The following is a 57671-nucleotide window of genomic DNA, read 5'->3' as shown; positions in this document are numbered from 1 at the left end:
GCCGGACGGCCAGTTCCAGGTAGCGGATCCGTTCGGCGTTCTGTGACCTCGGCACGGCACCATCGATCAGACCTGCGGGCGTCGCCACCCAGATGTCGGCATCGACGAGGGCGCGGGCGGACCGATGCCGAGGGCACTCACCCCAGAACGGGCACGAGTGGCGCACCTGGGTGTAGTCCGGAAGCTGTTGGTCGGGGTTTCTCGGCTTCCGCTTCCGCTGCCGGCGGAGGAAGTCGCACGGGGCGTCGTTGTAGGAGACGAGCCGGTCGTCCTCGCCGAGCAGCGCGTTGAGCGCACAGGACGTGCTGAGGTAGGCGAATGCCGGGTCATCGTGTGCGAGCGCGTTTCGCTCACCCTTGCCCGCGATCCTGCGGTGCAGTCGCTGGGTGTGCTGTTCGCGGCTGGTCGCACCCAGCACGGGTGCGGCGGCGCAGCCGAGCTGGGTGAACATCTCGACCAGGGAGAGCACTTCCGCGACGTCACCGACCACGATGGTGACTCGCATCTGCTTCTCGGTGACCAGGTAGTAGGTCAGGGTGTCGCGCAGGGTGCTCTTTCCCACGCCGACGATGCCCAGCATGTGGAAGATCCGGTCGATGGTGAAGGACCTGACAGGTGTGTCGCCGTCTCCGGGCATCAGAAACCGGGCTTTCTCAAGTCTCTGCTTCCATTTCCGCGGAACGATGTCGTCCATTCGCTCCGCGGCTTTCAGGAGCGCTTTGCGGGACACCACTATTGGCTTGCCCGCGCCGGATGGCCACTGGGTCAAGTCGTGCCGCGGGAAGGCGGCCGACTGGACCAGGGGAATCCGGACGGTCATCTGGTCACGCCCAGCGAAGAAGTGGAACGTGTCGTCCACGGCGATGTCTGTGCCCCGCCGCTTGAACGGAGGGGCCTGGTCGAACAGGAACTGGTACACCGCCCAACGGTGGGACGAGACCGCCACCGGCCGCCGTTCGACAGGCGACTCGATGCTCCGCCAGCCGTACCCGGTGAGGTCGTCGGGAAACAACTCGTACTGCTCCAGGGCGTCCCGCCACGCCTGTGGACCGCCGAAGTTCCACAGGGTGTACCGGGCGGCGCGCCGCATAGCGACCTTCTGGTCGTCCAGCAGCCCGCGTTCCTCGGCGAACGGGTAGCCGCTGAAGAGCGTCCAGGCGTCGCTGACAGGTGCCGACCGGTCGACGAGCTCGGCGAGGTACAGACCCGCTTCGATGGTGCAGAGGCGTTCGGCCTGGTGACGCCTGAGACCTGCCCCGACGAGGTCGACGATCACGTCCTTGAGAACTGTCGCGGGATCACGCACGGGCTTTCACCTTCCTTGCGGCCCGTTTCACCTCGGCGAGAAATCGCCGGGTGCTGAGCAACGTCCAGTCGCGCCCGGTGTTGTGCCGGTCGAAGACCGCGCTGTAGTCGGCTCGCCGCCGCATCACGTCCTCCGGAACCGTCACGACCATTCGAGCCACACCCGCCAACACGCCCCACGACTGGACAGCCTCGGCGAGCAGGACGGGTTGGGTATCGACCCGGACCACCAGCGCCCATGTGGCCCCGGACGGCAGGGTGACCACGGCGTGGACGAACGGTTCCGGCGCCATCCGGACTTCGGCGCCCACGGCCAACAGCGAGGCACGCAGAGCCTGTTCGGCTCGGCCAGCGGGCACCAGCGAGAGGCGGGTCTCGCGGGGAAGCGCCTTGATGTCCTTGTCCGCTCTCTCCTGTTCCTGTTCCTGTTCTTGGGGAAACGCATCGCAAGACTCGCTTTCACACCATCCAGCGCCGTCCTTACCCTGGGAGGCGAAAAGACCACAGGACGGACAGCGCAGCTCTGGCCGGAGGTCGACGTACAGGGCTTGGACGTGCTGCCAGATCCGTCTCATCTCTGGCCGGGTGAGGAATCCAGGCCCCGCGTGGAGGTCGATCACGGGGTTCTCGATGAGGAAGTCCCGGTACGTGGCCCAGGCGGAGTGGCTGCCCATGGCCAGGCGAAGCAGCACAGAACTCGTGGTCTCGTCGGCACCGGTGTGCAGGCCACTGACCGCCCACTCGACACACGTGCGGCTGGGCTGCCGGGTGTGCGGGTTGATCAGTACCGCGTCAGGCCCGCCGCAGTCTTCGGAGATCTCGATCGGCCACTTGCTGAACGGCAGCTCGCACAGCCGCATCAGGTGGGGCACACCGACCGGCGGCTCGCGGCCTTCGCGCAGGCAGGCCAGGACGATGCGGTCCAGTCCGAGCTGTGCGTCCGGCGGGTAGGGCAGGGCGTACCCACCGCGGTGGAAGTCGCGCATCGCCAGCACTCCGCGCGCGATCTGGCGGACGAGATCAGCGCCTGTCAGGTCGGGCGGCGTCACCGAACCACCGCCCCGTCCTTGGCGCGGCACCAGGCCGCCACCTCGCACCGGGTGCAGTGCTGGACGGCGGGCTGGGCTGCGAACAGGTCGTCGGCCCGCCACCGGTGGACCATGTCCCGGATCACGGCTTCGGCGTTCTGCCGCACCCGGGGAGTGAAGGGGTCAACCACCTCCAGGTCGACCCCGCCGGGGCGCAGCACCTCCAACTCGACCCGACTTCGCGCCCGGGACCCGCCGAGTTCGCCGCGGGCCAGGACGAGGACACCGAGGGCGAGCTGCGGATAAGTGGACAGCAAGTCCGTACCTCCCCGGTGCTCCCGCGCGCTGGTCTTCACCTCGCGCCAGACCCAGGAGTCCCCGTCGCGGTAGAGCAGATCCGGTTCGGCGATCACCAGTACCTGGGCCTGCCCGTCCTCCCAGGTCAACCTCGGCTCGACGCGGACCGGAGCGTCGGCGGGCAGGTGCTGCAGGGGGCACACCTCGGCGTGGTGGCGCAGCATCTCCCTGCCTGAGGCCAGCTCGTTCACGGTGAGTTCGTGGCCGCCGGCACTCCAGTTCGCACCGAGATCGACGACGCACGGGCCGCTTGTGCGATCGGCGTGACGGGCGGCGAGCAGGGCATGGATTGCGCGGCCCCGCCGGGAGGCATCGCTGTGCTCGACGGCACGGCTCGTTGGGAGGTTGAGGCCGCGCAGGTGTGCTCGGGCGGGACAGGCCTGATAGGCCCGCCCGGTGGTCACCGACCACGTCCGCCGAGGCCGCCCGGAGCCGTCGACGCCCAGCAGCCCGTTGGCCCTCGGCAGTGCCGGGCACCGGGAGGCGAAGGCGCACCGCAGGCACGCGGTGCCTGGCTGGTAGCCGTGCCCGTCGACGATCTCGGCCAGGACGCCGCGCCCGTGCTCCTCGTACGCGCTCACGGCCCGCTGCGGTGTGTCGTCGAAGAGTGTCGTCGGCTCGTCCGAGTCGGGCGTGAAGGCGACCACCCGCACGCGTTCAAGTCGCTCATCGGGCGTGGCGCGGGCAGCGACGAACGCGGCGATGGCGACCTCGGCGTCCGCACGGGCTTCGGCGTCCGCACGGATGCCGATCAGCCGCAGCTCGCGTACCCGGCGATCCACCGATTCGTAGCAGCGTCCCCACGCGCTGATTTCGTAGGCGTACGCCCCCCGCACGCCCGGCTCACACACCTCCACGCGGTAGGTCCACCGCTTCGGGACGAGTCGGAGCCGGGTTTCCGGGGTGTCGTCCTCCCGGCTGAAAACCTCCACGTAGCGCCGGACAGCGTCGGAGGTCCACTTCTTCAGCCCGTCGTGCAATCGGGGGTTCCGCTCGACGGCGCAGAGCACGTCCGACATGGCCAGCGGCCTGTACTGCCGCTCGACTGCGTCGAGGCTTTCCATGAACGGCCCGAGCGTGAAGTGCTGAAGCCTCTCCCTGGCGGAGGCCTGTCCCTGCCGCACCCTGAGGCCAGGGCGAGCCCGGATGGCCTCGGCCATCGCGCACTTGTATTTTTTCCCCCTCGGCGCGGCGGCGGTCACCACGATCGTGGTCACTGCGCCGCTGACGCCTTCGGGCGGCTGCCACGGCAGCATGCTCCTCCTCTGCTGGTTTTGGTTCGTGAAAGGGGAAGGCGAGTGCGCAAGGGTGACTGTGTCGCAAACCGTTACGTCCTCAAGCAGAAACTCGGCGAAGGATCGTTTGGCGCGACCTTCGCCGCTTACGACACGCGTTTGGACCGACAGGTCGCCATCAAGTTCCAACACTTGCGCACCTTCGAGTCGAACACCGAGTTCAAGTCGAGCGAAATGGGATTCAAAGACGAGGCGGATATCCTCAAGCGCTACAAGGGAAGCCGTGGGATACCCGAGTACATTGGAAGCCAGAGGTACAACGAAGGACGGTTCATCGTCATGGAGATGATCAATGGGGTGACCGTAGACAAATACGCGAGCGCGGGCAACAGTCCCATGGAACTCGACATCGCCGTGTCGATCGTCACCCAAGTCGCCGAAACAGTCTCACTGTTGCACGACACAGGGTATGTGCATCGCGACGTCAAACCCGGCAACGCCATGATCGATCACAGCGGTAATGTCTACGTCATCGATTTCGGTTCGACCTGGGTAGCGGGCCACAGGCCCCCACTGCGTGAGGGGACCCCCGGATTCGCCGCCCCCGAACAGGCGAAGCCTGTGGCGATAAACACGAGCGCCGATGTATTCTCCATGGGGTGCATGCTCGTCAAATTTCTCACCCTGCACCTGCCTTACCAGGAAGATTATTTGGCACTTGCGCGCAAGGTGAAGCTTGCTCCACCGCAGCCGGACCTCACCTACGTGCCCGCTCATCTGAAATCCGTCATTGGGGACATGATCCGCTGGGATCGCCGGCTCCGGATCCAGACTGCCGCCGAGGTTGTCGAACGCTTGAGGCCTTTTCTCCCTGCTGCGGGTGCCCCGCCAAACCCCAAACTTGTCGGCGCTGATCCGACAGCGCGGTACCGCCGTCCCGCCGCTGTCAGGTGAGTAGCGACTCAAGTAATCCCAGGCGGTCATTCGAGTGCCCGCAACCGCTCAGCGACCTCTCTGGCTGCCGGATCGGAAAGCTCCTCGAACAACTTCACGGCCCGGGTGAGGGCCAATCGGGCTCTCGCCGCGTCCCCCATCGCCGCAAACCCGTCCGCCAGTCGGCAGAGGGCCCGTGCTTCGTTCTGCTTGTAGTCCAGACGACAGAAGATCTCGACTACGGATTGGTAGTAGTCCACGGCGACCTCGGGTTCTCCCCTGGCGAGCTTGATGTCGCCGAGGCTGTCGAAGACGTTCGCCCGCCCGTTCTCGTCCGTCGAGGCCATGGACACCTCGAGGGCCTCCTCGCAGAAAGCCAAGGCCTTGTCCACGTCCCCGCGGTCCCAGAAGGTGCAACCGATGCCGTTGAGGCTCACCGCCGCGCCAGCCGCGTCCCCGTGGTCGCGGTAGATCGCCAACGCGTCCCTGAAGCGGCTCTCAGCCAGATCCGGCTCCCCGTTCTCCCGGTGGACGACGGCGAGGGCATTGGAACTGTGCGCGTAGCCGAGAGGATCAGCGCCGTGATCGCACAGCGCGATCGCGTCGGCGAGGCGGATCTTGGCGTGGTCGAGCCGCTTCAGTCCCTCGTCGGCCCTGGCCCGCATCCGCAGCACCATGGCCATGTCGCCGGGATTGGCCACCCGCTCGGCGGCCTGGAACGCCTTCTCCAGCATCCTGCCCGCGTCCAGGTAGTGGCCTCTGCGCCGCTGGTAGGTCGAGATGACGACGGGCAGCAGCCAGGTGTATCGGTCCAAACCCAGGGATTCGGCCTGGTCCACGGCTGCGGTGATCACGTCATACTCCGCGTCTAGCCAAGCCATAGCAGCCTGTGGACTCTCCGGGGCGACGATGGGAATACCGGACGGCACACCTCCGGTCGCGACCTCACGCACCGGCGAGATCACGCGGTCACACGCCCGCGCGTTGTGCAGCAGGTGGTCCAGAATGCGTTCGACCACCACGCGGCGCTCGGCAGCGGACTCGGCGGCGGCACGTTCCTCAGCGAAGTCCCGCAGGAGGTCGTGCATCGCGTACCGCTCGTACGAGACCTCCTCGATCATGTGCGCGGATCGCAGTTCAGCCAACGCGTCCTGACTGTCGGACTCGGCGAGGGCTGACAGGACACCGACGGCCACCCGGCTGATGGACGGGCCTCGGTGAACCCCGAGCTTCCAGAACAACTCGGTGGCACGCGGACTCAACTGGGCCAGCGCGGACTCGAACACCCCCCGCACGTTGAGTTCGGCCTCGTCGTGGCTGAAGGAACTCAACCGGTGGACTGCCGACCGCAATTCCGCGACGATGTGGGCCAGCGTGAGGACGTTCCTGGCCGCGATCCGGGAACCGAGGACGACCACCGCCAGCGGCAGGCCCGCACAGTGGCGCAACAGCTCGCGCGCGCTGTCCGGCTCGGCTTCCATTCGAGCACGGCCGATCACAGAAGCGAGGAGTACCGCGCACTCGTCTGCGTTGAGGCGAGGCACGTCGAAAACCGAAGCGCCCACTACCGCGCGGAGGCCGGCGAGCTGGTTGCGGCTGGTCACGATCGCTGCGCTGGGCCCCGGGCCGGGCAGCATCGGCCGCACCTGGTGCACGTCCCTGGCGTTGTCGAGGACCACGAGGACAGCCCGTCCTGCCAAAGCCGTGCGGAACGCAGTGCTCAACCCGTCCTTAGCGCGAGGAATCTTGACCTCCAGATCATTGAGGAACCTGATCAGCACCTGCTCGGGCTCCGCCGGTTTGTGGGTCGAGAAGCCGTTGAGGTCGACGTACAGAGTTCCGCCGGGGAAGTACTCCTCACGGGTCTCTGCCCACCGCAGCGCAGCAAGGCTCTTGCCCACCCCGGCCGGCCCGGTGAGTACGCAGATACGCGGTCCGCCGCTCTGGAGGAGCGCGTCGTCAATCAACCTCAATTGGGTGTCCCGTCCGACAATGCTCGTCCGGTGAGCGGGGAGTTGCCTCGGCGCCATCTGGCCCGCCGAGCCGGCCACCACCTGGTTCCTGTTCGCTAGCTGCCTGGCGTACGCTTCCTTAATCTCGGCTACGAGCCCCGAATACCGTTCGCCGGACCACGGCTTGATAAGCCTGGGCAGGTTCGTCTCAATGTTCGCTATAGCATCGACTTCGCACTCGGCGGTGATGTAGTCGACACACGCGGACTTCCACATCTCCACGAGTTCGCCCCGGACACCATCGAAGCCAACACCGTCAATGTTCGCCAACGGTGGACCGCTCCACAGGTCCATGCTCTGCAACAACTGCGTGGCACGTTCGGCCCCGACAGCGCCTCTGGCGGTCTTGAGCAGCTCCTGGAAGCGGTGGAGGTCGACCTCTTCGGGCTGCACGACCAGGCAGTACGTGCCCGGTCCGACACGCCGCACGGTGTCGTATCCGAGGGCCGCGCGGAGCATGCGCACACACTGCTGGATGTTGTTGTCCAATCTCTCCCGGCTCCCGGGCCACAGATAGCCCCGAATGGTGGCCAAATCAGCAGTAAAGTCAGGAGACAAGAGCAGAACAGCCAGGAAAGCGGTCACCTGGGGCCGCAACCGTAGCGGCGGGGAATTTTTTTCCAGCACGGCAGCAACCTTTCCGAGGAGCCAGAACTTCATTCGATCCTGCCTACCTTGACTAGCGATGCCGTTCGTTCCATGAATCTCACCAGCCCACCGGCACACGTGTCCAGCCAGATGGCGTTCAGGTCTTGTTCAGGTTTTGATCAGAGCTTTTCGCAGCACTTCTGGCCGTGCATGTGAAAGACTGGGTCACAGCCGGACACGCACCGTTACAGCACGACTGAGGATTCACTCATGAGTGCTACCGGTCACCGATAGTCCCGGCTTCATCCGCCCCGACAAGGGCAGCTTGATAAGACCCAAGGAGAAACAATGCTCATCGTTTACGGTGCCGCGCTCCTCACCTGCGGGGTGCGCCGCGGCACGTCCTTTCCGTCCCGGCGCGGCAAGGGGCGGCGGGAGGCGCGCCCCATGCCGACGACCCCGACGCCACGTCCCGCCTCGGCACTCGTGCGACGCGCCGACCAGAGCCTGACCAGCGGCTACTGATCGTGGCACAGACCCCTGGGGTAGGCCGATGAAGCGGGCTACCCCAGGGGCTTGCTCGTCAAATCCGATAATCAGCTCGCGCCGCGGCTGTTCCGGCCGGCGACCCATGTCCACAAAGGACGTGACCGAGGCGACGAATCGGCACGTGCCGCCCGGACACCGCACCTCGGTCAGGACCAGCAGCCGGTCACTCGTACCAATCGCGCGACCACTGCTCCCGGCGTTCCTGGTCACGGGCGATCCAGTCAGCGCCCTCCGCGGCCACCGCCTCCAGGATCGGCAGTGCGGCATCGATGCCGGAGGTCTGCAGCGCCACATCGAACAGCTCGGACTCGTCCTCGACGCTGTCGTCCTGCTGGTTGCGGAAGTTCTCGGCCACCACACTGATGTCCCTGCCATTGACCAGGGTCAGGTGGAACGCGCGACTGCGCAGCCGCTCCACCTCCTCGGCCTGCGGCCCTTCACCCCTGGTGGCCCGGAGGCCTCTCTCGGTGACGCTGGCCGACGCCAGAGCGTCGTACCTGAAGAGGTGCCGGCGTTCATCCCAGGCGACGCCGGTGAGGAAGTCCAACTCGATCCTCGTCTCGCGCACACCGCTGAGGGTGAGCAGGAAGACCTGCACGACATACCGGGAGAAGCGCGGTGGGCCGTGCAGCACGCGCGCTCGCAGGGCACCTCGTGCCCCCTCCGTCATCACCACATGCGTGACCAGATTACGAGCGGACAGGTTGGCGCGCTTGATCACGTTGTCCTTCAGGTACGCCTTGTCCATGGCCAACCAGTGGGCCATCTCGCCATCGCTCGGTCGGTCCGCCAGGACCCCGCACCACTCCTGGTAGGCATGGTTCTCAGCCTCATGGAGGCGTTGGGCGTCGTGGCGGAGGATCACGTGAAGTTCCTGTCCTCCCTTGATGCGCAGGGCACCCCGTGCGGCGAAGAACCCGCCCACGCCGACGAACAAGGGCGGCATGAAGCCACTGCCGAAGAGCAGCGCCAGCAAACCCAGTGCTCCAGCCGCGACACCGATCTGGAATAGGTGGTTGTCGCGCGGCTCGACGGGGATCTGGTTGCGGGCCAACATGTTGTCGCGCCACCCGGCGGCGATGTGTTGCGCATGCCACCGAATCAGCCAGTTGATCGAGTTCGCTGGGACTTGCGCGTTCCCGTACTGATCGACGAAGCGCTGCTTGAGGTGCGCCCTAACCCCCGCGGTGTAGCCGGGCCAGTCGCCGGCAACGTGCGGGCGCACCGCCGAGAAGGAGCTGTCGACCAGCCGGTGAACCTCCTCGACGAACGCGGTGCTGACCCAGTGGCCCGGTGAACGCGGCACCACCGGATATTGCGGTGGCGCGACCTCCCGCCGCTTGACGGCGTTGCGCAGCTTCACCGCCTCCCTGGCGCCACCATGGCGGTAGATCAGGTAGCCGGCACCCGCCAGGAAAGGGAAGCCAAGCAGGATGTCGATCAGGATGCTGGTCGCCGTCGCGTTGACCAACGCCGTCACCACGCCGAGCAGGACCACGGCACCGCCGACAACCACACCTCCCACGTTGCCCTGCCCAGCGCGCGCTGGCGGGGGTGGATATAGCAAGGGCTGCGCGGGCTCGGGTTCGAAGAACTTCCAAGCTCGGGACACACGAGCGGACTTCATCCGCTCCGTCACGACGCGGTGGGAGTGTTCCGCGTCAAGTCGCTCCTGCACTACACCGCTGAGGATCATGCCCAAGTGTTGGGCGATCTCGTCCTGCCTCGCCTCCGGGAGCTTGCCGTACGCGTCGAGGACGTCCTCGATGTCGTTGTTCCCCGGCTCGCCCGCCACCTCACTGTGCACGCTCCGCATGAGGCGCCAGGCCACGTCAACCGCCTCACTCCACGCGTCGCGCGATCGTGAAACACACATCTTGCGAACGCTGTTGATGCTCCTCAATAGCGCCCCGTCGAGGTCGTGGAACGACCGGTCGCTGACCATGGAGAGGAGGTAGTGGTAGGCGATCTCCGTCGACACGTGCGCGTCGTCCCACAACTGTCTGAGGATTTGTTCGGCCTCGCGCGGGGTACCCCCGCTGAGGAAGTTGCGGGCGACTTCGTACTTGCGCTCAGGTCGATCACCGTGGTTGATGTGGTAGGTGCGGCGGTCGTGGTGGATCGTCGTGTCGCCGTAGTGCGCGCCAACCTGCTGACCGACGTAGGCGCCGGAATGTGCTTCGTTGTGGTTGTCCACGTGAGCCTGACCCGGGAAGGGGCCGTTCCAGTTCGGCGGGATCATCGTCCCTCCCGGTCAATGGGCATCGGATATGTATCCCGACGCGAGATGAAGATCATGAGTCGTCTCCACAACGACGCCCCCAATACAGGCGTCGTCCTTGTTCTACCTGGTTGTGCGGGAGGCGAACCCGCTGCGCGGCCTGGCCAAGCAGCTCGCACCGGCGACCGGATGTATGCGGCCTGGGCGCCGTGCGGAGTTGGGCCTCAGCCCGCGACGGCAACCTCGTCCCACTCGCGTGACCACTGCTTGCGGCGGTCCTGCTCGTGGGCAATCCACCCCTCCCCCTCGGCTGCGATCGCTTCGAGGATGGGAAGCGCGGTCTCGATGCCCGACGTCTCGTAGGCGGCGTCGATCAGCTCTGAATCGCTCTCGTCTTGGTGTTGCCAGCTCTTGAAGCTGTTCACCTTCATCTTGATGGCTTCGCCGTTGCTGAGGACCAGGCGGAACTCCCGACTACGCAGGTTCTCCACGTCCGAGTCCTGAAGTGCGTTCACACCCGTGGTACGCACGCCCTTCTCAGTCACCTTCGCCGACACGACCGCGTCGTACCGGAACATGAAGCGCTCTTCGTTCTTCGCCTCTCCCGTGTGTGCGTCGAGGTGGAGGCTGACCTCGCGTACCCCCTTCTGTGTGAGCAGCAGGATGCGGACCCGGTAGGCGGAGTACCGCGGCGGCCCGTACTCCAGTCGGCCACGCCGCGCGAAGGGAGCGCACTCGGTCAGCACCACGTACTCGATGACCTGGTCCCTCTTCAGTCCAACGCGTTTGATCACGTCCGATACCAGGTAGAACTTGTCGAGCGCGTGCCATCGCGCGATCTGAGCGTCGGTGGGCCGGTCCGCCAACTCGGCGAGCCGGGCGCGGTACGCATCCATCTCCTCGTCGTACAGAGCGTCCGCCTCCGCCCATGCGGCAAGATTCGCCCGTCTTGTGGCCGCAAGGCGCACTCCGTGCCGCACAGCGAACCATCCGCTGAACGACAAAATGGTCACCGGCAAGAGATCCCGCGCCGAGAGAGCGTCAATCAATCCCGCCAGGGCGACGAGGACGCCCAGACCGCAGCACATCACCGTGCCGGAGTTCACCGCCAAGCCAGTCCTGTTGGCGGCCTCGTGCCCATCCCCTCGTATCTGTGCCCGCTTCGCGTGCCACTCGACGAGCCACCTCAGGTTGGCGGTCTTCACCTCACCCGGCAGGTACGATCTGACGAGGCGTTTCTTCAAGTAGGTACGGTAAGTCCTGTGCGGCGCCTCGCCCTGCTGCTCCGCTGAGGCCCCCGTTGCAGATCCGTGCTCCTTGAAGAGGCGGTCGACGAGCGACCCGATGGTCTTGCCGAATGCGGTCATCGAGTGGAGGTCGCCCGCGGGGTTGCCTTCGCCCTCCTCCCTTTGCTGCATGAGGTCGTGTCCACTCGTTCCATGTCGAACCTTGGCGGACTCGATCACGACGCCGTAGCGGAACACGAGGGTGGCCCCCGTGAACATCAGCAACAGCTCCGGGAGCAGGCCAAGCCTGAACGGTCCGGTGACAAGGGCGGCCAGTCCGATAAGGACCCCGACGATCCCGAAGATCGTGCGGCTGCGGTCGCCAGGCCCGGGCGACAGCAGGTCCGGCGGATACGGCTTCGGCTCGGCAGGTGCGGCCTCAAAGAACTTCCAGGACTGTTTCGCACGCTCGGGGGCGATCCGCTCCCGCATCATGTGGCGCTTGAGATCGGCCTCCCACCACTCCTGGGTCAGTCCCCTGAGGATCACGTCCATGTGGCGAACGATTTCCTCTTGTCGAGTGAACGGCAGTACCCGTAGGGCGGCGAGCACCTCCGTCCGGTCACCCCCGGGCGTGCCGCTGTACTCCCGCCTCACCCAGCACAGCAATTCCCACACGGCGGTGAACGCTTTCGACCAGGCGTCGGTGGGGAACGAGAGGCACATCTTGTACGCGTCCTTGATGCAGTCGAGCAGCTCGCCGGACAACTCGGTCAGCGATCGCTCGCTTATCACGGACAGGGTGTAGTAGTAGGTCCGCTCGGTGGTGATGTGCCCCTGCCTGAGCAGCGTGGCGAACACCTCCTCCGCGCGTCGCGGGGTGCCTCCGCTGAGGAGGTTGCGGGCAACCTCGTGCCTGCGCTCGGGCGGATCACCCTGATTGATGTGGTACGTGCGGCTGTCGTGGTGGATTGTCGTGTCGCCAATCTGGACCCCGATCTGCTGGTCGACGTGCGCCCCCTCGGCCGCCACGTTCTGGTTGTCGACCTGCGGTACGGCATCCTCGCCTGGCAGCACTGCCCCGTCTTCCGTACTCACCGCGGTCCCTCTGCCCACGTGGACCGGATGTCTCCGAAGTGGACACCCATCTGCTGGCCGACGGTGGCGTTGTCGCGCGCGATGTTGGTGTTGTGGATGGTGGGCAGTGGCGGAACACTGCTCTGCGCCTGTCGGTCGGAGCCCTCGCCGTTCTCGTCGTCCTTGTCCTCGAGCGCGGCGATGAGGGCGGCTGCGAAGGCGGCGGCGTTGCGTGCGGCGAGGAGCTGGGTGCCCGCGCGGTCGCTGGTCGACTTCGTGCCGTCCGCGTGGTCGCTGATGGCGCGGATTGTCATCATCGGGACGTTGCCGCTCAGGTGTGCCGCGTGTGCGAATCCCGAGCTTTCCATCTCGATGGCGACGGCGTCGTTGTAGTTGCTGCGCAACACCTGCGCGAGTGCGGACGTCCTGGAGTTCAGCAGCACATCACCGGCGGCGATCGGGTCGAAGTGCACGTCGGGCCGGACGTGCTCGCCACGGTCCGGCAGGTACGGGTACCAGGAGTCGCCACGCAGTCTCCTCGCCCGCTGTTCAAGGGCATGCGAAACGTCCCAGGAGCGTGGTCGCGCCAGGTCACCGTCGTCCTCGCTGCGGGCGCCGTGGTGCGAGTAGACCTTGGTGGCCACGACAACGTCACCGATGTCGAGCCAGTCGCGCAAACCCCCTGCCACGCCGACGAACAGCATGGCGGCTGGGGAGAACTCGGTCCGGGCACGCTCGGTCAGCGCCGCGGCGGTCGTGGTCCCGGGCCCGGTCAGGCCGAGCGCGACCCGGCGGCGCGGGTTGTTGGCGAGTGTACCGACTTCAAAGAGGGTTCCTGCGGCGTGCTTCCGCACGTCGACATTGGTCAGGTGCTCGAGCACCGCCTGGTGTTCGACATCGAGCGCGGTCAGGATAACGAACATTCCTTCACTCCAAAGCGATACCGCGAACGCGGTCCCGTTTTCATCGTGCGTGAGGACATGCGGAGGGCGAGTTCCGCGACTCAGCCAGGCCTGACTCCCGACGACAGCGCTCATCACAAGTGGTTTGAGCAGAAGAGAACGTGGTGCGCTGCTCGGGTGCGCGAGACGCTAACGCAGCAGGACGATTCTCGTCAAATTGACGATAAAGTGGATCATGCACTCACCATCCTCGTGAGTAAAGTGTTGCAAGTGGACGGTGTTTACCCAGGGAAAATCGCCCACAGTTACCGGAAGAGACGATCATGAACGACGACACATGGAAGGTTCCCGAGATCGCGGTAGCCGTCGATCTCGCCGTGTTGACCGTCCTCGCTGACTCACTCCAGATCATGCTCGTCGAACGAGGTATCGAGCCCTACCTCGGAACGCAGGCCCTGCCCGGCGGGTTTCTCTCCAGCGTCGACGAAAGCCTCGACGCCGCCGCCGAACGCGAGCTGACCGAGGAGACAGGATTGGACCCCGTCGGACTGCACCTCGAACAGCTGCACACCTACGGCGCTCCGGACCGGGACCCGAGGCAACGAGTCGTGACTGTCTGCTACCTGGCGTTCGTCCCTGGGCTACCACCACCCGTGGCCGGAGGTGACGCGCGGTCAGCCGCCTGGGTGCCGACCAAGACCGCTCTACATCCCGGCACCGAACTCGCTTTCGACCACAAGAAGATCATCGGAGACGCGGTCGAGCGAACTCGGAGCAAGATCGAGTACACGACGTTGGCGGCCGCGTTCTGCGGCCCCGAGTTCACCGTGACAGACCTGCGCCGAGTGTACGAGATCGTATGGGATGAAAAACTCGACCCGCGCAACTTCCACCGCAAGGTCACCGGGGTCGAGAACTTCCTGGTCGCGACCGGTACTCAGACGACCCGCCAGGGCGGACGCCCCGCCGCCCTCTACCGCCGTGGACCGGCTCGCCTGCTGCATCCGCCGATGCTGCGCCCTGCGGCCCCGAAACCGGACGCCAGCCAAACCTCCTGACGACCGCGTCCCGAACGATCTCCCGGTGGTCGAAGGCGACTTCGACCTCGACGGACAGGAAGTCCTCGACGGGCATCCACCGCGCCGCATGCGCGTCGCTTCCGCCGGATACCGCCGGCACTCCGGCCACGTAACCGTGGAATGCCACACTGACCACTTGTCCGCGCGGATCCCGTCCAGCCTCCGCGTATCGACCAAAGCGCCGTAGGCGCTGACGTACCACCTGGATGCCGGTTTCCTCCTCGAGTTCCCGCACAGCCGCCTCCACAGCGCTCTCCCCCGGCTCCACAAAGCCGCCTGGCAGTGCCAGCGCCGCACGGAACGGCTCCTTGTCGCGTTCCACGGCCAGGATCGCCAACTCGCCGCCCAGTCGGCTGAACAACACCACGTCCGCAGTGAGCACACGAGTCGTGGCACACCGGTCACCGTTGCCCGTCATGCCACCAGGCTAGGTTGTTGTCATCCTGACATCAAGCGTCAAACTACTTAGATTCCGCACCGTTGAGCCAATTGTCATGTCAACAAAAACGTCGCGAGGCACCGTGGAGAGCTAGAGCCTTACCCGGTCTGGCCGTGCAGCGCGCCGCCTCGGCGCTAGCGGCGGGCACGGCGCTCGGGCACGATGACAGGTGTACGACGGCTCAGACGTCACTCGAACGCGGCATCATCATCGGCGGCGAGAGAGTCGTCGCTTCGCCGGCGCGGTAGAGGGCAGCCGGTCGACCATTACCGGTAGGACGTTTGCCGCCAGTCGGAACGATGAAACCGTCCGCGTCGGTGACCTTGCGGTGGAAGTTCGACTTGTCCAGCTTCACCCCCCAGATCACCTCGTAGACCTTCCGCAGCTCAGCGATGGTGAACTCCTCGCCGCAGAACGCGGTGGCGATCGTCCGGAACTGGAGCTCGGCCCGCGCCAACTCCAGGGCGTCACTCAGGATGCGGTCGTGGTCGAAGGCGAGCCCCATCCGCTGGACCTCGACGACCGGGAGCCAGTGCGCGGACCTGGCATCGGATCCCGCGGCGGGAAGCGGCAAGTCAGGAGCGATGGCCAGGTAGGCACACGTGACGACGCGGGGGCTACGGGGATCCCGGTCGGGGGCGGAGTAGACGCCGACCTGCCGCAGGTGGAGTCCTTCCGCGCGCATACCGGTTTCCTCGGCGAGTTCCCGCGCAGCGGTCTCGTCAAGGCTTTCATCACCACGCAGGAAGCCACCTGGCAAGGCGAGGTGCCCCGCGAACGGTTCGTTCCCCCGCTCCACGACCAACACGCACAGCGTGCCGTTCCGGATCGTCAGGATCACGAGGTCCGCGGTGAGCGTGACAGTCTGCCGAACGCGGCTCATGCCCACGAGGGTACTGAGCGGATAAGCGAACGCAGGAGCCGCGGGGACGTCGAAGCGCGCGAAGGGGTCCTCCTGATCTCCGCACCTGGTGGCCCAGCCGGCGTGTTCTTCGGTTCTGCCACGGAAATTCAGCCTCCTCCAAGGTGCTGAACCGAGGCGTCTGGGGCTCAGCCGTCCATGCCCAGGTAGCGGTTCTGGTCATCGTCGGGTCCGCACTACCGTCAGGGTCAGGTTCGAACAACCAAGGATGTCCAGGCCCTGAAACCGTGCGCACAGCCTGTCCCAGCCCAAGCCGTTCTCCTGCTACCAGACAGTGATTCGCACGCAGCATTCACCCTCGAACTCGCAACCCCACAAATGGCCAGCCTGTGCGCTGTGAGTATAAGAGCGAAGCTAGCATGGTCGGACCGCTACCGTGTTGCGCATGTTCGATGCCTTCACTCGGGACGATCTCCTGCTGTCGATAATGTCGGCCCTTACCGCAGAGGAGGTTGGCCTGGAATCGGCCAGAACGCGTTCCATTCGACGAAGGGCGACGTCCGGGCGAAGTTCACCGCACCGGTGAAGGCGGGGCTGACGCAAATGGCTGCCCCTGAGGTGTTCATCGAGATACTGGAGCACCCAGAGCAGCTCAGCAAAGCTGATCTTGAGAAGTTAGTGCGGCCCGCCGCAGACGGTTTCCTGCGCTTCTCCCCACCAAGGCCGAGTTGCTGGACCAATTGGCCAGGATCCGTCGGCGTCAGGAGCTGCTTCCGGCGTGCATCCGCCGAATCGCCCCAAACGGCAAGCCCATCTCAGCGCCTGAAGCGGACTCGATCGACGCCGAGCCGGATCGGCCGCTTGCGATTGCCGCGCTTGCCGAGATCGGCGAGGTGACCGTCTGGCTTCCCGCAGCGGGACAGGATCGACCGGAGTTGGCAATGACACCGGGTGGCATCGGTGGATGAGAGGCGATGCTGCATGCCGACCGCGTCCTCGGTCAACTGGCGGCAATGCTGTCACGTTCCGGTTGGGTTGAACTGGAGCAATCAACATCGGCCGGCGGTCTGGAGCAGTCACTGCTGCGCCGCGGCCAGCCGGTTGTGCTGACGCTGCGCCAGCTCGTTAGCGACTCCCCGCGCTTCCCCCTGGCCTGTCAGGTTGTCTCAATCTGAGAAACCAGTGGCCGTGGCCACCGCCGCAGAGAAGCTCGACAGTGACTGCCTGCCGCGGGTGTGCACCAGGGGTCAGCCCGGGCCACTGTCATACATCTGCTGCACCGGCTTGCGAGCGTGGCAGCCGTTCTTCGCTACCACGGCGACTTCGACTGGAATGACATCCACATCGGCAACGTCCTGTTCGGTCGAGACCGACAAGGGGAAAGAACAGGTCAACGGGGACTGAGGCGCAGATATGGTCGCATGGGTGATCGCGGCGCAGGCTGAGGAGCGCGGAAAGGCGGCTGTTCCGCTGTGAGGTGATCACATGTGTTTCTCTGTCGGGATCACAGCCATGATGCCGGCTTTTGCCACCCGCAGGCTTGCGTGTCCAAGACATCGCCATGACCGGGCACCGACCCCATCAACAGCTGGACCTCCAGCTGGCACGTGTGGCCATGCAGGGCTTCTTCGACAGGGGGTCGAAGCCTCACGACTGAAACCCTTTGGGATGTCCGCGCGATACAGGCCAGGGCATCCTCCGTGAGCCCGAAGCTGCGGCATCGGCGTGTTTGCCGGTATCTGGCCGAAGCCGCAGCACGCCGATCTGTTGGCAGCCCAACGACTACAGCGACATCCAGGGAATACGTCGTGACAAGCAGCAGAACCTCCAGCAACGGAGCCCGCTTCCTCGCCGCCTTCATCGCCATCGAGAACCACCTCCGCGACAGCGTCACCCCGAAGGCAACCTCGGCTTCTCGAAGCTCCTCGACACCTACGGGGAGAAGGTACGACTGACGTCCAGACAGAAGAACGAGCTGAAAGCCTTCGCCGAGCTGCGCAACGCCATCAGCCACCAAAAGTACTTCGCCGGCAGACCCATCGCCAATCCCGTGGACGAGGTCGTCCTGGACATCGAACGCATGCGAGACCTGCTGATCTCGCCCCCCATCGCCCTCCAGGTGCTCAAGCGCGACCAGGTGCGCAAGGTCGACGCCCGATCACAGATCGCCGATGCCCTCGCTCTCGTCAAGGAGCATGACATCTCGCAACTTCCGGTCTACGACGACGGGAGTTTCCAGGGCCTTCTCACCACCAACGCCATCGCACGCTGGCTGGCGACGCAGTCCACCGACCACGCTGGTCTCGCCGAGACCGCTCCGGTCAGCGAGGTGCTGAAATTCGCCGAACCGCATGAATCCGCCAGGCTGTGCGGCCGCCACACGACCGTCCTACACGTGCTGGACCTGCTCGCCCCGTCCTCGCCCGGCGCGCATCCGGTCACGGCGGTGATCATCTCCCACTCGGGCAAGTTCACGGAACAGCCGTTGGGGATCGTCGTGGCTCAGGACCTCCCTCGGCTCTACGCGAGTATCCGGTAGCGATCAGCGCGTTACGCCCCTACCACGATGAGGCCTTGAGTAGTTCCACGCCTGCCCGCTGCGGTGGACAGGCGCAAGCGAGGTGACCCGACGGTTCCACCCCGGTCCGGGCGCAAGCTATGGCGCTTTCTCGCCTGATGCCGTGGTCAAGACAGGTCCAGCTGTGAGCACGGCGAGGTCAGGTAGGCGCTGGGAGGTGCCGTCAATCGTCCTGTGGGAACCCGTCCTTGGGCCAGCCATGGCTCGAAAACAGACACTCACGAACTTACGAATCGTCACAGCTGCCACTCCTTTTTCAACACGTCCAGCAGCTCTCGCTGCCGTGCCTCAAGTACGTCGAGTGTCCACTTCTCGTACTGGAGTAGCTGGTTCGTCAGCACGAAGGAAGCGCCGCCCTTCTTCCCGGCGAAGTACTTCTCCTTTTCCGTCTCGGAGTCTTTGACACCCTCGCCGCATACTGAACGCGAGTTAACGACTCACGACACTAAGGGTCTGCGCGCCTACAAGGCAGGACCCGCAACTCTATGACGTCGCGTGTGAGGCCCTGGCTAGCGGCGTGACCGAGGCCGAACACCCGCATCAAACTCGGCATCACCGCGCGTGTGGTTCTTCAGCCGCTGACGGCTCGCGGTCAGCCACTTCGTCCCGTTCCGGTGCGGCGCCAGGCGTGCGGTCGGCAAGAGCAGCACCTTCTTGGTCGCCGCTGGAGGGACACCTGCCCGTTCTGCGATTGGCAGATCGAGAGGCTCTGCTACCGCTGCCGAAGCGCTCCGCGTCGGTGTGCTCACTCGGCGAACACCAGGGGCCTCAATTTGGCTTGCCACTCCTCGAGTTCTGCCACCAGCAGGGTATCGTGCTGCCGGTGCATGGCCCGGTCCAGCACGAGTGCGGCGGCCGCCAGCCCGACAGCGAGTAGTGCCATAGCACCAACCACGACGTGGAACTGGAACGAGGTTTCGGTCGGACACAGTGCTTCGGCGGTCCCGACCAGCCCGAGGATACTCCCCGTCCAGCCGAGGTAGTTCGCGGGCACCGTGGAGTGGCATGACCACAGCCAGGTTCGCCAGTTCCAGTTCCGCCGCCCGATCAGCCCAAGCCTGGTCTTCTCCAGGTCCCGGTATATCTGCTCCGCGTCCTGTTGCTGCTGGCGGGAGCGGGGCGGGCGCCAGTCCGGGTGTGCCGTCAGCAGTTCGTGCAGCCGAGCCGCCGCGCGTCGAAACAGGTACGGTTCGAAGGACGGTGCCGGGGGCCATTCCTGTTCCTGCTCGTCTCGCTCGTCGGAGGCGCGCTGTACGAAGAACACGAGGAACGCCACCACCACAAACACCAGGGTGATCCGCAGGGCCAGGGCGCCACCCTCGTTGACGAATTCGACCAGCCCGTTCACCAGGATGCCGAACGGCAGCACGAGGATGATCCACGTCTTGCGGACGTATTGCCGGAACGGCAACACACCTACCTGACGCTCCCACTGGAAGGTTCGTCGCCGCACGAGCAACTGTATCCCCACCATTCCGACTCCGATCAGCATCAGGACTAGTGACAGCATTGCCACGCTCGCGAAGTCGCGCCATTTTCCGCCGAGTGTCAGGGCGAATAACAACGGAAGTGACAATGCACCGCAAGCCCTCAGCGCGATGGCAGGCAGAAGTCGCTTCCGATTTTGCTTGGGCGCCTTCCGCGGTTTCGTCGACTGAATCGGCGCCACGTGTCGCGCAAGTTCCTGAAACAGTCGCTCGAGGTCGCCAGCCAGGTGTGCCGCGCGTATTTCGGCTGCCTGGCGCAACGCGAGTTCCGCGATATCGTCCGGTAGTTCTTCGCGAATCGGAGGTGTGGCGTTTCCCAGCAGCGCCTGGACGATCGGCTTACCTAGCTCCAGCGCGATGGCGATCTCGTGACGCACCCAGTCGAGCCCCTCGCGACACAATCGTTCATGCAGGTCAGAGAGCCATTGTCGGTGAACTACGACCACCAGCACGTCGCACGCACGCAGGTGGCGACGCAGCTCGTCCGGATATCGAGTGCCGACCCGCATCTGGTGGTCCACAAAGACCTGATCGGATCCGAAATGGGCGGCGAGACGGTCCGCCAGAGCTGCCACGAAAGTCTCGTGATCGCCTCTGCGGTAATTGATGAAGATACCACTCACGAGTTCTCCAAGAATTATCGAGTAGAGGTTCGACGAATCGTCGAACCTCGTTCTCATTGCCGCCCAAATGCTTGCCAGCAGGTGCGAGAACCGTTTATCTTGGCCATGTGGAAGAAAACCTTGAACGGGTGTTGACCGGTATCCAGTCCGACCTGGCTGGACTGCACGCGCAGAGCAAGTTCCTCAACGAGGTCATCGACCGACTGCACACCGAGAACGAGCAGCTGCGCGCGGCGGAGGCGCGGCGGACGCTGCAGCCCGCGCTGCGGGAACTGGTGAAACTGGCCGACGACTGGCGCAGCCGGCGGACCTCGCTGGCCGAGGCAGGCCACGTCGACCTCACGCGGTTGTGCGACGAGATCGTCGAGGACGTCACGCTCCTGCTGGACCGCCAGGGGGTTGAGGAGTTCCACGCCGAGGTGGGTGCCGCGTTCGACCGCCACGAGCAACGCTCGGTCGGGACGCGGCCAACCGAGAACACCGACCAGGATGGCCGGATCGCCGAGGCCAGGCGTCCTGGATACCGGGTGGACGGCAACGTCGTCCGGTTCGCAGAGGTCGTCGTGTACAAGTTCACACCACCGCCGGCGCCGTGACCGCCAGCGACACGAGCCAGAGCGCGCACAACACGGTGAGCACCATGGCGGTCACGAGCAGGACCATCGCCACCTTGCGGCCAGCAACGACCGCGGCGGGAATCCGGTCACTCATGCGGGCACCTTCCCGTTCAACAGCCACAGCAGCGGAGTGGCCGGGTCGTCGTTGATGACGGCACCGTGCCGCCTGACTTCGACGGAGTCCTGGATGCTGACGGCGAAGTAGGACACCTTGGCGAAGTGGTTGTCCAAAGAGGACAAAAGCTCGTGCTGGCCCATCCCGGTCAACCAAGACCGGATGGCCAGCGCGCGTTCCTCGCGCGATGACGCGGAGCGCGCCGCGTACGGGTGGCTCGGGCCGGACGGGTCGAGCAGGCCGTCGCACTTGGTCAGCACCACCGCGACCGGGATGCTGATTCGGCTGCCACGCCAGGAGAATCCGCGCTCGGCCAGTGCCTCGACGAACCTCTCCAGCACCTCCTTGGGGGCGGTGTTCGACGCACTCACGCGACCCAGAACCGCCCGTGGCGTGCCGGACCGCACCTGGCGCAACGAGAACGGGTCGACGATGAAGACGACCCCCTTGGTGAACGCCAGGAACTGTGCGTCGGCCAGGTGGTCAACGCTCTCCACTCGCTCGCCCGCGGGGTCGTAGAGGTAGAGCAGCCGGCGGGCGCGGCTGCCCTCAGCGCCGACGAACACGGTGTGCGCCCGCGGATTGACCACCGCTGTCTTGAGCGCACGGCTCGGATCCTGGTGCACGCCCAGTTCGATGTTGCGCTCGAAGGACTCTTTCGCTCGCTCGTCAGCGAACTCGAACCCGTCGCCACGCAGCATCAGTCGGGACACCGCGCTCTGTATGAAGACCGACTTTCCCGCCTTCGGGCCGGCGATCACCGGGATGTGCACGGTTGGCGCAGTGAGGCCCTTGGTGGGCAATTCGAAGCCGCACCGGGCGCACTGCGCCCGCAGCCTGCTCTTGCCCAGTGCCAACAGCGTGGGCAGTGTGGTGTGGCACGCGCACGTCCGGCGCAGCACGCCCGTGGTGCCCGGTACCAGGCTGCGGTGCGCGGCACCGCACTCCGGGGCGGGACACCGGTAAACCGGTCGAGTCACCTTTTCGTGGCAGGACGGGCATTCGATCGTGATGCCGCGCAGGAACAGCACGACGTACTCCACTACCCACGAGCCTGAGGCCATCAGCAGCGCGCTAGCAACGAGCACCAGCAGCAGGAGCAGGAAGACCAGTGAGGCAAACGCCACGAGCCCGATGGCGCAGGCGCCACCGCCGACCAGACCCGCGGTGATCCCGGCGGCCACCGGGTAGGCGAACCAACGTGGCCACTCGGTGTTGGAGGCCCACAGCCACGCCCGGCGAACCAGGGGTGATGAGACCGGGGTGGGAGTCGTGGGCGCGCTGAGGATTTTCGCCCACATCCGGGTGATGGCCGTGCGAAGGATGTTCAGGTAGTCCCACAGCACAGGCCCGGCGTAGTAGCTGCGAAACGCCGGATCGGGGCCGTCTCGGGATGGCTCGGGCGGGTCGATGCGCAGGTGCCCGATCGGGGCGCGAGGGGTGAATCCCGCCAACGCGGCCGTGACGTACTCGACCACTCCGACACCGAGCCCGACGATGCTGCTACCGATGAATGTCAGAGCCACCACGTAGGGGGTGACGATCACAATGATCAGGAACAGAGCGATGAGGAGGTAGTACACGGGTCACCTCTTCCGCAGCCCGAGCAGGGCGAGCAGGCCGCGGCGTTCGTGCCGCACTCGCCAGCTCTGCCACCACCGGGCCCAGTTCGGTTTGGGTGCGGCAACACCCAGCGCGTCGGCCATGGGCCGGAGTGCGCTGCCGATGCGGTCCAGGTGCTTGCGCTTTCGCTTGCGCAGCGCGGTTGCGAGCGTGTCGTTGACTAGTCGGTCGCGAGTGGACGGACCTGTCGCGTCGAACCAGGCGACAACCACCGCCGCCACCTGGCGTGCCGGTGCCGTTGCCAACACCGTGCGCGCGGCCTCCTGGTAGGAGGGAAGGAACACCGAACCATGCTCCGTGACAGCGGCACCGAATAGTCCTTTGTGGATTTTTGGGTCGCCCCGCATCACGAAGGACGCGATGCTCACCAGCAGCCGCTGGCCGATCTCGCCCTGCAGAGCAGCCGCGGTCTCGATGCCGGACAGCACGGCCAGTTCGCTACCCGGGCCCGGTGCCGAACGGTGAAAGTGCGTGACCAGCCGTGCCGCTTCCAGCTCGGCGAGCTTGTGTTGCGGTAGCCGTGCCGCGACCGGAGAGTCCAACAGTGCCTCCACGAGCTGCTTCTCCTTAGCGCTGGCACGGTCGTAGCTCGCCAGGCTCAGGACCCGTGCGGTGATGCGCGTGGCGAGGCCGCTGTCCACCAGCGCCTCGGGGGGCAGGTGGCGTAGCAGCCGGAGGCAGTCGTCGGTGGTCGGGTCTTCCGGCCACAGCACGGCGCCGAGGTGGCGCACCTCGCCCGAACCGCGTCGGGTGGCCGCCACCGCCACCTCAACCCGGTCGAGCGCACCGTGCCTGGCCAGCACCAGGTCGGTCAGCAGCCTGATCTGCTCACCCGCCTTCTTGGTGAGCAACTGGGCGGCGGCGAGTGGCAGCGTCGCCGCCAGCCTGCAGGCCTCCTGCGGGTCGACCAGCCTCTGCTCCAGCACTCGCACCAGGGCGTCGAGCAGTTCGGGCTGCTCGGACAGCCACTCTCCCAGCGCGGCCGAGGACGGCCCGGCGAGTTCGGGCAGCACAACGTTCTCCGCGACGTCCGTCAGGTCTGCGGTGGACAGCGTGGGTAGCCAGAGTCGTCGTTCGGCACCTCGCAGCACCGCGACGAAGTACGTGCCGAAGAGCGTCGCAGGCACTGGTTCACCCTGTTGCCATGCCGTGCGGAGTGCCGCCGACCAGGCAGCTGGGTTCGCCGGGCCGCCGCCGTCCTGGACCTGGTCGGCGATGCGACTCCAGGCGTGGCCGGGCAGCCGCTTCGGCATCCGGTCCACAGCGAACTGCACGGCGTCCACGAGCAGGCTTTCACCGGGGGGCACGGCGACCGGCAGGTCGAACGCCAGCTCCAGCAGGACCGCGAGTACATCCAGTTCCGCCGCGGTCACCGCCGGGGTGACCTGAGCCGCGAGGTCCAGGGCCGCGGCGACCTCGTCGCGTTCCCACAGCCGAGCCAGCGCCGCAGCGTAGCGGGTGCCGTCCTGAGCCGGCGACACGCCGGCGGTGAGGTCGATGGCGGTGAAGTCACCGTAGGCGGGCAGCCGCACATCCGGCGTCGTGCAGCTGACGAGTGCGGCCGACTCCTCTGGACGCGCGGTGTAGGTCACGAACGACACGCGCAGCCCGAGCGCACGTGGCAGCGACCGGCACAGGGCGGCGATCCACTGTGCGGCCACCTCGTCGTCCGGTACGACGAGCACCAGCCGGTCGCGCTCGGTGGCGAGTGCCCGCTGTGTGGCGCCCAGCACCCGCTCCAGGTGGGCGGTCGCACCGGGCCGGTCCAGGAACCGGCGAGTGCTCGACGCGGTCGCCGCGTGTCCCGGCAGCAGTGCGGTGACCTCGGGCAGGTCCTTGCCGCTCGCCCTGGTGTCCATCCACACCGGGCCGTGCCAAAGGTCGATCGGTAGTGCGTCGCCGAGTTCGCGTTCCGCGTCGTCGAGCAGCAGGGCGTGGGCGAAGTAGTTGCCCATGCGACCGGTGAAGTCCGCGCCCGCGTAGCGGCTCTGGAACAGCGCGGCGCCACGACCGGACGGCAGGTAGCCGAAGGCGATGGGAAACGCGGTGAGGTCGTCGTGGCCCAGCCGCCCGATCAGGCCTGGGCTCGGCTCGTAGGCGCTGGCCCTGACCGCGAGTTCCACCAGCTGCCGTGGCGTGCCCGGCGTCATCGCGCTGATCTGGAAGCCCTGGATGCCCTCCAGGCCGTCCTCGCACGAGGTGTAGTGCACCTGGCGCACCGTCATCGCTTTCCCTTCGTCTTGATCGCACCGAACCGGGCCAGCAACCACAGCATCGGATCCTCCAGTCGGTAGGGATGCACGCCCGCGGGCGACAGCCGCGTGCCATCCAGTGGCGGCGCGCCGAGCGCGGACAGCCCGAAGTACCGGTAGGTGTGGAAGGTGTTGACCACCGTGCGGTCGAACGCCGAGTCGTACCAGCGGTTCAGCCAGGCGCGTACCTCCTCGTGCACGTCCTGGCCGTCCTCGTCGTCGTAGTAGCCGTCGTGGGATGAAGGCCGGCGCAGCGGTGAGTCCGCGCTGAACATGTCACGCAGCAGGTCGATCTTGGTGAGCGCGATCGCGAGCGGTGTCCGCAGCAGCTTGGTGACCCCGGTGCGACTGCGTTCTCGCAGCAACTCCGACAGCCGGTTCACGACGTGAAGCTGATCGGTGAACCTGGTCTTGGCCGTGCCGCCGACGAGTTCGCGGACCTTCGGCATCTGCAGCGGGTCGAGCAGCAGGATGATGCCCTCGGCGGCGTCAAGGTAGCTGATCAGCTGATCCATTGCCTGGGCCCGGGCGACATCCTCACCCGCCGTGTCGTAGAAGACGGTCACCACAGGAGCGACGCTGACCGGCCCTATCCGCCGTTGTCTGGGGAAGCGCAGGCTGAACATCAGTGGCTCGGGCGTGGTCCGCAGGGCGGATGCCGTCTGAGTCACCGGGCGGCTCTGCTGGAACAGCGGTGTGTCGAAGTCGCGCTTGTAGCGCACCCGCGAGGCCTCACCGAGCAGGTCTAGCGACATAGCGGGAAAACGGGTGCTGACCTGACCGCGCTGGAACTCATGGACCAGCACACCGACCCAGGTGCTCTTACCGGAGTCCGACGAGCCGATGATCGCGATGTTGCGGCCCCCGCTGTCGACGTACTCGCGCAGCAGGTCGCGGCCGCACGACGGGCACACCCGCCGGGTCTGTGGCAGGTTGCCGTGCGGGCAGCGCCCCTTCTTGAGGTCTCGTGTGCGAAACCTCGCGGTTTCCTCGCATCGTTCCCCGCACTGGAGTTGCAGGTCCGCACGCCGGTGTGTTGCCCAGCAGTACGGGCATTTGACAGTGGCCATCCCTGTTCCTCACACGATCAGCTGGTCCGGGCGGGACGGCACCAGCACGACGTGCTCGTCCAGCGAGAACGCCCGGAGATGAACCGGCCTGCGCAGGTGCCGGGGAACGTCGAAGTCCTGGCTGTGCGGTGACTCACGGCCGTCGAGGTGCAGCACGACCTCACCGTCGTCGGCGTGCATTGGCCGGATACCCGACTTGGCGACCAGCACCACCGCAGGCACCCGGTGGTCACCCTCAACCACCAGCGTGCGGCGGTGCCGCGAGAACCGACCGGCCCGGCGCACCTGGTAGCGGACGGTTCCGGTGGCCGACTCCTGGCGCAGCACCAGTGGGCCGAAGCTCAGCACACCGTCGAGTGAAACCGCGGTGCACACGCCGAACCAGTAGTCGCCTTCCGGCACCGAGATCGAGACACCACGGCTTTCGTAGTCGACCCGAGTGATGTCCACAGTGGATGCCTCCGGGTCCGTCGGGCCCACCGGTTTCGCTCCACGCCGCCAGACCACGCGCGCACTGGTCGCGCCGGTGGGCCACGCCCAGGTGAGTCGCACGGTCGGGCCGAGCCGGTCCAGTCGCAGTGCGCTGACCGGGCACTGCCGCGCGTCGACCGCAAACGGCACGCCGATCGCGGCCAGGTCGCCGAGCACCGTGATCGGCAAGACCGTCTGGCGCCTGCCGGCTGCGGGCCTGCGTCCGTGCAGGAACCCGCGGCCGGACAGTCCCGTTGGACGAACCGGGGATCCCAGGGCGCGAGCCCGGTGCACCGGCATGACCTCGCAACGGGGCGGATCGACGTCCTCGCGCAGCTCCAGCAGTTCCACGTCACCGCGCGGCGGCGGGGTCCACGTCGCCACCAACTCCTCGCCGTCGAGCTGCGCAATGAGGTCGGTGACCCCGGCCGGCACCTCCTGACAGCACGCGGTCAGCAGCACGCCCTGGCTGAGCACCGCGGAACCGTCGGGAAGCCGGTAGCGCACCTGGATGCGGTACTCATAGGACTGACCAGAATCGACGTTGTGATCGGTGAACGTCGTCAAATGGGCATCCGCGAACGCCAGGCCGAAGCGGGTGACAAGCACACCAATCGCACCCTCGGGCAGCCGCCAGCGACCGGAGATCACGTCAACGCCGCCTCGCAGCTGAGGATCAAGCACCTCGCTGAGCACGGTGACCGGATCGGTGCGGGTCGCCTGCGCCGAGGGAACGCCGTCGCGCAGCGTGTGAATCTCGTACACCACTGGTGTTCCACTCGGCGGCTCGGGGTCGAGCAGCTCACAGGCGGCCGTCTCCTCAGCCAGCACGGTGTTCCCCCGGCGAATCCGGTAGGTGATCCGCCCTGCGGTGGCAGTGCTCGGCCGCCACGTCACCACAACCCGGCCCTCGCTCGTCTGTGCCCGCGCGGACGAGGGAGCGGCAGGCCGACATCGCGCGAGTGCGGCATCGATCTCGTCATCAGCCAGCTCCTGCCGGATCCGGTAGTACCCGGTGACCGCCGCCTCCACATCGGTGGCCTCCAACTCGCGGCACCTGGTGATTTCGTCGTCCAGTTCGGACAGTCGCTTGGCCAGGTCGGAGCGCTGCCGCGCCCACTCGTCGGGCAGCGTTGGCTGCTGTTGCAGGATCAGCAGCGCGGCGCGCAGCCGGAGATCACCGAGCGCCTGCTGGTAGTGCTCCTGCCAGCTGGGCTCCGTCGCGCCCGCCGCGAACTGCTGGGCACACCAGACCGCGTAGGCGATCTCGCCGGCGCCCATCCGGATGTCCAGTTCGCGCAGCCGTTCGGCCATGGCGCTGGTGGCTGCAACGGCGTCGGTGTACCCGTAAGCCGCCCGGTCCCACACCTGGGCCAGCGCCTCGTAGCGCAGGACCTCGGTCAGACTGCCGTCGTTGATCCAGTCCTGAACCAGCCGCAGCAGGGTCGCCTCCGCAGCAGTTTCGGCTGACCGCGACACGCGCAGCTTCTCGCGTCGTGCCGCCAGGTGTCGTCCGGTTGTGGGCAGACCGCCCAGCCCGGACAGGTAGTCCCACAGCGAGTCGTGCCGCAATCGCGTCAGAATTCCCCGCACTTCGGCCCACCGGCCGGGCTGTGGTGCTGGAGGAAGGCCACTGGGTGTGCGCTCATCAGCGCCGTTGGCCCGCAGCGCGGTCAGCACCGCGCCACGCGGCACCTTCAGCCTGCGTGCCACTGCGGACACCTCGTCCGGCGGCAAGCCCGGTGCGCCGTGCAGCCGCTGCCGGACCACGTTGGCGAGCCGGTCACGCGCTTGTGTGACGTGCTCCCGATGTTTCTCCCGCCGCGCCCGGTCGAGCAACACCTCCTCCGCCGCCTGGTGCTGGCCGCGCAGGATGCCCAGGGCACGTGAGAACGAACGGTACTGTTGGTTGGTGAACTGCCTGCCGACCTCGTCCAGCGCGGTACGCAGCACACTGGTATCGGTCACGTCGAGGGACAGCAGATAGACGCGGAACAGGTCCTCGTCAGGGCGCCAGCCGTCCTGCACTGGCTTGAGCACCTCGTCAACGAACCGGCCCGCGTCGAACCGCCACCCGTTCACCGCTGGATCACGGGCAGCGGCGCCCGCTTGACCTCCTCCGGCACCATCCCGCTGATCTTCGCTTCAAGCTTGAGCTGTTTTCCGTTCTGAGCGACCGCGGTGACGTGCAGGATGCCGTCGGACTCAAGGTTGAACGACACCTCGAGGGGCTGACCCGCTGGTCCAGGGGGCAGCTCGCACAGCGTGCCCTCGACGAGCAGGAGGTTGTCGGACAGTTCGTCGCTCAGCACGTCGGTGGTTGACTCGTAGACCGAGATATCGACAGCCTCCTGCCGATCTTGAACCGTCCGGAAGGTGTCCTTGGGCCGGGCCGGGATCTCGTCGTTCGGCTTGATCAGCCAGGCGACGACCAAGTCGCGGTCGTCCTTGTGGTGGTCGCGCAGCACGGCGATGCCGTACCCCTTCGACGTGACGTTGACGATCCTGGGCAGCGTCCCTCCCGGCAGGCCACGCCCGAGTAGCGGATCGGTACCCTCACTCTCCGCGATGCCGTTGGCGGCAAACAGCGCCGCCCCCTTCGCGACGATCTGGTCAGGGTCGGCCAGTTGGGGCGTCGGCAACTCGGGGAACTCCCGCACCAGGCGCTCCTTCACCGCAGGTGAGTGCGACATCCCGCCCACGAGCAGCAGTTCGTCAATGCTGTCCACGCCCTTCTCCCGAGCGTGGCCAAGCACGTCCCTGGTGAAGTCGAGCGTCCTGCCGATCAGGTCGGCGGTCGCCTCCTCGTACTCGGCACGGGTGATCTCGATCTTGGCGCGCTGCCCGTGCGCGATCACCGTCGTGCTGTAGCTGTCGCGCCTGCTGAGGGCCTTCTTCGCCTCCTCGGCGAGCAGTTCGACGCTGCCCGCAGCATCCAGGTCGGTGCGCGGGTCGCTGTCCGGATGCTGTTCGGTGAACTTGCGGCACACCAGGTCGACCAGCCGCTCGTCCCAGTCCGCGCCGCCGAGCTGGTGGTCCCCGCCGGTGGCCACGACGCGGATCTCCGTCGAGGACACTTTGATGATCGTGACGTCGAATGTGCCGCCGCCCAGGTCGTACACGAGCACGGTGCGGTCGCCACCCGCAGAGATGAGCCCGTAGGCGACGGCGGCTGCGGTCGGCTCGTTGATGATGTTGAGCACGGTCAGGCCCGCCATCTCGCCCGCATCCCGCGTCGCCTGTCGTTCTGCGGCGCCGAAGTACGCGGGCACGGTGATGACCACGTCGGCAAGTGGGCCCTCGGAGGGGACTTCCACACCGAGCACGCTGAGGGCGTCCTCCACCACCTGCCGCAGGATGATCGCGGAGACCTGTTGCGGGTACCGCTGCCTGCCGTCGATGTCGACGGTGTACCCCTCCTCGCCCATGTGCCGCTTGATGAGCGAGACGACCCGGCCGGGTTCGTTGCGCAGCTCGTTCTTGGCGAACTTGCCAACGGTGACGTTCCCGCTGTCTTCGAAGAAGACCACGGACGGTGTGGTCAGGTCGCCTTCCTGGTTGGGCAGTACCGACACCCGCTGGTTCTCGTCGAGCGAGGCGACGCAGGAGTAGGTCGTTCCCAGGTCGATGCCGAGAACAGGACGACGGGTCATGGATTGTCCTTCGTGTTCGGTGGTTGCCGGTCGAGGAAGTCCAGCGACATCGAGCGACGCGGGGCCGCGGCGTTCTCGTCGCGCAACTTCCGGGTGAGGTCCTGGTGGTCGATCGCGGTTGGGGTGTTGCCCCGCCGCACGGGTTCACTGGCGACGGCAGCCGGTGGACGACGCCTGCGGTGCAGGACCCACGCGATCATCGTGACCAGTGCGGCGACGGCGGCCGTGCCGGTCAGTGCCGCGCTCCAGGGGAACACCGAAGGTTCCGGTTTGGGTAGTGCTTCGAAGGGAACACCGCACGCGCTCGCTACGACCTCGTAGAGCGTGCGCAGCAAGCTCGACTGCTCGCCGACGAAGTAGTCCTGGTCGGGCTCGGGCCCGGTGATGGCGCGCAGGTTCGCCTCCGCGTCTGGCGCCAGTTCGATGCCGACAGCCGCCACCCTGGTGCCCGCGCGCTTGAGGCGGTCCGCGGTCGCGGCTGCCACGACCACCGGGTCGTCCGGGCCGTCGCGGGCCGGGTCGCCGTACACCGTCGGCATCCCGTCGGTGACTAGGACGACCACGTCCTGGTGGCGCCCCTCTGCGGTGGCCAGCGCCGCGTCCCAGTTGGTCGCGCCGCTGGCCGTACCTAGTCCGTCAATGTCGTCCTTGAGCCGATGTCGACTGTCCTCGTCGGATACGTCCACACTGGACCGGATGGTGGCGGCGGCTGTACCGAACCCGACGACCGTGACCGTGGACGACTTGTCCCGCAGCGCGTCGACCACGTTCTTGGTGGCCTCCCGCACCTGCGGAAACCGGACGTTCATCGAGTCAGACTGGTCGATCACCAGCGTGATGCGCAGCGGGCAGTGCCCAGGCCAGGGTGGGTTGGGCTCGGCCAGCGCGACCGCCTCGGGCGTCGCCGTAATCAACGTGGCGAGGAATAACGCGGCAATGCGGGAATACCTGCTGATCCCGTACGGCAAAGAAAGCTCTCCCTGCTTGATGGGCAAGCCCGATCCAAGGGGCGATTGAGCGATTCGACGGATTTCCGCACCCGGCAGACGACTGGACAACCGTGTTCATGGTTCGCCACATCTTAGGGGCACGGACTGCTCGTGTCAGCGTTTTCGGATATTCGGTGAACCAGACCGCGCTCCTGGGGCGTCATCGCGTAGATCGGGGCGGAAAAAGCGGATCGTCCGCGTTCCGGAACTGGCTGCGATCGGCGCGTTCCTGGGGCGTTTGGGCAGGCCGGAGGGGACGAGGGGGCAGCAGTGACCGCCCCTCGTCCCAACTGTTGATGAGCGCTCCGGCGAGCGCGAGTGCCAGGGCGACCGCCACCATCCCGTCCACGTGGACGTTGATGGCGACGACGAGGACGGCGACGAGCTGACCAAAGGCGTATATACCGGTAAGGGCGGTTCGCATGCTTGCCTCCTGCTCCTGTTTCGTGACGTCCTCCAGGTTGATGCGATTGTGCCCGCGGAGAACAGGAGTTTCCCGTTCCCGGGCGGGATTGGAAACAGGAAACCCTGGTGTGGCTCGGTGCGGGGTGCCACAGTGAGCCGTGGTGTACCAGGAGCCGTTCGGGAGCGCGCTGCGAAAACGACGCGTCGAGGCTGGGCTTTCCCTTGACGCACTCGCCAAAGCCCTGCATTACAGCAAGGGACAGCTCAGCAAGATCGAGAACAACGTGAGCAGGCCCAGTCAGCTGCTCGCCAGGCAGGCGGACGCCCTGCTGGGGACGGGCGGCGAGCTACTGGCACTGGCCGAGGAACAGTCGGTTCGGCTGCGGCGCGGCCTCCGCCCACCAGTAGGCAACGAGCCGGCCTGCCCACCCGTCCAGTACGCCGACGCAGCCGCAGCCGCGGCCGACGAGACCACGGAACTGGCGTGGTGGCACCAGTTCGACGTGCTGCGTTCCATGGGCAGGCACATGGCGCCTGGGCTGGTAATCCCGGTGGTACGGGCGAGCCTGCGGCCGTTGGGACAGCTGATGTCCGTTGTCCGGCAACCCGAAGCCCGGTCACGACTGGGCCTGCTGACCGCGCGGTACGCTGAGTTCCTCGGGTGGATGGCGCAGGAAGCTGGCAGCGACGAGCAGTCGTTGGAGTGGACGCGGTGCGCCGCGCGCATCGCCGCCCAAGCCGGCGACCGCAGCCTCACCATGTACGCGCTGGTGCGAGAGTCGGAACTGGCCCTGTACGAGCACGACAGCGATCGAGTCATCAGCCTGGCGCGGCGTGCGGTCGCCGACCCCAGCTCCGACGTGCGGACCAAGGGTCTGGCTGCGCACCGGCTCGCCCAGGGTTTTGCGTTGCGGGGCGACCACTACCGCTGTCTGGCCGCACTCGACGAGGCCGCGGAGTGGCTCGGGCAGGCATCCGGTGCGGGTCCGGCAGGCCCGGTCCTTGGCTCGTCCACGGTCGCCGACCTCAGCGCCGCGGTAACCGGTTGGTGCCTCTACGATCTCGGCCGGCCACAGCAGGCCGCAGAGCTGCTGGAGCGAGCGATCACCCAGATCGCACCGGAGGCCCACCGGTCCCGTGCCCTGTACGGCGCACGGCTGGCGCTCGCCCACGAGGCGGCGGGCGAACTCGACCGGATGTGCGATGTCACCGCGCAGGTGTTGGCCGCCGCGAGAGGACTCGGCTCGGCCACTGTGCGCACGCAGCTGGCCGCGTTGGCGCGAGCCGTCGTTCGCAGGCACGGCCATCCACCCGCGAAACGCCTGCACATTCAGTTGACCGCCGCGCTCGACCGGGGTAACCCCGTCGACGAGCCGGGGCTGCTGTTCGGGGAGCAGCGGTGAGCGCCGCGCGGCAGTGCTTGGATGCCGCAATGCACCACGAACAGCGGTGGCACCGGTTGAACACGCGGGTCGTGCACATGACGCCCTGGTTCGAGGTCCGGGAGGACAGTGTGGTGCGGCCGGACGCCGTCGAGGACATCTACCACCACGTTGTCTCACCGGGCTCGGTCACCGTCGTGGCAGTCAACGACGACGACCACGTGGCCGTCACCCGGCAGTGGATCTACACGCACGAGGAACGGCAGTGGCGATTGCCTGCGGGCTCGATTGACAAGGTGGACCGCGATCCCCGGGCCGCGGCAGAACGGGAGCTGGCGGAGGAGACTGGAGCCCGCGCCGAACAGTGGGAGCAGCTCGGGCGCGTCAACGGCGCGGACAGCTTCACCAACCACGTCGACCACGTCTTCCTGGCCACCGCGGTCACCATGGGACTCGCCAACCGCGAAGGCGCGGAAGCGGATCTGGTGGTGCACTGGCTGCCGTTCGACGAGGCGTTGAACCTGGTCGCCTGCGGGCGGATTCGACACGCTGGCAGCGTCTACGGCCTGCTGTCCACCGGACTGCGGCGCAACACGGAGCGGCGGTGACGTGTTGATGCGGGGCAACCAACCTGAATTACCGCCAAGACCAGCACCCAGCGGATAAGCGGACGCAGCGGTTGCCGCACGTCCAACTCGTGGAAACCCTCTCGGAGGTGCTGGGTGCTCATGTGAAAGAGGCGAGAGCCGGCACCCAGGTGTGCAGAAGTCCGGACACCCATCCAGGCCACCACGGGCTCCAACAGAACCTCGAGCCACCTCTGCACCAGGCGCTGCCAGAACCCGCGAACTAGGCCTGCGGGCGAAACGTCCGCCGCGGCGGCAGATGGCCGAACTGGGCCCGCAGAATGACGCCCCACCACCGGGAAGGGCGCCATTCCTCGATGCTTCTAGCAGTTTCTCATCCGGTCGACTGGGTTCCAGTTACCAGTGGGGTCGTAACTCCTGGCGGGTTTCGTGGTGAAGATGACGCTCCCGGCGTCGTTCATCATGCACGCTTTGGTGCCCGCCGTCTGGTTGTTGTCCCAGGACCCTGGGCCGACCCAGCTTTCGGGGATGTCATACACGCCGCAGGCGTACATGTCGATGTGCGTACCCGTGTAATACTCGTTCCGGTACGTGCAGAAGTGGTGGTAGTCCGCGTATCCCCCATCACAGTTCGCGTCAAGAGTTTCGTGAGCGAGTCTCCGAGGTTGCGCTTCACCTGGCAACGCAACCCTGATCGTGGCGCCGTCGAGTTCGATCCGGTTCAGCGCGGTCTGCTTGCCACCAAGTTCAGCCAGGTACTCGTTGACCTCGGCCTGCAGCGTGTTAATCTGGGTGGCCGTCAACCCGGCCACCCTTCCCTGCGTGGCGAACTCCGGACTCACTCGGGGCGAGGCACTGGCCACCGAGACCCCCGTGGTGAGAACCATCGCAATCAAGCCGGCAAAGACAAACAATCTCTTCAAACTCATCCCGTGCATATCCCCTAACACATGTGCACTGCTATCGCAGAGCATCGATTACAGCACCTCGCGTCGTTACAGCTGTCACGCCACGGCAGTGCACTACGAGTAACCTACTTTTCGGGATCACGTATCTCCTGTTTTCACATCCGGAGAACGCTGAGTTGAGCATTGCACGAACATACTGAAGAGAACCTGAAGAAACCTGAACAGAACTTCAGCCTTGACGGACCTGACTCCGGCATGATGTGAGCATGCGAGTGCTCGTGCTGGAGGATGACCGTCGGCTCGTTGCGCTCCTCGTTCGAGGATTGACGGCGGAGGGATTCGCGGTCGATGTCGCACGAGACGGCCGCGAGGGGTTATGGTGGGCCACAGAACACGCATATGACGTGATCGTGCTGGACATCATGCTGCCTGGTCTGAACGGCTACCGAGTCTGCGCCGAACTACGTAACGCCAACGTGGACACGCCCATCCTGATGCTCACCGCGAAGGGCGGTGAACTCGATGAGGCCGAAGGGCTGGATACAGGCGCCGACGACTACCTGACCAAACCCTTTTCCTACCTGATACTGGTGGCCAGGCTTCGAGCCCTGGCACGCCGAGGCGCCGCAGCACGGCCATCCGTACTACGGGCGGTGACCTTCAACTGGATCCAGCCAGCCGCACCTGCCAGCGCAACGGCACGCCCATCGCGCTGACCGCAAAGGAGTTCGCTGTGCTGGAATTCCTGCCCCACCACGTCGACCAGGTCGTCACCAGAATCTAGATCATCAACGGAGTCTGGGACACCGCCCAGGATCCGGATCCTAACCTTGTTGAGGTGTACATCAGCGCGCTGCGCCGCAAGATCGACGCGCCGTTTGACCGCCGCAGCATCACCACAGTACGTGGAATCGGTTATCGACTGGAGAGTCGTTCAGGAGCGACGCCGTGATCTGGTCACGTCGACCTCGCTCGTTACGCCTCACGATCACACTTGCCGCCACCGCGGTGTTCGCCGTCCCCTTGTTTACTGCCGTAGGCGTCGGCGCCGTGCTGATGCGCCAAGAGGCTGAGCGAGCTAGTGCGAACACATCGGCCATCAATCTCTGTTTCACGACACTCGGCCTGCCGCAAATCCCCGCGCTCCGCGACAACACAAGGGATACGCTTAGCGACATTTGCAAGTCATCTCCGGAAGAGATCACAACTGACCAGTTAGTTCCACTTGAGATGCGCGTATTGGACTGGGATAACCGCATTCTTTACGCTCAGGCGTCGGTCACCACTATCTCCATGGTTCCCCACCTATCCTTGTGGCCATTCACGGACCCGAATTCAGTTAGAGGCCATCTTGCACAAACTGTATTAGGATCGAAAGATCACCAAAATCGAACGATTAGCGACCTCCTCGACTCGCATATAGCCTTCGCCGAATCCCAACAGGAACTCAATCATCAGCTTTTGATACTTCTCAGCGCGGCACTGATGTTGATCGGCATGGTGGGCGCGGCTGTCTGGTACGCGACCGGACGCGTGCTTCGACCAGTAGAGGAAATCCGGCAGGAGGTCACCAGAATTTCTGAGCAAGACCTCACCCGACGAGTGTCGCTCTCCACCAAGGACAGCACTTCCATGCCGACCGAATCCGTCGATCTGGTCACGCTTGTGTGGGAGGAGACTGACCGCCACCGCCCCTCCGCCCTCACAATCACTGTTACAGTCGCCGCCGAACCGGTAACCGTCACGGGCAGTCGCACACTGCTGGCGCGGATGCTGGCCAACCTCTTGGGCAACGCCGAACGCTACGCGAACTCGTCGATCACTGTCCCACCTGACGACGATGGGGCGAAAGGCGGCCATAGAGGTAATCGATGACGGTCCCGGCAACCCCGCAAAGGACCGTGAACGTATCTTCGGTCGCTTTACCCGTCTGGCGGATGACCGCACCAGGAACAGCGGCGGCACTGGCTTGGGCTTAGCCATCGCCCGCCACATCGCCACCGCCCACCACGGTACTCTCCACGCACTCGGCCATGATCACGGGGCGCGGCTCACCGCTACTCTTCCGCTGACTACCCGAAAGTCCTGATCGAGGCCACATCTCGCAATGCCGTTGGAGACGTGGCCAACAGCACGGCGTGCTGGGCCATCAGAAGCTCGGTCAGAGGTAGATCACCGAGCATGGCGACAGGGTTGTGCACGGACACTGCAGGCGCGCTGGTGTTTGACCTGGTTGGTTTTCCGGCTGGCCTACTTCGGGGCCCGGGCGTGATGGGAAGGCCACCCCGCCATGGGCATCACCTGCCACGCCAGGTCCTTCGTGGCGCCCAGGCATCACCCGCATCCGCGGCATCGTCCCCGACAACGGCGACTACCGCAAAGCCCAGTACTTCGCGCAGGTTTCGTCACCAGCGCATCCCCCTACGCACCGCGCCACAAGTGCGCGGTGGAGCGAGTGGTACCGCAGGTTCCGGGAATCACGCTACTCCCGCACCTGGGCCAGTGAACAGCAGTGATCAGCCGCCCCTGGCGCGTGAGTCACGCACTACGACTACTGGTCGACCTCATTCTGCTCCGGAAACCAGCTGTCAGTCGTGGACCAGATCACCGCGGGCGGTCGTCAGGCAGGTGTGGCGTCGATCGTTGGTTCCCTCCTTGGGGTTTGTTCTTGTGGTTCGGTGATCGGGGTGATCGCACCGGCGGCGGCGAGTGCGCGGTGGAGGGCTGTCTCCGCGGTGGCGCCTTCGGCGAGGACGATTCCGGTGCAGCCGCGTTGGTCGTCGATGTGGTGGATGGGATCGCCGGGACGGGCGGTGGGATACCAGTCGGGTGTGCCGGGGAAGTCTTCCAGGCGGTCGAGTCCGGTCCAGCCGGTCAGCGTGCCCGGTCGGGTGGGGTAGCACAGGACGAACGCGATTCCGGGTCCGGGGCGCAGGGGTTGGGTGAGCAACTCGGGTTCCCGGCCGACGGCCGCGGCGATCATGGCGGTGTACACGTTGGTGTTCAGGGCTCGGCAGAGAGCTTCGCCGACGAGTGCGCCACCGATTCTGGGGTTGACTTCGACGACTTCGGGGCCGCTGGTGGTGTGGATGAACTCGGTGTGGGCGAAGCCCTGGTGCCCGAGGGTGTCGAGGACGCGCGCGATCCACCGAGCGAGATCGGCGTGTTCGGTCGCGGAAAGGGTGACCGGGAACGCGGCGGCCTCCTCGCGGCGCCGGGGTTCCGGGGAGAGTTGGCGGCTGACCACGCCGAGCAGCCGGGTGCGGCCCTGCCAGGTGATCGTCTCGGCGCTGTAGAGCGGGCCGGCGAAGTAGGGCTCGGCGATCAGGTGTCCGGTGAGCGGGGTGGTTTCCGCTTCGTGAAGGGCGGTGTCGATCTCGTCGGGCGTGCGGGCGAGCCAGACGGCGCGGGAGGAGGTGCCGGCGGAATCCTTGATGATCACCGGCAGGGGCAGTTCGTGGACGACGTCGACGGGGACCGCTGTGCTGCGACTCAGCCCGTGCTGGTGCAGCCGGGCGCGGACTTCTCCCTTGTCCCGCAGAACGCGGACCGTGGCGGGGTCCGGGCCCGGCAGGCCGAGCCGGGCGGCCAGTTCGGCGCCGGGGATCGCCCAGGTGTCGGTGGAGTTGATGAGACCGACCAGGTCGGGCAGGCCGCGTAGCGCGGCCTCGCATGCGGGGATGTCGGTGGTGTCGATGTCGATGACGTCGAGTTTCTCGGGGGCGAGCCGGGACAGTTCGTGGGCGTAGATGGCGCGGTCACCGGTGAGCAGGCAGAGACGGTAGCCGGCCTCGGTGGCGGCGTCGACCAGTCTGCCGAGGCCGAAGGTGAGGGCTTCCAGCAGCACGATCGTGCCTCCGGTGGTCATGGGACGCGGTCCTTTCGCCGTACCGGCACGGGAAGCAGGGCGACCTCGTCGAACCGCCGTCGGCTCCAGGCCATTGTGGACCACGGGGGCGCGAGGTCGTCGAGGCAGTCGATCTCCACCGGGGCGAGGCCGGTGGGGTCGAGCGCCTCGCGGTGGCGGGCGAACACCCTTGTGGTGTAACGATGTCCGGTGTCGGCGCCGATCACGAGGTGGGTGCGGTGTGGCGAGTACCGGGTTTCCCAGCGGGCCACGAGATGGGCGGCGCCGGTGGACAGGCCGGCGAACACGGCGTGGTCACGCATCAGGGCGATGGTCGCGGCCATGGCGTGGGTGAAGTTGACCCAGTGGACCTGGTCGTAGAGGTCGTGGTGGACGTTGTCGAACGGGATCGCGCTGCCGATGCCGGCGATGATGGCGTCGGGATCGGGTAGGTGCTCGCTGCCGAACGTGACGCTGCCGAAGGGTTGCACGCCGACCAGGCGCACGTCGGGGTCGTGCTCGCGGAGGGCGCGGACCAGACCGCCGGTGGACGAGCCGGTGCCGACGCTGCCGACGACGGTCAGCGGCCCGGCCGGCAGCGTCTGGCGCAGCAGGCCGGCGAGTTCGGTGTAGCCCAGGTAGTGGATCGGGTCGTGGTACTGGCGCATCCAGTGCATGTCCGGGTGGCGGGCGAGCAACTCGCGGACCAGGGCGACGCGGCGTTGCTGGTCGAGCCGCAGGTCATCGGACGGGGGCATCTGGTCGACGGTGGCGCCGAGGATCTCCAACTGCGCGCGGATGGTGGTGTCGACGGTGGTGGAGGCGACGATGTGGCAGCGCAGCCCGTAGCGGTGACAGGCCATGGCCAGGGCGAGGGCGTAGATGCCGCTCGACGAGTCGACCAGCGTTTGTCCACTGTGTATCTGCTCGGTGTCGAGCAGGTGGCGCACGGCGCCGAGAGCGGCGTAGACCTTGAGGGTCTCGAATCGGATCAGCACGGTGTTGGCGGTCAGGCGGACGAGCGCGGGTGTCCTGATCGCGTCGGTGATGTGCTCGTGGATCTCCAGCCGTTCACCCACGAACGCCTCGCACGATCAGCCGGCGTGCGTGGTTGTCGTACGGGCTGGCGTCGAACCCGCCGAAGCACTCGACGTCGGTGAACCCCGCCTGCTCGAACAACGCGCGCAACTCGGCCGCGCTGTAGAGCACGCACGTGATCGACGCCTCCCGGACGGTGTCCCCGCGCACCAGGGTCCAGTCGGTGCGCAGTCGGGTCCAGTCATCGAGAACGGTGTCGCGCATGAACACCGTGCCACCGCCGAGTTCCGGATCGACGTCCACCGCCTGCGGGCGCCCGACCCACGACGCGAGGACCTCCTTGCCGAGCACGTCGACCAGCAGTGCCCCGCCGGGTGCCAGGCTCTCGCAGGCGTTGCGCAGGACGCGGTGGTTGTCGCCGGGCTCGGTGAAATAGCCGAACGACGTGTACATGTTGATCACCAGGTCGTACGCGCCCGGCTCGACGTAGGACCGCATGTCCGCACGTTCCAGCCGGGCGGACACCCCGGCCCGCGCGCACGCCGTTCTGGCGCGGGTCAGCATCGCCTCGCTGAGGTCGACGCCGGTGACGGTCGCGCCGTGGCGGGCCAGCGGCACGACGTGCACTCCCGGCCCACACGCGAGGTCCAGGACCCGCGTCCCGGCCGCCACCTTCAGCAGTGGCGAGGTCGCCACCAACTCGGCCGCCTCCCGTTCCCGGCGCTCCGGGAACATCACGCACGCGAAGTCGACCCACAGGTCCTCGTCCTCGTACCACGCCATGCCGCCCCCACTCGTTCGTGTCCTGTGGTCAGAACCGTTGTGGGGTTGGTAGTCGGCGCGGACGTCACGAGAGTTCCCGTCAGGCCGACGGTTCGGGGAACTTTCCCACCCGGCAGGACGACTACCGACTGAGGACCGACCACCTCCTGACGTAGGGAATCCGTGATGAGACCCGCCGAGACCGCCCGCGGCTACCCGTTTCGTGAACCGGTGGGGCTCGCGCTCGAACCGGAGTACGCCGAGTTGCGGGACCACGAGCCGGTGAGCCGGATCAGCCTCCCGTACGGCGGCCAGGCGTGGCTGGCGGTCCGGCACGAGGACGTGCGCGTGGTGTTGACCGATCCCCGGTTCTCCCGGGCCGCGTTGCTGGACCGGGACGTGCCGCGCACCTCGCCCCGACGCCTTACCGATCCGACCCTGCACACGATGGACCCGCCCGAGCACAACCGACTGCGCGGCCTGGTCGCCGCCGCGTTCAGCCCGAAACAGATCGACCGCCTCACCGACCACGCCCAACACGTCACCAACGGTCTGCTCGACCGCGTCGAGCAGACCGGCCCACCCGCCGATCTCGTCGCGGGCCTGGCCGTACCGCTGCCGATCGCGGTGATCTGCCACCTGCTCGGTGTCCCGCCCGGCGACCGCGACCAGTTCACCAGCTGGATCGACGTGGCCCTGGCCACCACCGCGTTCCCTCCCGAGGAGATCCACCGCGCGTTCAACGAGCTGAAGGACTACATCGCGGGGCTGGTCACCGCACGCCGCGAGAAGCCGAGCGACGACCTGCTCGGCGCGCTCGTCGCGGCCAGGGACACCGAGGGCAGGCTCAGCGAGAACGAGGTGGTCGTCCTCGGCGTGACCCTGCTCTACGCCGGCCTGGAGACCACCTCGAACCACATCGGCAACTTCACCTACACCCTGCTCACCCACCCCGACCAACTCGCCGCGCTGCGGGCCGACCCCGGCCTGCTCGACCGGGCCGTGGACGAACTGCTGCGCTTCACCCCGACGGTCACCTCGGCCGGGTTCACCCGCATCGCACGGGAAGACGTCGAACTGGGCGGCGTCCTCGTCCGGGCCGGTGACGCGGTGCTGGTCCAGCTCGACGCGGCCAACCGCGACGAGCGCGTCTTCACCGACCCGGACCGGCTGGACCTCACCCGCAAACCCAACCCCCACGTCGCCTTCGGGTTCGGCCCGCACTACTGCGTCGCCGCACAGCTCGCCAAGGCGGAACTGCGGGTCGCCATCGGCACGGTGCTGCGGCGGTTCCCGGGCCTGCGGCTGGCGGACGAGGAGCTGTCCTGGCGGCGCGGCCGCATGGTGCGCGGCCTGGACCGGCTTCCCGTGACCTGGTGAGCGCCGGCCGCGCCCGGGAGGACACCCTCACCGGCTCCCAGCTCGCACTGCTCCTGTGCGGGTGCGCGGTCAACACCGGTACCTTCGCGGTCTACCCGTATCTGGCCGTCCTGCTGCGTGATCGGCTGGGCGTCGGGATGGCGGAGGTCGGCGTCGTCCTCGGGGCGGCGACGTTGGTGCAGTTCGCCGGCGCGCCGTTCACCGCAGCGTTCGCCGAACGGGTCGGGTTGGCACGGGCGCTGCTGCTCGCCACGTTCGTGTACTGCCTGGGTGCGGTGACCTACCTGGGTGGGGCGGGCATCCCGGGTCTGACGGTGCTCGCCCTGTTCCTGAGCTGTGGCGCGGGAGCGCTCTACGCACCCGCGTACCGCGGCTGTCTGACGCACTCGGCGACCGCTGCGCAGCGGCCGAGGCTGGTGGCCGCCGGCAACGCCGCCAGCAACCTCGGCATCGCGTGCGGACCGGTGGTCGGGGCGTTGTTCCTCCACGAGCCGAACCGGTTGTTTGCCGGGACCACGGTGCTCTACGCCGTGCTGGCGGTCGGTCACTTCTTCCTGCGCCCGGAGCGGTCCTTCTCGGACGAACCTGGTGCCGGGCCCGGCGCCGAGCCGTTCTGGCGGGTGCTGCGCGGCCTGGCCGTGCTGCCGTTCGTGGTCACCGTGCTCACCCACTACCTGTACATGCAGTTCTACCAGTACCTGTCGGTGTTCTCGCAGGGCCGGCTGCCCACCGCCGCCTACGGCGTGATCATGATGGGGTACTCGCTCGGTCTGGCCGTGCTCCAGCCTTTGGTGGCGCACCGGGTCGGCCGGATCCGCTACCCGCTGGCGATGTCGGTCGGCTTCGCCTGCATGGCGTTGGGCATGGCGGCCTTCGCCGGTGGCCGGCCGGCCACGATCGCGGTCGGCGTGGCGGCGATGAGCGTCGGCACGGCGGTGCTGTTCCTCAAGAACGACCTGCAGGCACTGGCGGGGTCGGCGCGGTCGGCCACGGTGACCTTCGGCCAGCAACGACTGGCCGCCGGCGTCGGATCGTTGCTCAGCGGGGTGCTCGGCGGGACCGTGTACGGGCTGTTCGAGCGGGCCGACGTGCTGCCGGGGTTCTGGCTGACCGTCGCCGCGCAGTGTGCGCTGGTCCCACCGCTGGTCCTGGCGGTCAGGCGGGCTTCTCGTAGACGGTGACGTAGTTGCCCTCCGCGCGGAACGGTTCCCGGCGCCAGCCGCCCCACCGGTGGCGGCGTTCGAGCCCGGCCAGCCGCGCCATCAGATCGAGTTCGCTCGGCCAGGCGTAGCGCATGGACGCCGGCGCCAACCTGATGCCGTTGTTGGTGATCAGCACGTGGTGGCCGTCGAAGCGCTGCTCGACGGGGTCGTGGCGGACGGCCAGCAGCCGTACCCGGTCGAGGCCGACCTGGTGGGTCTCCACGGTCTGGTGGCGTTGGTAGCGGGCCACGTCCGGCATCGGGCACTCAAGCACGAACCGGCCGCCGGGCACGAGTCGCTCCGCGACACCCGCGAAGCAGCGCACCTGGTCCTCCTGGGTCATCAGGAAGAAGAACGTGGAGAACACGACGAACACCATCGCGAACAGGTCGTCGGTGCCCGGTTCGACGTCGGCCATGTCGCCGATGGTGACCGGGATCCGGTCGCCGCCGGGTTTGGCGCGCATGCGTGCCACCATCGCCTCCGACGCGTCGATGCCCCGCACGTCGATGCCCAACTGGGCGAGCGGGATCGTCACCCTGCCGGTGCCCACCGCCAGTTCGAGCACCGGCCCCGTCGGCCCTTCCCCGAGCAGTTCGGCCAGGCACCGCACCGCGTCCGTGGGGTCGATGTCGTGCCACTCGTCGTAGACGTCGGCGTTCAGCTCGCCATAGGTCTCGGGTCCGTAGGTCGCCATGCCCCGCTGGTCGGGCGGCCGAGCGGAAAAGTTCCCGCCCCGGCGCGATCTCGGGAACTTTGCGCCGGCCGGAAACGACCAGCCACTCTGACACCACGAAGTCACGCAGAGAACGGTGGGCTCCGATGGCTGACGTCACGGGATCATCCGCGCCCTTCCCGGGAAGGCGAGCGAGCGCGCGGCGTTTTGACTGGCGCGGGTTGGGGGCAGACGCTCGTGCCGCCGTGCCCGACGCCAGTCTGGCACTGGTGATCACCGGCCTCATCTTCTGGTGGTTGTACGTCCGGATCGAGAACGGCACGTCGCCCAGCATCGAGATCATGCCCCCCTTCGACGACGCGTCCGAGTACTGGTGGTACTGGCTGTGCCAGGCCTTCGGCTGGTCGGCGCTGCTGTGGGCGTACGTCACGGTCGTCTTCGGCCTGCTCAGATCGGGCACGCGTCCGCCGTGGAGGTGGCTGTCGGCGGCGCGGGTGGAGAAGTGGCACCGGACGACGAGCCTGACCACGATCGGGCTGATATTCCTGCACATGGTCTCGTTCTTCGCCGCGGAACTCCAGACGAACTTCGACAACCAGGCAACGGGTGAGCTGGTGCGGGACACCCTGGTCAAGGTGTTCGTCCCCGGGGGCTACCCCACGGGAACGGGCCGGATCGCCATCTTCCTGGGCCTGATCGCCTTCTACCTGGCGATCGTCCTGGGACTCGCCTTCTACCTGCGCCAGACCACCGGTTCCCGGTTGTGGCGTGCCCTGCACCGGTTCGTCATCATCGTCTACGTCCTCAGCGCGTGGCACACCCTGCTGTACGGCACGAACGTCTGGTTCGACGGTTCCTTCCGCACCCTGGTGTGGGCGCTGCAAATGCCCCTGGCCGCGCTTCTGCTGCTCCGGCTGCTGGCACCGGCCCGCCCCAGTGAGCGACTCAGGCTGCGCGGCCCCCGCCGGGAGTCGCGCCCGCTGCCGCTGACCGCGCGGCTGGCGGGGCGGCTGGCGGTCGTGGCGACGATCGCCGGCCTGTTGGCCGTCATCATCTCCGGCGCTGACGGCGGGCGGACCGGCCACGGCCACTCGGCTGAACCGTGGCCCGACCGGTGGATCATCTGGACCGGGCTGCTGGTGCTGACCCTCGTCCTGGTGGCCGTGGTGCACCGGCTGCGCCGCGCGCCCCAGGCACCCGCCCGCGACGGGGGCCCCGGGAACGACGACCTGGCCGCCGATCAGCACGCCGGCTGACGGTTGACGCACTTGCTTCGTCCGCTCGCCCGACGCGCGAGCGGCGAGCCCTGCGCGACAGGTCAAGCAGCCCACACGTGCCTTTGTCGGCCCCGCAACACAAATGGTTCCTTTGGGCCAGTCCCGAAGAGCGAGCCGTCGTTACCCTTTCGTACTGTGCCGTCCCTGCCGGACATCGATGAGTTGACCGCACTCGCACTCGCCGCCAGGCGGGGCGACAAACCCGCGCTGGACCAGTTCGTTCGTGCCAGCCAGCGCGAAGTGTGGCGGCTGGTCGCGCACCTGGCCGGGATCGGTCTCGCCGACGACCTCACCCAGGAGACCTACCTGCGGGCGATCCCCAGCCTCACCCGGTTCGCCGGGCGGTCCACCGCACGAACCTGGCTGCTGTCGATCGCCCGGCGAGTGGTGATCGACCACATCCGCACCACTCGGTCACGGCCGCGGCTGACCCGAGCGGTGGACTGGGCGGAGGCCGCCGACCGCCGTCAGGCCGCCGCACACCACGCCCTGCCCGGGTTCGAGGACCTGGTCGAACTCAACATGCTCCTGGACCAGCTCGACCCGGAACGCCGGGAAGCCCTGGTACTGACCCAGGTTCTCGGTCTGCCCTACGCCGAGGCGGCGGAGGTCTGCGGCTGCCCGGTCGGCACCATCCGCTCCCGCGTCGCCCGCGCCCGCGACGACATCGACCTCCTGCTGACCGGCGAACAACGCCGCAACGACACCGGCTGACCGCTGATCGCGTGCCGGTTTCCGGCACCGGACGCCGCACCGCCGCGCATCCGGACCGTGCAGACGGGGGACGCGGCTGGCAGCTGGTTGGCCGTCCAGAGCGGCGTGGCGTCATGGTCGCGGCGGTGCGGCGCAACCCGCCGCGTGTCCGGCGATCCAGTCGGGGTGGGTGAAGTGCAGGTAGGCGCAATTGCGGTCGGCCGCGGGCAACGCCTCCAAGTCGTCGATCACGAACCGGAACGGCGCGTTGTAGGCCACGACAGCATGGCCGACCCCGAAGCCCTGTTCTTCAGCGACAACTTCCTGACGATCGTCGACCCGGATCACGAGAATTTCATCGACCTGTCGACGTTCGGGCGGATCATCTGCGAAGCGGACGTGGTCATCGACCGCGACCGAGTGATCGGGGTGCACCCGCGACGGATCTCCGGTCGCCGCGGGTGCGCGGTCAACCTCAACCGCTCGCGCCACGGCGACTTCGACCCCGACCGCTCGCCGTCGGCGCGCAGACCGTCCTCGGCATCGCGCGAGTGCCCGCGCGGGTCTTCCGCGCGCTGAGCGACGGCGCGCGCACGCGTGGTGATCGCGCCGCGCGACCAGGGGCCGAATCCGGGAAACAGCTCATGAAGTGGGTGGCACGGGTCGTGGTCGGCCACCTACCGTGGGGACCGCGCTCGGCGATGATGCCGGCGCGCTGTCGCCGAGCCGCTCCGCGCGGCGTTGTCCGCGCGTGGCGCAACGCCGCGGTCGAGAACGCCAACTCGGTGACGCCTCCCCATGACACGCTGGTGCTCGGGTGGCCGGCACGGCCACGCGCAGCGAACCCATCCCACGAGGTGTGACCCCACATGATCGACACCGCGAGTACCACCACCGCGGCCCCCGAACGGGGAGCCGCGGTGCCGCGGGCCACCCTGCTGATCGGCGTCCTGGTCGTCTCGGCGTTCGTGATGATCCTCAACGAGACGATCCTCAGCGTCGCGCTGCGGGACCTGACCGTCGACCTCGGGGTCTCGACCACGACGGTGCAATGGCTGACCAGCGGGTTCCTGCTGACCATGGCCGTGGTCATCCCCACCACCGGGTTCCTGCTCGAACGGTTCACCCCGCGCCAGGTCTTCCTGGCCTCGCTGACCCTGTTCAGCCTGGGCACGTTGATCAGCGGGCTGGCGCCGGGCTTCGGGGTCCTGCTGGTCGGGCGCGTGGTGCAGGCCTGTGGCACCGCGGTGATGCTGCCGCTGCTGATGACCTCGGTGATGCGCCTGGTGCCGCCCCAGCGGCGCGGTGCGACCATGGGCACGATCACCATCGTGATCGCGGTCGCGCCGGCGATCGGCCCCACCATCGGCGGGGCGGTGCTGTCGTCACTGGGCTGGCGCTGGATGTTCTGGGTCGTGCTGCCGCTGGCGGTGGCCGCGCTGGTCATCGGAGCGGTCTGGCTGCGCCTGGACAGCCACCCCAGGTCGGTGCCGCTGGATCTGGTCTCGGTGGTGCTGTCCGCGATCGGGTTCGGCGGCGTGCTCTACGGGCTGTCCGCCTCCGGCGAGTCCAGCGGTGGCGAGCACGCGCTGCCGCCGTGGCTGCCGATCGCGGTCGGCGTGCTCGCGCTCGCCGTCTTCGTGTGGCGCCAGACCCGGTTGCAGCGCGAGGACCGGGCCCTGCTGGACCTGCGCCCGTTCACCCACCGCAGCTTCGTGGTGGCCCTGGTGCTGACCGCGCTGCTGTTCATGTGCCTGCTCGGCGCCGGGGCCATCCTGCTGCCGCTCTACCTGCAGACCGTCCTGCACACCAGCACCTTCGTCAGCGGGCTGGCCGTGCTGCCCGGCGGCCTGGTCCTCGGCGTGCTCGGCCGGCCCGTTGGCGCGCTGTTCGACCGGTTCGGCGCCCGGCCCCTGGTGATCCCGGGCGCGCTGGCCATGGCGATGTCGATGCTGCTGTTCACCACGCTGGGCGCGGACTCGCCGCTGGCCGCGGTCATCGGCATCCACGTCCTGCTCATGGCCGGGTTCGGGCTGATGATGACTCCGCTGATGACCGACTCGCTCGGGGTGCTGCCCGACCACCTCCACTCCCACGGCAGCGCCATCCTCTCCACCCTCCAGCAGGTCGCCGGAGCGTTCGGCACGGCCGTCTTCGTCACCGTCGCCACCCTCGGCAACACCGACCCGACCGGCAGCCCCGACGCCGCCGGCCTGCGCACGGCGTTCCTGGTGGCCACCGGCATCGGCGTGCTCGCCCTGATCGCGTCGCTGTTCGTGCGCGGGAAGTCCACCTCGGACCCGGCGCGGACCAGCGAGCACCACGGCATCCACTGATCGGGGCGGCCACGAGCACGCACCAGCCGCCGGCCCTGGCACCTGGCCCGGGCCGGCGGTAGGGCGGGCAATCGGGCAAGTTCGTCACCGCCGACGAGCTGGACGGGCTGCGTGCGGCGGGTCTCAAGCTGGTGCCGATCCACCAGCGCTTCAACAGCTCCGCCGAGGTGATGACCCGGGCGAACGGCCGCATCCACGGCATCGAGGCGATCGAGCGGTGCCTCACCCTCGGTCTGCCGACCGACAGCCTGGTCTTCTTCCCGGTCGACTTCGACGCGCTCGGCGAGACCATCCACGGTCCGGTCGCCGACTACTTCCAGGGTGTCGCCGACGCCTTCGAGATCCGGGGCTCGACCAGCGGCAGTTCCTGACAGAGCGGGGCGGTCGGAGGACAACGTGGTCGCCGCGTTCGGCAGGCTGGCCGACGGCATCGACGTCGGCGGGATCAACTTCCCGATTACCACCGAAGCGTTGCGCGAGGCTGCCAAGGCGGACGTACTGCCCACCGCGGCCGCAGCGCGCATCTGCGGTGAGGTTGTTCGCACGACTGCTGGCCGCCCAGGGGTGACGCGGTGGCTGTCCAGCCGACCGGGAGGCATCACGTGGTGACCAAGATGCGCAGCGTGGCCGGGGTGCTGGTGGGAGTCATCGCGGTGGTGGGCCTGCTGGTGTTCGGCCTCGCATCGCTCGGTCTCCAGTCCGCGGTGCCCCGGGTCGATCCGCGCCCTCCGCAGATCATCTACCACGGTGGGGGCTCGACCGGCAATGGGCCTGGTGTCTGGCGCTGACCTCGATGACGATCATCGCCGCCGCCGGTCTGCCGGTTGGCAGGATGTGGTCCGGTCGCGGGACGCCAGCGGGTGCTGTCGTCCAGGGGATCGGCGGAGCGGTGGTGGCCTGCTGGGCCATCCTGGTCGGCCAGGTGCTGACTATCCACTACTTCGGTCCCGAGGACTACTGCGTGTACCCGTCCTGCTCGCCGAGCCAGGAGCAAGCGCTTGCCTTCACCGTGCCCGGGGTGCTGACCGGGCTGGTGATGATCATCATGGGTTGTTGGTCACCCGGTTGCGGTGGTGGATCAGGGCACTGGTTCCGGTCGTGGTGTGGGTGGCCGCCCTGTTGATCCAGTACGCCGTCTGGACCTCCTACCTGTTGCCCATCTCGGGGTTGATCACGCTTCAGGAGCCGCAGGCCGCTCAACTGATCTACGCCCCCGACGGGTCGGGCTTACAGGCCCCGGCGCACCTCGGCGCGCTGGTGACCGTCGGTGCCGCCGGCGTACCGGCGGGGGCCACGGTCACCGTCACCTGTGACGAACGCCTGTACTCCGAGAGTCGCTCACCCGGATGGACGACCTGTACTCCGCGGCCACCCTGGCGCGGTACGGGCCCAGCTGACGATCACCTCGCCGGTGTCGCATGCGTGTGGTCCACCTGACACGAAGAAGATCGGCCGGATCCCCGACTGGCTCGCACCAACGCCGTGCCGGCGCCCACGGCATCACCCTCATCCGCCGCCACGCCAGGGCACGGGTGACCCGGATCCGGCGAGCCGCGGCAGACGGGTGCGTTGATGCCCAACGCGACGCGTTCGCCTCGGCTGGGTGCGAGCAGCTTCTTACGCGCGGCAGATCGTGCCCGCAAAGCGGACAACGCCAACCGCATGCTGTGCTATCGCGTCCTTGCCTTCCGGCGTGCTGAGCCAGCCGCGACTGCGGAAGGTGCCTTCGTAACCTGTGAATCTCCCCGTGCCCTCCACCACGGTGTATTCCACCTCCAAGAGGCTGGCTCCGTCTTCTGTGGACGTTCGCAGGACGGCGCGGTCCTGCGTGCGCAAGGTGGAGCCGTCCTTGTCGAGAAAGACGTGATACATCGTGTACTCGAAGCTGTGCGCGCCGACGCTGGTCAGCTCACTGGTGTTCTCCCCGTAGGCAGCACCGTCGATCGTGCCCGTGATCGCACCGATGCCGGAATTTTCGGTCAGGGTGAAAAGGCTGGCGGTGCCGCCGAGGCTGATGCAGTCAGGCGCTTCGCCGCGCTGGGTCGTCATGTTCCTGGTCCTTCCGGAGTTCTCGCGGACTCGGGTGAGTCGCTTGGGAATCGTCGCCGCCGGCCGGGAAGAGCGGCAACAAAACTTGCTGCATCAGCAATACGACGTGGGTGACGAGGTGGGGCTCGCGCAGGCCTCGTGGTGTTCCGGGCACCGGAAGGGCTCAGCCCGTGCGGGCGTGGGCGCGAGCGTCGAAGGGGAAGGTCGAAGAAGAAGGTAGCGAGACCCACCGACCTTCAGCGGCCGGAACGAGCGTTCACCGGCTTCTCGCCTGCGCGTCGCTCATGGGCAGCTCTTGCGGCCACCGCCGCACGGCGGCGCTCCCGCTCGCGCCGGATTCGACTTCGGTCGTGTTCCGCCGCCGATCTACTCGACTTTCGGCAAGTGCGATTCATGCCGTTCCGCAGATGTCCCCTGGCTGCCGGATCGCAAAACTCGCGGTATGACGTTGTGGATGACAGCAGGTCCGGCTCGGGCGGGAATGCCGTGATTGCGGACTTTCTCGACTGGCTCGCCGCGTTGCCGCCCGCGGCCGTGGTGTTGGTGGCCGGGTTGCTCGTGTTCGGCGAGTGCACGCTCGGGCTCGGGTTCATCGCACCGGGCGAGACCGGACTGCTGGTGCTGGGCACCACCGCGACCACGCCGACCCGGTTCGTGGTGATGTGGGGGATCACGACGGCGTGCGCGATCGCGGGTGACGCGGTCGGGTACGCGATCGGGCGACGGTACGGGCCCCGGCTGCGGCAGACCGCGCTGGTGCGCGAACACGGTGCCTCCGGGTGGGACCACGCCGCCGACGTGCTGCAACGACGCGGTGCGCCCGCTGTGCTGGTGGCGATCTTCCTGCCGGTGCTGCGCACGCTCGTGCCGGCCGCGGCCGGTGCGTCCGGGCTGCCGTTCCGCCGGTTCCTGCCCGCGGTCGCAGTCGGGGCGGCGGGATGGTGCGCCCTGCACATCGGCATCGGCGCGATGGCCGGCGAGGCGGCGCGCCGGGTGGAGGCCTGGGTCGGCCGGGGCACCTGGGTGCTGGCCGCTCTCGCCGTGGTGGTCATCGTCGTGGTCGCGGTGCGGCGGCGCAGGCGGGCGCCCGCCGCAATGCGCTGACTTTACTTTGGTCAGTCACCGCACGAACGAAAGTGACGGCGAAGTGCTGACCTTAGTGCAATGTGTGACCGCCCCCATTTCTCCTACCTTTTTTCGTGCCCGTGACAACGGGCTCGGGTTGCTACAGAGGGACGGTTGTGAACGCAGTGGGGATTCTAGAGAACGCGCCGACCGGTATCGAGGACGTGCCGGACGCCAGTGCGGCCTGGTACCTCGACATCGTGCGGTTCGCGGCGACCACGCCGGAGTGGTTCCAGTCGTTCGCCGGGCTCTTCACCGAGGGAGCCATCGTGCTGCTGTTGGGCTTCATGCTGCTCGGCTGGTGGCGTGCGCGGCGGCTGCCCGCACGATCGATGGCCTTCGCGCTCCTGGCGCCGGTCGGCATGGTGGCCGCGTACCTGCTCAGTGAAGTGATCAAGGTGCTCTACCAGGTAGAACGGCCCTGCCGCACGCTCGGTGACGTGGTGACGATCGCCGAGTGCCCGCCGCCGGGCGACTGGTCGTTCCCCAGCAACCACTCGGTGATCGCGGGTGCCGCCGCGCTCGGCATCCTCATGGCGTGGCGCCTCCTCGGCACGGTCGCGGTGGTCGTGGCACTGGCCGCGGCGGCGTCGCGAGTGTTCGTCGGCGCGCACTACCCGCACGACGCGATCGTGGGCATCGTGCTCGGCGCACTCGTCGCCGCGGTGGTCGTTCTGCTGCTCGTCCGCCCGGTGACGAAGCTGGTGGGCCGCATCCGCGAACACGACAAGCTGGGCGCGCTGCTGGCGACGGACGCCGTCCGGTATCCGGTGCGCGAGCAGGGGGGCGACCCGTTCCCTCCCCAGGAGCAGGTCTTCACTCCGCGCAGGTGATGTGCGCGGAGACGCCGAGCCGTGCCGCGATCCGCCACCCCAGGGACCGCGGCACGGCCATTGCTGTTTCGGGGCTTGACGTGTCCGGTGGATCGCCCTGTCCCCGCGTGACGCCTCGGGTCAGGGGGACTCGTCCACCAGGTCAGCGTGGTGGGCGATGATCGCCACCTCAACGCGGTTGCGGACACCCAGGTGCTTGAACAGCGCGCTCGCGTACGCCTTCACCGTGCCCTCGACCACGTGCAGCCGCTCGGCGATCTCCGCGTTCGACAGGCCCGCGCCGATGAGGCTCAGCACCTCCAGCTCGCGGTCGCTCAGCCCCTCGACGCGGTTCTTCGCCGCCATCGCCCTCGACGCGCGGGAACCGGGGCGGGTCGTGCCGTACGCACTGATCACCCGTTTCGCGACGTTCGGCGACAGGTAGGCGCCGCCTGCCTTCACCGCGTGCACCGCGGCCAGCAGTTCGCGGGGGTCGCCCGTCTTCAGCAAGAACCCGCTCGCACCGAGTTCCAGCGCCGCTGCGATGTAGTGGTCGTCGGAGAAGGTCGTCAGGATCAGCACGCCCGTGCCCGGGACCGCGCGCACGATCTCGCCGGTCGCCGCGATGCCGTCGAGCGCGGGCATCCGGATGTCCATCAGCACGACGTCCGGGCGGTGTGCGCGCACGACATCGATCGCCGTCCGGCCGTCGCCCGCCTCCCCCACCACCTCGATCTCCGGGTCGCTGTCCAGGATGGCGCGGACGCCGGCCCGGACCAGCGCCTCGTCATCGACCAGCACAACCCTGATCACGTGCGCCCCCTCACTGCTCTGCCTGCTGACCAGTGCGCACCAGCACGTCCTTGCCCACCAGGCGATCCTCCCGGAAGCACAACCGGTAGACGTCGAACACCGTCGGCACGAAGCCCGCGGCGGACCGGTAGTACTCGCACGTCGAGCCCTCCGGAGCCGGTGGCTCGGGGCCGAACCCGCGTTCCGGCACCTGGCGGTCCGGCAGCACGTCCGCGACCTGCGACCGCGTGCTGCCCAGCTCAAGGCGCTGGAACGAATCCGGTGGCAGCACCGAGTTGAACGTGTCGTACGCGTAGAACCCCATCAGCACGGCCAGCACGAGCGCCCCCAGCGCGATCGGCGCCAAGAACGCCATCGCCAGCCGCACGCGCACCCCGTGCTTCGCCCGGCCGAACTCGTCGGCCACCTTGTCGTCGGCCTCGAAACCAGAGCCGTCGCCGATCGCGTCGGTCGTCCTCGGCAGCCGCACCAGCACCTGGAACCCGCCCTCGTGCTCGCCGGCCCGGAGAGTGCCGCCGACCAATCGCACCCGTTCCCGCAGGCCGGTGAGACCGCGTCCGCCCGACGACGGCGGGGTGCGGGCGGGCTCGGTCGGCGGCCCGTTCGTCACGACCACCTGGGTCTCGTCGGGCAACGCCCGCAGCACGACGGTCACCTCGGCGCCCGGCGCGTGCTTGGTGGCGTTGGTGATCGCCTCCTGCACGGTGCGGTACGCGGCCCGGTACCGCATCGGCTCCATGTCCTCGGCGTCACCCTCGACGACAAGCTCAACGGCCACGCCTGCGGCGGCGGCACGCGCGACGAGGTCACCGATCCGCTCATCGCTGGGGGTCATCGGCACCGGGTCGCCCGCGTCGCGCAGCAGGTCGATGATCTCGCGCATCTGCGCGGTCGCGACCGCGATCCCCTCACGCAGCGTGGTCGCCGTCCGGCGGTGCCGTTCGTCGAGGTCGGACGCGACCTCCAGCGAGCTGGCCATCAGCGCGGCGAGGCTGAGCTGGTGACCGAGGGAGTCGTGCATGTCGTGGGCGATGCGGGCGCGTTCCCGGAGCCTGGCCTCCTCGGCGACGATCCGCTGCTGCTCCTCCAGCTGCGCGGCGCGCTCCCAGCCCGCGCTGATCAGCTGCACCTGCTGACGCCGGTACCGGCCGATCAGCCACGGGAACACGCCGAACACGACGAACTCGCCGACGCGCAGCACCCAGCTGTACAGGTCGGCCGACCGGGAGAGCACCACCACCACCGAACCGAGCAGGACCACCAGCGGGAACACCGCCAGCGCGGCCCGCCCGGTGGAGAGCCTGCGCCCGGCGAGGTAGCTCATCGCGAGCAGCGCGGGCAGGTACCGCCACTCGACGGCGGCCGCGACGGCGGAGACGACCAGCGCCACGAGCGGCAGGCGTCTGGCCAGGACGATCATCAGCGCGGTGGCGAGGGCGCCGATCACCAGCGTCAGCTCGCGGCCCTCGACGTCGATGAGGAACGAGGCGACCAGGACCAGCCACAGACCGGTGTCCAGCAGCAGCCTTCCCACGGTCAGCCTGCCTGCGGGCAGCGGCGTGACGATCGCCCGCAGTTCCAGTCGCCTCACCCGGCCAAGACTACAGAGAAGGGTCACAGTCGGTTACGCAGGGTTTGGGCTCGGTTCCGCTGTGAAGGACACCGGGAAGCGGGCGTAGCCGCGCAGGAAGTTCGAGTGCAGTCGGTTGGCCTCGCCCGCCCGTTCGATGCCCGCGACCCGCCGCCGCAGGGTGTCGAGCACGGCGTGCAGTTCGGCGCGGCCGAGGAAGGCGCCGATGCAGAAGTGCGGACCGTAACCGAAGGTGAGGTGCTTGTTCGGGGTGCGGCCGAGGTCGAACTGGCCTGGCCGGTCGAACACCTCCTCGTCGCGGTTGGCGGAGGTGTTCCACAGGGTCACCACGTCACCCGCCTCGATCAGCTCGCCGTCGACGACCACGTCGGCGACCGCGCGCCTGCCGAAGTGCATGGTGGGCGTCACCCAGCGCAGCACCTCCTCGACGGCGCTCTCCAGCGTGACGCGCCCGGACTTCAGCGCGTCCCACTGCTCCGGGTGGTCGAGGAACGCGGCGACGGCGCCGATCATGGACAGCCTGCTGGTCTCGTCGCCGCCGAGGATGAGGCTGTAGCAGTTGAGCACGATCTCCGCGTCCGAGAGGGGTTCCCCGTCGACGACGCCGGAGGCGAGGACGCTGATCACGTCGTCGGACGGCGACTCCCGGCGGTGGCTCGCCAGCTCCGAGAAGTACATGAGGATGTCGTTGCGGGCGGTCAGCGAGTCCAGCTCGGTGTGCTCGCCGGTGGTGGACGACAGCGCCTGCTGGTTGAGCCCGAGCAGGTAACGGCGGTCGCCGAGCGGGACGCCGAGCAGGTCGCAGATCGTGGCGATGGGGATCTGCTCGGCGACCTCGGTGGCGAAGTCGAACCGCTCCCGCTCGACCATCTCGGCCAGCAGCCGGTCGGTCCTGGCACGCACCCCGTCGACCACGCTCGCGAGCATCCGCGGCCCGAACGACCGGAGCATGAGCGTGCGCACGGCCGCGTGCCGGTGGCCGTCGGTGACCGCGAGCATCTTGCCCGCCGCCGAGTCACCGCCCTTGAGCAGCGTCGCGAGCACGTTGCCGCGCTCGGAGGTGAACGACGTGTCGTCCTTGTACACGGCCATCACGTCGCGGTGGCGGGACAGCACCCAGAACCCCGGCCCGTCGCCGACCGGGCGGTGCCAGTGGACGGGCCGCTCGGTGCGCAGTCGCCGCCACATCACGTCCTCGTCGACCGTGAGGTAGGTCCTCGGGTCGGTCAGGTCGAGCGCGTCCAGGTCGGTGGTCACCGTGTCGTGCACTGCCATCCCTCTCGTCGCGGGTGCCGGTCGAGCACGCGGGCGACGCGCTCGGCCCAGCCGGGCCGCAGCAGCTCGTCGTGCCCGCACGGCAGGTCGTGCCTGGTCACCTGGCCGGTGAGGTAGGGCGACCAGCGGTCGGTGACGTCGGGTCCGCCCGACGCAACCACCAGGAGGACGTCGCCCTCGTACTCGTCCGGCACGTGGGTGCGCAGCAGGCGGTCGTTGTTCGCGTAGACCCGGGTGATCGCGGCGAGGTCGAGCGCGCTGCTCGCCTGGTCCGCGCCGGCGAAGTCCTGGACGACGCGTCGCACGTGCTCCTCGTCGGCCTCACCCGGCGCGACCCGGGCACCGGCCGGGTAGGCGTCCAGCAGCGCGAGCAGCGCGACCTCCGCGCCGATGGCGGCCAGCCGGGTCGCGACCGCCTGGGCGACGACACCGCCGAACGACCACCCCGCCAGCCGGTACGGGCCGTGCGGCTGGACGCGCACGATCTCCGCCAGGTAGTCGTCGGCCATCGCGCCGACGCTGTCCGGCAGCGGTGCCGAGACGTCGTCGACACCGCGGGCCTCCACGCCGTGGACGGGGGTGCCGACGTGCCTGGCGAGGCCGGTGTACACCCAGCTCAGGCCCGCGGCCGGGTGCACGCAGAACAACGGGGTGCCGGTGCCGGGCCGGAGTGCGCGCAGCACGCCGTCCGCGCCGACGTGCCGGTCGCCGTCGAGCACGGCGGCGAACTCCGCCACCGACGGTGCCTCGTACAGCGCACGCACCGGCAGCCGCACGCCGGTCTCGGCGCGGACGCGGCTCACCAGGCGCATGGCCTGCAGGGAGTGGCCGCCGAGCGCGAAGAACGACGTGTCCGCGCCGACGCGGTCGTAGCCCAGCACCTCCGCGAACAGCGCGCAGAGCCGTTCCTCCCTCGGGGTGCGCGGCGGCCGTCCGGTCTCGGCGCCAGGGCCGTCCGGTGCGGGCAGCGCGCGCCGGTCGATCTTTCCGTTGGGTGTCAGGGGAAAGGCGGGCAGCGGCACGATCCGCGCGGGCACCATGTACTCCGGCAGCCGCTCGGTGGCGAAGCGGCGCAGCGCTGCGGCGTCCGCTGTGCCCGTGACGTAGCCGACGAGCCGGTCGGCGTCCACGACGGTCACCGCGGCGTCGACGTCCGGGTGCGTGCCGAGCACGGTGTCGATCTCGCCGAGTTCGATGCGGTGCCCGCGGACCTTCACCTGCTGGTCGGCGCGGCCGACGAACTCAAGGTCGCCGTCGTGGGTCCAGCGCACGACGTCGCCGGTGCGGTACATGCGCGCACCGGCCGGACAGGCGACGAACCGTTCGGCGGTGAGGTCGGGCCGGCCCCGGTAGCCGCGGGCGACCCCGTGCCCGGCGAGGTACAGCTCGCCGGGCACACCGGGCGGCACGGGCCGCAGCCTGCCGTCGAGCACGAGGCACTCGGTGTTCGCGACGGGCCCGCCGATGGTCACCGCTCCCCCGTGGACGGGGCCCGCCGTCGACCAGATCGTCGTCTCGGTCGGGCCGTAGACGTTGGTCACCTCGGCGGCGTGCCGGGCGAGCCCGGCGGCGACGCGTGGTGGCAGCGCCTCACCGCCGGTCAGCACGCGCACGCCGGCCAGCGCGCCGGGCTCCTCGGCGAGCAGGGCCTGCCACAGCGCCGGACCGGCCTGCATCACGGTGACCCGGTGCCGTCGCAGCAGCCCGGCCAGCAGCGCGGGATCACGGACCTCGTCGCGCGTGGCGAGGACGACGGTGCCGCCGTCGGCGAGCGGGGCGAACAGCTCCAGCGCGGCGATGTCGAACGCGACGGTGGTGACCGCGAGCAGGGTCTCGCCGGGACCGGCCGCGACCCGGCCGCGCAGCGCGTGCAGCAGGTTGGCGAGGTTCGCGTGGGTCACCTCCACCCCTTTGGGCCGGCCCGTCGAGCCGGACGTGAAGATCACGTACGCGGCGTCCGCGCCTGTCGGTGGGGTGGTGGCGGCGACCGGTCCGTCCTCGGTCACCACGAGCCGGTCGACCACGCCAGGCAGCGCGGTGTCCACGCCGGAAACCAGCACCAGGCCGGGCGCGGCGTCCTCGACGATCATCCGGAGCCGCTCGGCCGGGTGCTCGGGGTCGAGCGGGACGTAGGCGGCGCCGGTCTTCATGACCGCGAGCAACGCGACCACCAGGTCGACCGACCGAGGCAGGGCGACCCCGACCACGGCACCGCGCCCGAT

The 57671-nt window shown here is 67.8% G+C and carries 51 protein-coding genes and 4 pseudogenes (2 of these 55 cut by a window edge); 25 read left to right on the top strand and 30 right to left on the bottom strand.

The window, feature by feature from the left end:
- The 3 genes in view from LX83_RS20185 to LX83_RS20175 are tightly spaced (each overlapping or abutting the next) and all read right to left on the bottom strand, a layout consistent with a single transcriptional unit that may run on beyond the window.
- A protein-coding gene (locus LX83_RS20185) for a pPIWI_RE_Z domain-containing protein (RefSeq protein ID WP_253773703.1) crosses the window boundary here: on the bottom strand, positions 1 to 1306 show its beginning. 2123 nt of this gene lie to the left of the window's left edge; 1306 of the gene's 3429 nt are visible here — the first part of the coding sequence; it begins with the start codon at positions 1304 to 1306; its stop codon lies beyond the left edge, outside the window.
- Positions 1299 to 2354 carry a pPIWI_RE_Y domain-containing protein gene (locus LX83_RS20180; RefSeq protein ID WP_253773701.1) on the bottom strand — a complete coding sequence of 352 codons (1056 nt, stop codon included), beginning with the start codon at positions 2352 to 2354 and terminating at the stop codon, positions 1299 to 1301. Before LX83_RS20180 ends, LX83_RS20185 begins: the two co-directional genes overlap by 8 nt.
- Entirely contained in the window at positions 2351 to 3946 is a 1596-nt protein-coding gene (locus LX83_RS20175; protein ID WP_253773699.1) for a PD-(D/E)XK nuclease family protein, read from the bottom strand. Before LX83_RS20175 ends, LX83_RS20180 begins: the two co-directional genes overlap by 4 nt.
- Positions 3947 to 3988: 42 nt before the next feature.
- Between LX83_RS20175 and LX83_RS20170 the strand changes: the two genes are divergently transcribed.
- The gene (locus LX83_RS20170; protein ID WP_253773696.1) at positions 3989 to 4879 is read left to right on the top strand and encodes a serine/threonine protein kinase; all 891 of its coding nucleotides are present in this window, start codon (positions 3989 to 3991) and stop codon (positions 4877 to 4879) included.
- A gap of 26 nt (positions 4880 to 4905) precedes the next feature.
- Here LX83_RS20170 and LX83_RS20165 read toward each other — a convergent pair whose 3' ends face one another.
- The gene (locus LX83_RS20165; RefSeq protein ID WP_253773693.1) at positions 4906 to 7530 is read right to left on the bottom strand and encodes an AfsR/SARP family transcriptional regulator; all 2625 of its coding nucleotides are present in this window, start codon (positions 7528 to 7530) and stop codon (positions 4906 to 4908) included.
- Positions 7531 to 7806: 276 nt separating this feature from the next.
- Here LX83_RS20165 and LX83_RS20160 point away from each other — a divergent pair, with 276 nt between their 5' ends.
- Positions 7807 to 7983, top strand: coding sequence for a hypothetical protein (locus tag LX83_RS20160; RefSeq protein ID WP_253773691.1), 177 nt, complete (start codon positions 7807 to 7809; stop codon positions 7981 to 7983).
- Between the two features lie 187 nt (positions 7984 to 8170).
- Here the strand turns inward: LX83_RS20160 and LX83_RS20155 are convergent, their stop codons facing one another.
- From LX83_RS20155 to LX83_RS20145, 3 genes are all read right to left on the bottom strand, one after another.
- On the bottom strand, positions 8171 to 10249 hold the full coding sequence (locus tag LX83_RS20155; protein ID WP_253773689.1) for a hypothetical protein: 2079 nt from the start codon (positions 10247 to 10249) through the stop codon (positions 8171 to 8173).
- A 203-nt stretch (positions 10250 to 10452) separates the two neighbouring features.
- Complete coding sequence (locus tag LX83_RS20150; RefSeq protein ID WP_253773687.1) at positions 10453 to 12552, bottom strand: hypothetical protein; 2100 nt, start codon at positions 12550 to 12552, stop codon at positions 10453 to 10455.
- On the bottom strand, positions 12549 to 13454 hold the full coding sequence (locus tag LX83_RS20145; protein WP_253773685.1) for a 5'-methylthioadenosine/S-adenosylhomocysteine nucleosidase: 906 nt from the start codon (positions 13452 to 13454) through the stop codon (positions 12549 to 12551). The genes LX83_RS20150 and LX83_RS20145 overlap by 4 nt, the downstream gene beginning before the upstream one ends.
- A gap of 302 nt (positions 13455 to 13756) precedes the next feature.
- On the opposite strand from LX83_RS20145, the gene LX83_RS20140 reads away from it, so the two are divergent.
- The gene (locus LX83_RS20140) at positions 13757 to 14491 is read left to right on the top strand and encodes an NUDIX hydrolase (RefSeq protein ID WP_301328584.1); all 735 of its coding nucleotides are present in this window, start codon (positions 13757 to 13759) and stop codon (positions 14489 to 14491) included.
- 19 nt (positions 14492 to 14510) lie between these two features.
- On the opposite strand, the pseudogene LX83_RS38745 reads toward LX83_RS20140, so the two are convergent.
- Both LX83_RS38745 and LX83_RS20130 read right to left on the bottom strand, forming a co-directional pair.
- A pseudogene (locus LX83_RS38745) lies at positions 14511 to 14930 on the bottom strand (NUDIX domain-containing protein); the annotation flags it as partial.
- A 202-nt stretch (positions 14931 to 15132) separates the two neighbouring features.
- The gene (locus LX83_RS20130) at positions 15133 to 15834 is read right to left on the bottom strand and encodes an NUDIX hydrolase (protein WP_253773681.1); all 702 of its coding nucleotides are present in this window, start codon (positions 15832 to 15834) and stop codon (positions 15133 to 15135) included.
- A gap of 707 nt (positions 15835 to 16541) precedes the next feature.
- On the opposite strand from LX83_RS20130, the gene LX83_RS20125 reads away from it, so the two are divergent.
- The 4 genes from LX83_RS20125 (at position 16542) to LX83_RS20115 (ending at position 18352) form a co-directional block, all read left to right on the top strand.
- Positions 16542 to 16781 carry a hypothetical protein gene (locus LX83_RS20125; RefSeq protein ID WP_253773679.1) on the top strand — a complete coding sequence of 80 codons (240 nt, stop codon included), beginning with the start codon at positions 16542 to 16544 and terminating at the stop codon, positions 16779 to 16781.
- 6 nt (positions 16782 to 16787) lie between these two features.
- Positions 16788 to 16988, top strand: coding sequence for a hypothetical protein (locus LX83_RS20120; protein ID WP_253773677.1), 201 nt, complete (start codon positions 16788 to 16790; stop codon positions 16986 to 16988).
- Between the two features lie 60 nt (positions 16989 to 17048).
- A complete protein-coding gene (locus LX83_RS38740) occupies positions 17049 to 17258 on the top strand; it encodes a DUF2399 domain-containing protein (protein WP_407649627.1) in 210 nt (69 codons plus the stop codon).
- Positions 17259 to 17542: 284 nt separating this feature from the next.
- Entirely contained in the window at positions 17543 to 18352 is an 810-nt protein-coding gene (locus LX83_RS20115) for a CBS domain-containing protein (protein WP_253773675.1), read from the top strand.
- Positions 18353 to 18627: 275 nt separating this feature from the next.
- Here the strand turns inward: LX83_RS20115 and LX83_RS38735 are convergent.
- Positions 18628 to 18756, bottom strand: a pseudogene (locus tag LX83_RS38735) (hypothetical protein); the annotation flags it as partial.
- Between the two features lie 380 nt (positions 18757 to 19136).
- Positions 19137 to 20501 carry a toll/interleukin-1 receptor domain-containing protein gene (locus LX83_RS20110; protein ID WP_253773673.1) on the bottom strand — a complete coding sequence of 455 codons (1365 nt, stop codon included), beginning with the start codon at positions 20499 to 20501 and terminating at the stop codon, positions 19137 to 19139.
- 107 nt (positions 20502 to 20608) lie between these two features.
- Here LX83_RS20110 and grpE point away from each other — a divergent pair, with 107 nt between their 5' ends.
- Positions 20609 to 21097, top strand: coding sequence for a nucleotide exchange factor GrpE (gene grpE / locus LX83_RS20105; protein ID WP_253773671.1), 489 nt, complete (start codon positions 20609 to 20611; stop codon positions 21095 to 21097).
- Here grpE and LX83_RS20100 read toward each other — a convergent pair.
- The 8 genes from LX83_RS20100 to LX83_RS20065 form a co-directional block, all read right to left on the bottom strand.
- A complete protein-coding gene (locus LX83_RS20100; RefSeq protein ID WP_253773669.1) occupies positions 21075 to 21212 on the bottom strand; it encodes a hypothetical protein in 138 nt (45 codons plus the stop codon). The two genes, grpE and LX83_RS20100, sit on opposite strands and share 23 nt — an antisense overlap.
- On the bottom strand, positions 21209 to 22816 hold the full coding sequence (locus LX83_RS20095) for a TRAFAC clade GTPase domain-containing protein (protein ID WP_253773666.1): 1608 nt from the start codon (positions 22814 to 22816) through the stop codon (positions 21209 to 21211). The genes LX83_RS20100 and LX83_RS20095 overlap by 4 nt, the downstream gene beginning before the upstream one ends.
- Positions 22817 to 22819: 3 nt before the next feature.
- Positions 22820 to 25081: a GTPase-associated protein 1-related protein gene (locus LX83_RS20090; protein WP_253773664.1), complete on the bottom strand. Its 2262-nt coding sequence runs from the start codon at positions 25079 to 25081 to the stop codon at positions 22820 to 22822.
- Positions 25078 to 26178, bottom strand: coding sequence for a TRAFAC clade GTPase domain-containing protein (locus tag LX83_RS20085; RefSeq protein ID WP_253773662.1), 1101 nt, complete (start codon positions 26176 to 26178; stop codon positions 25078 to 25080). Before LX83_RS20085 ends, LX83_RS20090 begins: the two co-directional genes overlap by 4 nt.
- 9 nt (positions 26179 to 26187) lie before the next feature.
- A complete protein-coding gene (locus tag LX83_RS20080) occupies positions 26188 to 28731 on the bottom strand; it encodes a fibronectin type III domain-containing protein (RefSeq protein WP_253773660.1) in 2544 nt (847 codons plus the stop codon).
- Entirely contained in the window at positions 28728 to 30302 is a 1575-nt protein-coding gene (locus LX83_RS20075; RefSeq protein ID WP_253773658.1) for an Hsp70 family protein, read from the bottom strand. The genes LX83_RS20080 and LX83_RS20075 overlap by 4 nt, the downstream gene beginning before the upstream one ends.
- The gene (locus tag LX83_RS20070) at positions 30299 to 31297 is read right to left on the bottom strand and encodes a vWA domain-containing protein (protein ID WP_253773656.1); all 999 of its coding nucleotides are present in this window, start codon (positions 31295 to 31297) and stop codon (positions 30299 to 30301) included. The genes LX83_RS20075 and LX83_RS20070 overlap by 4 nt, the downstream gene beginning before the upstream one ends.
- Before the next feature lie 154 nt (positions 31298 to 31451).
- Positions 31452 to 31715, bottom strand: coding sequence for a hypothetical protein (locus LX83_RS20065; RefSeq protein ID WP_253773654.1), 264 nt, complete (start codon positions 31713 to 31715; stop codon positions 31452 to 31454).
- A gap of 142 nt (positions 31716 to 31857) precedes the next feature.
- On the opposite strand from LX83_RS20065, the gene LX83_RS20060 reads away from it, so the two are divergent.
- Together LX83_RS20060 and LX83_RS20055 are read left to right on the top strand one after the other, a co-directional pair.
- The gene (locus LX83_RS20060) at positions 31858 to 33099 is read left to right on the top strand and encodes a helix-turn-helix domain-containing protein (protein WP_253773651.1); all 1242 of its coding nucleotides are present in this window, start codon (positions 31858 to 31860) and stop codon (positions 33097 to 33099) included.
- A 29-nt stretch (positions 33100 to 33128) separates the two neighbouring features.
- Positions 33129 to 33686, top strand: a complete 558-nt coding sequence (locus LX83_RS20055; protein ID WP_253773649.1) for an NUDIX domain-containing protein — start codon at positions 33129 to 33131, stop codon at positions 33684 to 33686.
- 341 nt (positions 33687 to 34027) lie between these two features.
- On the opposite strand, the gene LX83_RS20050 is transcribed toward LX83_RS20055, so the two are convergent.
- On the bottom strand, positions 34028 to 34594 hold the full coding sequence (locus LX83_RS20050) for a hypothetical protein (protein ID WP_253773647.1): 567 nt from the start codon (positions 34592 to 34594) through the stop codon (positions 34028 to 34030).
- 245 nt (positions 34595 to 34839) lie between these two features.
- Between LX83_RS20050 and LX83_RS20045 the strand changes: the two are divergent.
- The 3 genes and pseudogenes from LX83_RS20045 to LX83_RS38730 all read left to right on the top strand — a co-directional run bounded on the left by LX83_RS20045 (position 34840) and on the right by LX83_RS38730 (position 36662).
- Positions 34840 to 35525, top strand: a pseudogene (locus LX83_RS20045) (response regulator transcription factor).
- Positions 35522 to 36448 carry a histidine kinase gene (locus LX83_RS20040; RefSeq protein ID WP_253773645.1) on the top strand — a complete coding sequence of 309 codons (927 nt, stop codon included), beginning with the start codon at positions 35522 to 35524 and terminating at the stop codon, positions 36446 to 36448. The pseudogene LX83_RS20045 and the gene LX83_RS20040 overlap by 4 nt, the downstream one beginning before the upstream one ends.
- Positions 36414 to 36662, top strand: a complete 249-nt coding sequence (locus tag LX83_RS38730) for an ATP-binding protein (RefSeq protein ID WP_407649626.1) — start codon at positions 36414 to 36416, stop codon at positions 36660 to 36662. The genes LX83_RS20040 and LX83_RS38730 overlap by 35 nt, the downstream gene beginning before the upstream one ends.
- A gap of 531 nt (positions 36663 to 37193) precedes the next feature.
- Here the strand turns inward: LX83_RS38730 and LX83_RS20035 are convergent.
- The 3 genes from LX83_RS20035 to LX83_RS20025 are packed head-to-tail and all read right to left on the bottom strand — an operon-like array spanning position 37194 to position 40241.
- Positions 37194 to 38441, bottom strand: coding sequence for an ATP-grasp domain-containing protein (locus LX83_RS20035; RefSeq protein WP_253773643.1), 1248 nt, complete (start codon positions 38439 to 38441; stop codon positions 37194 to 37196).
- On the bottom strand, positions 38438 to 39499 hold the full coding sequence (locus LX83_RS20030; RefSeq protein WP_253773641.1) for a pyridoxal-phosphate dependent enzyme: 1062 nt from the start codon (positions 39497 to 39499) through the stop codon (positions 38438 to 38440). Before LX83_RS20030 ends, LX83_RS20035 begins: the two co-directional genes overlap by 4 nt.
- Positions 39492 to 40241: a class I SAM-dependent methyltransferase gene (locus LX83_RS20025; RefSeq protein WP_253773639.1), complete on the bottom strand. Its 750-nt coding sequence runs from the start codon at positions 40239 to 40241 to the stop codon at positions 39492 to 39494. Before LX83_RS20025 ends, LX83_RS20030 begins: the two co-directional genes overlap by 8 nt.
- A gap of 165 nt (positions 40242 to 40406) precedes the next feature.
- Between LX83_RS20025 and LX83_RS20020 the strand changes: the two genes are divergently transcribed.
- Together LX83_RS20020 and LX83_RS20015 are read left to right on the top strand one after the other, a co-directional pair.
- Positions 40407 to 41600: a cytochrome P450 gene (locus LX83_RS20020; protein ID WP_253773636.1), complete on the top strand. Its 1194-nt coding sequence runs from the start codon at positions 40407 to 40409 to the stop codon at positions 41598 to 41600.
- Positions 41597 to 42781: an MFS transporter gene (locus LX83_RS20015; protein WP_253773634.1), complete on the top strand. Its 1185-nt coding sequence runs from the start codon at positions 41597 to 41599 to the stop codon at positions 42779 to 42781. Before LX83_RS20020 ends, LX83_RS20015 begins: the two co-directional genes overlap by 4 nt.
- On the opposite strand, the gene LX83_RS20010 is transcribed toward LX83_RS20015, so the two are convergent.
- Complete coding sequence (locus LX83_RS20010) at positions 42756 to 43499, bottom strand: class I SAM-dependent DNA methyltransferase (RefSeq protein WP_253773632.1); 744 nt, start codon at positions 43497 to 43499, stop codon at positions 42756 to 42758. The two genes, LX83_RS20015 and LX83_RS20010, sit on opposite strands and share 26 nt — an antisense overlap.
- 224 nt (positions 43500 to 43723) lie before the next feature.
- Between LX83_RS20010 and LX83_RS20005 the strand changes: the two genes are divergently transcribed.
- Complete coding sequence (locus tag LX83_RS20005) at positions 43724 to 44734, top strand: ferric reductase-like transmembrane domain-containing protein (RefSeq protein WP_253773630.1); 1011 nt, start codon at positions 43724 to 43726, stop codon at positions 44732 to 44734.
- Positions 44735 to 44890: 156 nt separating this feature from the next.
- Positions 44891 to 45469: an RNA polymerase sigma factor SigC gene (sigC, locus tag LX83_RS20000; protein WP_253773628.1), complete on the top strand. Its 579-nt coding sequence runs from the start codon at positions 44891 to 44893 to the stop codon at positions 45467 to 45469.
- A gap of 111 nt (positions 45470 to 45580) precedes the next feature.
- Here sigC and LX83_RS19995 read toward each other — a convergent pair whose 3' ends face one another.
- The gene (locus LX83_RS19995; protein WP_253773626.1) at positions 45581 to 45727 is read right to left on the bottom strand and encodes a hypothetical protein; all 147 of its coding nucleotides are present in this window, start codon (positions 45725 to 45727) and stop codon (positions 45581 to 45583) included.
- A gap of 6 nt (positions 45728 to 45733) precedes the next feature.
- Between LX83_RS19995 and LX83_RS19990 the strand changes: the two genes are divergently transcribed.
- The 6 genes and pseudogenes from LX83_RS19990 to LX83_RS19965 all read left to right on the top strand — a co-directional run bounded on the left by LX83_RS19990 (position 45734) and on the right by LX83_RS19965 (position 49221).
- Complete coding sequence (locus tag LX83_RS19990) at positions 45734 to 46027, top strand: hypothetical protein (RefSeq protein ID WP_253773624.1); 294 nt, start codon at positions 45734 to 45736, stop codon at positions 46025 to 46027.
- A 290-nt stretch (positions 46028 to 46317) separates the two neighbouring features.
- Positions 46318 to 47784, top strand: coding sequence for an MDR family MFS transporter (locus tag LX83_RS19985; RefSeq protein ID WP_253773622.1), 1467 nt, complete (start codon positions 46318 to 46320; stop codon positions 47782 to 47784).
- An 86-nt stretch (positions 47785 to 47870) separates the two neighbouring features.
- Positions 47871 to 48155, top strand: a pseudogene (locus LX83_RS19980) (glycoside hydrolase domain-containing protein); the annotation flags it as partial.
- Between the two features lie 25 nt (positions 48156 to 48180).
- Positions 48181 to 48393 (top strand): hypothetical protein, encoded by a 213-nt coding sequence (locus LX83_RS19975; RefSeq protein ID WP_253773618.1) that lies wholly within the window; start codon positions 48181 to 48183, stop codon positions 48391 to 48393.
- Positions 48387 to 48572, top strand: a complete 186-nt coding sequence (locus tag LX83_RS19970; RefSeq protein ID WP_253773616.1) for a hypothetical protein — start codon at positions 48387 to 48389, stop codon at positions 48570 to 48572. The genes LX83_RS19975 and LX83_RS19970 overlap by 7 nt, the downstream gene beginning before the upstream one ends.
- A gap of 265 nt (positions 48573 to 48837) precedes the next feature.
- Positions 48838 to 49221, top strand: a complete 384-nt coding sequence (locus tag LX83_RS19965; protein WP_253773614.1) for a hypothetical protein — start codon at positions 48838 to 48840, stop codon at positions 49219 to 49221.
- 180 nt (positions 49222 to 49401) lie between these two features.
- On the opposite strand, the gene LX83_RS19960 is transcribed toward LX83_RS19965, so the two are convergent.
- On the bottom strand, positions 49402 to 49833 hold the full coding sequence (locus LX83_RS19960; protein WP_253773612.1) for a hypothetical protein: 432 nt from the start codon (positions 49831 to 49833) through the stop codon (positions 49402 to 49404).
- 486 nt (positions 49834 to 50319) lie between these two features.
- Here LX83_RS19960 and LX83_RS19955 point away from each other — a divergent pair, with 486 nt between their 5' ends.
- Both LX83_RS19955 and LX83_RS38445 read left to right on the top strand, forming a co-directional pair.
- The gene (locus tag LX83_RS19955) at positions 50320 to 50937 is read left to right on the top strand and encodes a DedA family protein (protein WP_253773610.1); all 618 of its coding nucleotides are present in this window, start codon (positions 50320 to 50322) and stop codon (positions 50935 to 50937) included.
- Between the two features lie 95 nt (positions 50938 to 51032).
- Complete coding sequence (locus LX83_RS38445; protein WP_253773608.1) at positions 51033 to 51791, top strand: phosphatase PAP2 family protein; 759 nt, start codon at positions 51033 to 51035, stop codon at positions 51789 to 51791.
- Between the two features lie 120 nt (positions 51792 to 51911).
- Here LX83_RS38445 and LX83_RS19945 read toward each other — a convergent pair whose 3' ends face one another.
- The 4 genes in view from LX83_RS19945 to LX83_RS19930 are tightly spaced (at most 33 nt apart) and all read right to left on the bottom strand, a layout consistent with a single transcriptional unit that may run on beyond the window.
- Entirely contained in the window at positions 51912 to 52583 is a 672-nt protein-coding gene (locus LX83_RS19945; RefSeq protein ID WP_253773606.1) for a response regulator, read from the bottom strand.
- 10 nt (positions 52584 to 52593) lie between these two features.
- The gene (locus LX83_RS19940; protein WP_253773604.1) at positions 52594 to 54174 is read right to left on the bottom strand and encodes a sensor histidine kinase; all 1581 of its coding nucleotides are present in this window, start codon (positions 54172 to 54174) and stop codon (positions 52594 to 52596) included.
- Positions 54175 to 54207: 33 nt separating this feature from the next.
- Positions 54208 to 55449 carry a cytochrome P450 gene (locus tag LX83_RS19935; protein WP_253773602.1) on the bottom strand — a complete coding sequence of 414 codons (1242 nt, stop codon included), beginning with the start codon at positions 55447 to 55449 and terminating at the stop codon, positions 54208 to 54210.
- Positions 55428 to 57671, bottom strand: partial view of an amino acid adenylation domain-containing protein gene (locus LX83_RS19930; protein ID WP_253773600.1) — the 3' portion only. Its footprint extends 1473 nt past the window's final position; 2244 of the gene's 3717 nt are visible here — the last part of the coding sequence; its start codon lies off the right edge, out of view; its stop codon occupies positions 55428 to 55430. The genes LX83_RS19935 and LX83_RS19930 overlap by 22 nt, the downstream gene beginning before the upstream one ends.

This window comes from Goodfellowiella coeruleoviolacea, assembly GCF_024171785.1.
GTDB lineage: Bacteria > Actinomycetota > Actinomycetes > Mycobacteriales > Pseudonocardiaceae > Goodfellowiella > Goodfellowiella coeruleoviolacea.
The sequence above is the reverse complement of the archived record's forward strand: the minus strand, read 5'-3'. Positions and strand labels throughout refer to the sequence as shown.

Coding starts and splice junctions, on each gene's coding strand:
- LX83_RS20175 (WP_253773699.1), bottom strand. CDS start 3,946: ATGCTGCCGTGGCAGCCGCCCGAAGGCGTCAGCGGCGCAGTGACCACG.
- LX83_RS20165 (WP_253773693.1), bottom strand. CDS start 7,530: ATGAAGTTCTGGCTCCTCGGAAAGGTTGCTGCCGTGCTGGAAAAAAAT.
- LX83_RS20160 (WP_253773691.1), top strand. CDS start 7,807: ATGCTCATCGTTTACGGTGCCGCGCTCCTCACCTGCGGGGTGCGCCGC.
- LX83_RS20155 (WP_253773689.1), bottom strand. CDS start 10,249: ATGATCCCGCCGAACTGGAACGGCCCCTTCCCGGGTCAGGCTCACGTG.
- LX83_RS20145 (WP_253773685.1), bottom strand. CDS start 13,454: ATGTTCGTTATCCTGACCGCGCTCGATGTCGAACACCAGGCGGTGCTC.
- LX83_RS20140 (WP_301328584.1), top strand. CDS start 13,757: ATGAACGACGACACATGGAAGGTTCCCGAGATCGCGGTAGCCGTCGAT.
- LX83_RS20130 (WP_253773681.1), bottom strand. CDS start 15,834: ATGAGCCGCGTTCGGCAGACTGTCACGCTCACCGCGGACCTCGTGATC.
- LX83_RS20120 (WP_253773677.1), top strand. CDS start 16,788: ATGCTGCATGCCGACCGCGTCCTCGGTCAACTGGCGGCAATGCTGTCA.
- LX83_RS20100 (WP_253773669.1), bottom strand. CDS start 21,212: ATGAGTGACCGGATTCCCGCCGCGGTCGTTGCTGGCCGCAAGGTGGCG.
- LX83_RS20090 (WP_253773664.1), bottom strand. CDS start 25,081: ATGACGGTGCGCCAGGTGCACTACACCTCGTGCGAGGACGGCCTGGAG.
- LX83_RS20085 (WP_253773662.1), bottom strand. CDS start 26,178: ATGGCCACTGTCAAATGCCCGTACTGCTGGGCAACACACCGGCGTGCG.
- LX83_RS20075 (WP_253773658.1), bottom strand. CDS start 30,302: ATGACCCGTCGTCCTGTTCTCGGCATCGACCTGGGAACGACCTACTCC.
- LX83_RS20065 (WP_253773654.1), bottom strand. CDS start 31,715: ATGCGAACCGCCCTTACCGGTATATACGCCTTTGGTCAGCTCGTCGCC.
- LX83_RS20055 (WP_253773649.1), top strand. CDS start 33,129: ATGCACCACGAACAGCGGTGGCACCGGTTGAACACGCGGGTCGTGCAC.
- LX83_RS20050 (WP_253773647.1), bottom strand. CDS start 34,594: ATGAGTTTGAAGAGATTGTTTGTCTTTGCCGGCTTGATTGCGATGGTT.
- LX83_RS38730 (WP_407649626.1), top strand. CDS start 36,414: ATGGGGCGAAAGGCGGCCATAGAGGTAATCGATGACGGTCCCGGCAAC.
- LX83_RS20035 (WP_253773643.1), bottom strand. CDS start 38,441: ATGACCACCGGAGGCACGATCGTGCTGCTGGAAGCCCTCACCTTCGGC.
- LX83_RS20025 (WP_253773639.1), bottom strand. CDS start 40,241: ATGGCGTGGTACGAGGACGAGGACCTGTGGGTCGACTTCGCGTGCGTG.
- LX83_RS20020 (WP_253773636.1), top strand. CDS start 40,407: ATGAGACCCGCCGAGACCGCCCGCGGCTACCCGTTTCGTGAACCGGTG.
- LX83_RS20010 (WP_253773632.1), bottom strand. CDS start 43,499: ATGGCGACCTACGGACCCGAGACCTATGGCGAGCTGAACGCCGACGTC.
- LX83_RS19990 (WP_253773624.1), top strand. CDS start 45,734: ATGGCCGACCCCGAAGCCCTGTTCTTCAGCGACAACTTCCTGACGATC.
- LX83_RS19985 (WP_253773622.1), top strand. CDS start 46,318: ATGATCGACACCGCGAGTACCACCACCGCGGCCCCCGAACGGGGAGCC.
- LX83_RS19960 (WP_253773612.1), bottom strand. CDS start 49,833: ATGACGACCCAGCGCGGCGAAGCGCCTGACTGCATCAGCCTCGGCGGC.
- LX83_RS19935 (WP_253773602.1), bottom strand. CDS start 55,449: ATGGCAGTGCACGACACGGTGACCACCGACCTGGACGCGCTCGACCTG.